The sequence below is a fragment of the Psychrosphaera sp. B3R10 genome, from assembly GCF_018861025.1.
Classification (GTDB): Bacteria; Pseudomonadota; Gammaproteobacteria; order Enterobacterales; family Alteromonadaceae; genus Psychrosphaera; species Psychrosphaera algicola.
This window is the reverse complement of record NZ_JAHKQH010000023.1, coordinates 118,433-176,103: the sequence shown is the minus strand read 5'-3', so window position 1 is coordinate 176,103 and position 57,671 is coordinate 118,433. Positions and strand designations below refer to the sequence as shown.

Annotated in this window: 48 protein-coding genes (1 of these 48 cut by a window edge); 14 read left to right on the top strand and 34 right to left on the bottom strand. The window is 40.5% G+C overall.

Annotated elements, in window-relative coordinates; genetic code table 11:
• Nucleotides 1-410 carry the start of an extracellular solute-binding protein gene (locus KO525_RS08205; protein ID WP_215963303.1) on the bottom strand. It extends 760 nt beyond the left edge of the window, so 410 of the gene's 1,170 nt are visible here — the first part of the coding sequence; the start codon lies at nt 408-410; its stop codon lies off the left edge, out of view.
• Nucleotides 397-2,718, bottom strand: coding sequence for an ATP-binding protein (locus tag KO525_RS08200; protein ID WP_215963302.1), 2,322 nt, complete (start codon nt 2,716-2,718; stop codon nt 397-399). The genes KO525_RS08205 and KO525_RS08200 overlap by 14 nt, the downstream gene beginning before the upstream one ends.
• Nucleotides 2,719-3,170: 452 nt before the next feature.
• On the opposite strand from KO525_RS08200, the gene KO525_RS08195 reads away from it, so the two are divergent.
• Nucleotides 3,171-3,464 (top strand): hypothetical protein, encoded by a 294-nt coding sequence (locus tag KO525_RS08195; RefSeq protein WP_215963301.1) that lies wholly within the window; start codon nt 3,171-3,173, stop codon nt 3,462-3,464.
• Here the strand turns inward: KO525_RS08195 and KO525_RS08190 are convergent.
• The 8 genes from KO525_RS08190 to KO525_RS08155 form a co-directional block, all read right to left on the bottom strand.
• Nucleotides 3,459-4,829: an aldehyde dehydrogenase family protein gene (locus tag KO525_RS08190; RefSeq protein WP_215963300.1), complete on the bottom strand. Its 1,371-nt coding sequence runs from the start codon at nt 4,827-4,829 to the stop codon at nt 3,459-3,461. The two genes, KO525_RS08195 and KO525_RS08190, sit on opposite strands and share 6 nt — an antisense overlap.
• Before the next feature lie 52 nt (nt 4,830-4,881).
• Nucleotides 4,882-5,691 (bottom strand): bifunctional DNA-formamidopyrimidine glycosylase/DNA-(apurinic or apyrimidinic site) lyase, encoded by an 810-nt coding sequence (gene mutM / locus KO525_RS08185; RefSeq protein WP_215963299.1) that lies wholly within the window; start codon nt 5,689-5,691, stop codon nt 4,882-4,884.
• 5 nt (nt 5,692-5,696) lie between these two features.
• The gene (locus KO525_RS08180) at nt 5,697-6,194 is read right to left on the bottom strand and encodes a hypothetical protein (protein WP_215963298.1); all 498 of its coding nucleotides are present in this window, start codon (nt 6,192-6,194) and stop codon (nt 5,697-5,699) included.
• 155 nt (nt 6,195-6,349) lie between these two features.
• The gene (gene rpmG / locus KO525_RS08175; protein ID WP_105050859.1) at nt 6,350-6,505 is read right to left on the bottom strand and encodes a 50S ribosomal protein L33; all 156 of its coding nucleotides are present in this window, start codon (nt 6,503-6,505) and stop codon (nt 6,350-6,352) included.
• A gap of 11 nt (nt 6,506-6,516) precedes the next feature.
• Nucleotides 6,517-6,753, bottom strand: a complete 237-nt coding sequence (gene rpmB, locus KO525_RS08170; protein ID WP_215963297.1) for a 50S ribosomal protein L28 — start codon at nt 6,751-6,753, stop codon at nt 6,517-6,519.
• Nucleotides 6,754-7,137: 384 nt separating this feature from the next.
• On the bottom strand, nt 7,138-7,545 hold the full coding sequence (locus KO525_RS08165; protein WP_215963296.1) for an adenylyltransferase/cytidyltransferase family protein: 408 nt from the start codon (nt 7,543-7,545) through the stop codon (nt 7,138-7,140).
• On the bottom strand, nt 7,542-8,627 hold the full coding sequence (locus tag KO525_RS08160) for a CDP-glycerol glycerophosphotransferase family protein (RefSeq protein WP_215963295.1): 1,086 nt from the start codon (nt 8,625-8,627) through the stop codon (nt 7,542-7,544). Before KO525_RS08160 ends, KO525_RS08165 begins: the two co-directional genes overlap by 4 nt.
• Before the next feature lie 104 nt (nt 8,628-8,731).
• A complete protein-coding gene (locus KO525_RS08155) occupies nt 8,732-9,730 on the bottom strand; it encodes a hypothetical protein (protein WP_215963294.1) in 999 nt (332 codons plus the stop codon).
• Between the two features lie 227 nt (nt 9,731-9,957).
• Here KO525_RS08155 and KO525_RS08150 point away from each other — a divergent pair, with 227 nt between their 5' ends.
• Complete coding sequence (locus KO525_RS08150; protein ID WP_215963293.1) at nt 9,958-10,383, top strand: YeeE/YedE family protein; 426 nt, start codon at nt 9,958-9,960, stop codon at nt 10,381-10,383.
• A complete protein-coding gene (locus KO525_RS08145; protein ID WP_215963292.1) occupies nt 10,384-10,809 on the top strand; it encodes a DUF6691 family protein in 426 nt (141 codons plus the stop codon).
• A 102-nt stretch (nt 10,810-10,911) separates the two neighbouring features.
• Here KO525_RS08145 and radC read toward each other — a convergent pair whose 3' ends face one another.
• A complete protein-coding gene (gene radC, locus KO525_RS08140; protein ID WP_215963291.1) occupies nt 10,912-11,580 on the bottom strand; it encodes a DNA repair protein RadC in 669 nt (222 codons plus the stop codon).
• 131 nt (nt 11,581-11,711) lie between these two features.
• On the opposite strand from radC, the gene coaBC reads away from it, so the two are divergent.
• From coaBC to KO525_RS08125, 3 genes are all read left to right on the top strand, one after another.
• Nucleotides 11,712-12,923 carry a bifunctional phosphopantothenoylcysteine decarboxylase/phosphopantothenate--cysteine ligase CoaBC gene (gene coaBC / locus KO525_RS08135; RefSeq protein ID WP_215963290.1) on the top strand — a complete coding sequence of 404 codons (1,212 nt, stop codon included), beginning with the start codon at nt 11,712-11,714 and terminating at the stop codon, nt 12,921-12,923.
• Nucleotides 12,924-12,950: 27 nt separating this feature from the next.
• Entirely contained in the window at nt 12,951-13,535 is a 585-nt protein-coding gene (gene slmA, locus KO525_RS08130) for a nucleoid occlusion factor SlmA (protein WP_215963289.1), read from the top strand.
• 261 nt (nt 13,536-13,796) lie between these two features.
• On the top strand, nt 13,797-15,116 hold the full coding sequence (locus tag KO525_RS08125; RefSeq protein ID WP_252736732.1) for a Xaa-Pro peptidase family protein: 1,320 nt from the start codon (nt 13,797-13,799) through the stop codon (nt 15,114-15,116).
• Between the two features lie 110 nt (nt 15,117-15,226).
• Here KO525_RS08125 and KO525_RS08120 read toward each other — a convergent pair whose 3' ends face one another.
• The 3 genes from KO525_RS08120 to typA all read right to left on the bottom strand — a co-directional run bounded on the left by KO525_RS08120 (nt 15,227) and on the right by typA (nt 18,483).
• On the bottom strand, nt 15,227-16,012 hold the full coding sequence (locus tag KO525_RS08120; RefSeq protein ID WP_215963288.1) for an ABC transporter substrate-binding protein: 786 nt from the start codon (nt 16,010-16,012) through the stop codon (nt 15,227-15,229).
• On the bottom strand, nt 16,012-16,530 hold the full coding sequence (locus KO525_RS08115) for a hypothetical protein (protein WP_215963287.1): 519 nt from the start codon (nt 16,528-16,530) through the stop codon (nt 16,012-16,014). Before KO525_RS08115 ends, KO525_RS08120 begins: the two co-directional genes overlap by 1 nt.
• A gap of 114 nt (nt 16,531-16,644) precedes the next feature.
• A complete protein-coding gene (typA, locus tag KO525_RS08110) occupies nt 16,645-18,483 on the bottom strand; it encodes a translational GTPase TypA (RefSeq protein WP_215963286.1) in 1,839 nt (612 codons plus the stop codon).
• A 262-nt stretch (nt 18,484-18,745) separates the two neighbouring features.
• Here typA and KO525_RS19875 point away from each other — a divergent pair, with 262 nt between their 5' ends.
• The 4 genes from KO525_RS19875 to KO525_RS08090 all read left to right on the top strand — a co-directional run bounded on the left by KO525_RS19875 (nt 18,746) and on the right by KO525_RS08090 (nt 24,266).
• Nucleotides 18,746-19,624 carry a sensor domain-containing diguanylate cyclase gene (locus KO525_RS19875; protein WP_215963285.1) on the top strand — a complete coding sequence of 293 codons (879 nt, stop codon included), beginning with the start codon at nt 18,746-18,748 and terminating at the stop codon, nt 19,622-19,624.
• 103 nt (nt 19,625-19,727) lie between these two features.
• The gene (locus KO525_RS08100) at nt 19,728-20,204 is read left to right on the top strand and encodes a chemotaxis protein CheX (protein WP_215963284.1); all 477 of its coding nucleotides are present in this window, start codon (nt 19,728-19,730) and stop codon (nt 20,202-20,204) included.
• Between the two features lie 52 nt (nt 20,205-20,256).
• Complete coding sequence (locus tag KO525_RS08095) at nt 20,257-23,835, top strand: hypothetical protein (RefSeq protein ID WP_215963283.1); 3,579 nt, start codon at nt 20,257-20,259, stop codon at nt 23,833-23,835.
• A 5-nt stretch (nt 23,836-23,840) separates the two neighbouring features.
• Entirely contained in the window at nt 23,841-24,266 is a 426-nt protein-coding gene (locus KO525_RS08090) for a secondary thiamine-phosphate synthase enzyme YjbQ (RefSeq protein ID WP_215963282.1), read from the top strand.
• A gap of 8 nt (nt 24,267-24,274) precedes the next feature.
• Here KO525_RS08090 and KO525_RS08085 read toward each other — a convergent pair whose 3' ends face one another.
• From KO525_RS08085 to KO525_RS08045, 9 genes are all read right to left on the bottom strand, one after another.
• The gene (locus KO525_RS08085) at nt 24,275-24,934 is read right to left on the bottom strand and encodes a transporter substrate-binding domain-containing protein (RefSeq protein ID WP_215963281.1); all 660 of its coding nucleotides are present in this window, start codon (nt 24,932-24,934) and stop codon (nt 24,275-24,277) included.
• Nucleotides 24,935-25,322: 388 nt separating this feature from the next.
• Nucleotides 25,323-26,039 (bottom strand): hypothetical protein, encoded by a 717-nt coding sequence (locus KO525_RS08080; protein WP_215963280.1) that lies wholly within the window; start codon nt 26,037-26,039, stop codon nt 25,323-25,325.
• A gap of 598 nt (nt 26,040-26,637) precedes the next feature.
• Nucleotides 26,638-27,576, bottom strand: coding sequence for a D-2-hydroxyacid dehydrogenase (locus tag KO525_RS08075; protein ID WP_215963279.1), 939 nt, complete (start codon nt 27,574-27,576; stop codon nt 26,638-26,640).
• Nucleotides 27,577-27,696: 120 nt separating this feature from the next.
• Entirely contained in the window at nt 27,697-29,655 is a 1,959-nt protein-coding gene (gene acs / locus KO525_RS08070; protein ID WP_215963278.1) for an acetate--CoA ligase, read from the bottom strand.
• 71 nt (nt 29,656-29,726) lie between these two features.
• Nucleotides 29,727-31,046, bottom strand: a complete 1,320-nt coding sequence (locus tag KO525_RS08065; RefSeq protein ID WP_252736734.1) for a sugar MFS transporter — start codon at nt 31,044-31,046, stop codon at nt 29,727-29,729.
• Between the two features lie 86 nt (nt 31,047-31,132).
• Entirely contained in the window at nt 31,133-32,257 is a 1,125-nt protein-coding gene (gene nagA / locus KO525_RS08060; protein ID WP_215963277.1) for an N-acetylglucosamine-6-phosphate deacetylase, read from the bottom strand.
• Between the two features lie 75 nt (nt 32,258-32,332).
• Nucleotides 32,333-33,334 (bottom strand): glucosamine-6-phosphate deaminase NagB-II, encoded by a 1,002-nt coding sequence (gene nagB-II, locus KO525_RS08055; RefSeq protein WP_215963276.1) that lies wholly within the window; start codon nt 33,332-33,334, stop codon nt 32,333-32,335.
• A 35-nt stretch (nt 33,335-33,369) separates the two neighbouring features.
• The gene (locus KO525_RS08050) at nt 33,370-34,266 is read right to left on the bottom strand and encodes a BadF/BadG/BcrA/BcrD ATPase family protein (protein ID WP_215963275.1); all 897 of its coding nucleotides are present in this window, start codon (nt 34,264-34,266) and stop codon (nt 33,370-33,372) included.
• A 528-nt stretch (nt 34,267-34,794) separates the two neighbouring features.
• Entirely contained in the window at nt 34,795-37,443 is a 2,649-nt protein-coding gene (locus KO525_RS08045) for a family 20 glycosylhydrolase (RefSeq protein ID WP_252736735.1), read from the bottom strand.
• Between the two features lie 413 nt (nt 37,444-37,856).
• Between KO525_RS08045 and KO525_RS08040 the strand changes: the two genes are divergently transcribed.
• Together KO525_RS08040 and KO525_RS08035 are read left to right on the top strand one after the other, a co-directional pair.
• Nucleotides 37,857-39,833 (top strand): vanadium-dependent haloperoxidase, encoded by a 1,977-nt coding sequence (locus tag KO525_RS08040; RefSeq protein WP_215963274.1) that lies wholly within the window; start codon nt 37,857-37,859, stop codon nt 39,831-39,833.
• Entirely contained in the window at nt 39,834-41,513 is a 1,680-nt protein-coding gene (locus KO525_RS08035; RefSeq protein ID WP_215963273.1) for a CRTAC1 family protein, read from the top strand.
• Between the two features lie 81 nt (nt 41,514-41,594).
• Here KO525_RS08035 and KO525_RS08030 read toward each other — a convergent pair whose 3' ends face one another.
• Nucleotides 41,595-43,142 carry a tryptophan halogenase family protein gene (locus KO525_RS08030; protein WP_215963272.1) on the bottom strand — a complete coding sequence of 516 codons (1,548 nt, stop codon included), beginning with the start codon at nt 43,140-43,142 and terminating at the stop codon, nt 41,595-41,597.
• Nucleotides 43,143-43,220: 78 nt separating this feature from the next.
• On the bottom strand, nt 43,221-45,971 hold the full coding sequence (locus KO525_RS08025) for a TonB-dependent receptor (protein ID WP_215963271.1): 2,751 nt from the start codon (nt 45,969-45,971) through the stop codon (nt 43,221-43,223).
• 301 nt (nt 45,972-46,272) lie between these two features.
• Here KO525_RS08025 and KO525_RS08020 point away from each other — a divergent pair, with 301 nt between their 5' ends.
• Nucleotides 46,273-47,292: a LacI family DNA-binding transcriptional regulator gene (locus KO525_RS08020; RefSeq protein WP_215963270.1), complete on the top strand. Its 1,020-nt coding sequence runs from the start codon at nt 46,273-46,275 to the stop codon at nt 47,290-47,292.
• Nucleotides 47,293-47,352: 60 nt separating this feature from the next.
• Here the strand turns inward: KO525_RS08020 and KO525_RS08015 are convergent, their stop codons facing one another.
• The gene (locus KO525_RS08015) at nt 47,353-47,943 is read right to left on the bottom strand and encodes a LysE family translocator (protein ID WP_215963269.1); all 591 of its coding nucleotides are present in this window, start codon (nt 47,941-47,943) and stop codon (nt 47,353-47,355) included.
• A gap of 141 nt (nt 47,944-48,084) precedes the next feature.
• On the opposite strand from KO525_RS08015, the gene KO525_RS08010 reads away from it, so the two are divergent.
• Nucleotides 48,085-48,534 carry an Lrp/AsnC family transcriptional regulator gene (locus tag KO525_RS08010; protein ID WP_215963268.1) on the top strand — a complete coding sequence of 150 codons (450 nt, stop codon included), beginning with the start codon at nt 48,085-48,087 and terminating at the stop codon, nt 48,532-48,534.
• A gap of 69 nt (nt 48,535-48,603) precedes the next feature.
• Here the strand turns inward: KO525_RS08010 and alr are convergent, their stop codons facing one another.
• The 8 genes from alr to rnr all read right to left on the bottom strand — a co-directional run bounded on the left by alr (nt 48,604) and on the right by rnr (nt 57,536).
• On the bottom strand, nt 48,604-49,680 hold the full coding sequence (alr, locus tag KO525_RS08005) for an alanine racemase (RefSeq protein ID WP_215963267.1): 1,077 nt from the start codon (nt 49,678-49,680) through the stop codon (nt 48,604-48,606).
• Nucleotides 49,681-49,683: 3 nt separating this feature from the next.
• Entirely contained in the window at nt 49,684-51,084 is a 1,401-nt protein-coding gene (gene dnaB / locus KO525_RS08000) for a replicative DNA helicase (protein WP_215963266.1), read from the bottom strand.
• A 156-nt stretch (nt 51,085-51,240) separates the two neighbouring features.
• The gene (locus KO525_RS07995) at nt 51,241-52,185 is read right to left on the bottom strand and encodes a DUF4097 family beta strand repeat-containing protein (protein WP_215963265.1); all 945 of its coding nucleotides are present in this window, start codon (nt 52,183-52,185) and stop codon (nt 51,241-51,243) included.
• Nucleotides 52,186-52,208: 23 nt separating this feature from the next.
• Nucleotides 52,209-52,721 (bottom strand): hypothetical protein, encoded by a 513-nt coding sequence (locus KO525_RS07990; RefSeq protein ID WP_215963264.1) that lies wholly within the window; start codon nt 52,719-52,721, stop codon nt 52,209-52,211.
• Complete coding sequence (locus tag KO525_RS07985) at nt 52,721-53,350, bottom strand: RNA polymerase sigma factor (RefSeq protein ID WP_252736736.1); 630 nt, start codon at nt 53,348-53,350, stop codon at nt 52,721-52,723. Before KO525_RS07985 ends, KO525_RS07990 begins: the two co-directional genes overlap by 1 nt.
• Before the next feature lie 186 nt (nt 53,351-53,536).
• Complete coding sequence (locus KO525_RS07980) at nt 53,537-54,067, bottom strand: TlpA disulfide reductase family protein (RefSeq protein WP_215963263.1); 531 nt, start codon at nt 54,065-54,067, stop codon at nt 53,537-53,539.
• A gap of 157 nt (nt 54,068-54,224) precedes the next feature.
• Nucleotides 54,225-54,977, bottom strand: coding sequence for a 23S rRNA (guanosine(2251)-2'-O)-methyltransferase RlmB (gene rlmB / locus KO525_RS07975; protein ID WP_215963262.1), 753 nt, complete (start codon nt 54,975-54,977; stop codon nt 54,225-54,227).
• Between the two features lie 12 nt (nt 54,978-54,989).
• Nucleotides 54,990-57,536 carry a ribonuclease R gene (gene rnr / locus KO525_RS07970; RefSeq protein ID WP_215963261.1) on the bottom strand — a complete coding sequence of 849 codons (2,547 nt, stop codon included), beginning with the start codon at nt 57,534-57,536 and terminating at the stop codon, nt 54,990-54,992.
• Nucleotides 57,537-57,671 lie beyond the last annotated feature (135 nt).

The window sequence follows — 57,671 nt, the reverse complement described above, 5'->3', positions numbered from 1 at the left end:
ATATGAGTTTTATTAAAATATAAGACCAAATGATTACCGGCGATTATCGGGATAGCGACTTGTCTGCCGTCAAGTCTTAGCCCGTTTATCAAACTTTTATTTGTATCTGGATGATTTAATGAGGCGGGGATTGGGCTATATTTTATCTCTTCTAGTCCTATGTAATCGGCTGGGACAACAATGGCGTCCGGCAACATGTTTTCGCCGGCTCGTTGTAACAGTTCAACTTTCAAATCCTCTGAACCTAACGTCGCAATTCTGATTTGAGTACCCGTTTGCTTAGAAAAACGATTAAACATTGATGTTAAGTCATAAGTTTCTTGCGTAAAGGCAACGGTAAGTTCTTCACTGTAAAGTGTAAAGTGACTCGTCAGCAATAATATAAAACCTAGACATCTACTCTTGTTCAAAGATTTGTCCCTCAAATAACTCTGGGGTTAAGCAATGCTGTATCGTTTTATAAAGCACAGAGTCAACGATAGGCTTGGCAATATGAGCGGTGGCGCCACTTTTCAAATATGAATCGATTTCATCCACTAATACGTTGGCGGTTTGCATAATAATGGGCATTTCAAAACCTTGTTTTCTAAGCGCTACAGTTGCCTGTAACCCATCCATTATAGGCATTTGAACATCCATAAGAATGATATCGAAATTTTGCGTTTTACAAGCTTCTACTGCTTGTTTACCATCTTCGACAATAACAAGTTTCACCATTGTCGGTTTTAATATATGGCTAATAATCAACTGATTAATTTTATTGTCTTCTGCGACTAAAATAGTGATATGAGTTAAATCTGGCACGTAAACATGTATATCTTCAGACTGTTCTTTTTGCTGTGTTTCGAGTACAGCCACTGATACTTTAAAAGTGGTACCTTTACCGACTTCACTTTTAACGCTGATCTCGCCCCCCATTAAATGAACAAGTTTATGTGCAATAGACAGCCCTAAGCCTGTACCACCAAACTTTCTGGTAGTCGAAATATCAGCTTGTTGGAATGACTGAAACAGTTTACTTTGTTGTTCCGCCGAGATCCCAATGCCAGTATCGACGATCTCCAATTCGAGAAACCATTGGTGATGTATAAATATTGCTGATACGTTGAGTCTAATGCCACCAACATTGGTAAACTTTGTCGCATTGGAAATAAGGTTTAATAGAACCTGACTGATCCTCATCGGGTCGCCAATCCAAAACTCACGCATATTATGTTCAAAATTAATGGTTAAACTAAGCCCTTTATCTTCGATTAAGCTTTCATGCGGATTGATAACCGACGCCACGATTTCCCTAACTGAAAAGGTTGTACTTTCTATTTCTACTTTGTCTTCTTCTAGTTTAGAAAAATCGAGTATGTCGTTAACGATATGAAGCAATAAGTTTGACGTTGATAACGAGGCTGTTACCCAATCTTTAGCTTGGTGATCCAGCTCATGCTTATCTAGCATATTAAGTAACCCTAAGATCCCGTTGAGTGGTGTTCGGATTTCGTGACTCATATTTGCTAAAAAGCGAGCTTTTATCTTCTCTGACGCCTCGGCATTTTCTTTTTCTTTTTCCAATCCTGACAACTGCTTTTGAATCGTGGTCGCCATACCGTTTAAATGGCTGATGAGTTCATTAAACTCTTGATAATTTGCATCGTAGTCAAATTCGGTATAATTGCCTTTAGACAACCGGCGACTAAAATCAAGTAGATGACGTAGCGGTCCGGTAATATGAGAAGCGAAAAATGCTAAGGCGAGCAAAACAACAATTAACATGATGAGCATAAATATTAATGTATTTATGACAGCAGACTCGATGTCTGTTGTGTAATGACTCGTAGCGCTATAATAAGTCAGGTTGAGTTGATGTGGTTCTTCTTTATCGAAATGCGATAACGTGAGATCAGTTGAGGTATTAGCCACCAGATAATCAACACCGGTTTGCTTTTCATCGGCCATGACTTTTCTTCCACCGATATCCATTTCTATTATATCTGGCAGCCCATCAGATGATAATTTTGCGGTCGTTAATTTATCGGTGTCAATTAAAACAAATAAACCAGCAGTGACTTTAAATGGGCTTACTAAAGAGTCGACTTTTTTCTTTAAAGGTAAATAAAATAAGATGTTAGCGCCGTCATTGAGTAACTCCATATAGTCCGTTGTAAGGGTCTGATGATCCAATATTAATAACTTAGAGGTATTATCATCAACCGCAATGGATATTAGTTTATTGGTCATTTTCTGAAATTCACCAGTGCCTATACGTAGAATTTCGTAGGGATACCCTTCAACAATAAAATCCGAACCATCTGCGATAAAGGCGCCAGTGATTAAAGTGTTGCGTTGCACCAATTTTTGCAACTGTTTTACCACAAACTGTGAGTACAGCAGATTAACGGCAACTTCACCCATAACTGGGCTTTGACTAAACGTGAGTAGTTCGTAATGTAACGTCGCTAGCTTATTTTTAACTTCAAGGGCCGTCGTTTTAGCTTCTAAATCAACATTGTTTTGTGCCCGAACTAACGCATCTTGATAGGTATTATTAATAAAATAAACCGCTGAAAAAGTAACCGGTATAAATACAAATAATAATATTGATATCGACAGTACCGTTAAAAAACGAGGCTTAGATTGTAAATCTGACAAATGAAGTTCCCTAAAATAACCACATCGAATGCCGAATAATCGACGGTAATTTTCTATCGACTTAATTACAGCCAATTATCTCCTTTTGGCGTGTTCTATCCCTGATTAATCAACAATTTACTTATCACTGCTTAATAAGTCGTCACTACTAAATAGTTTTAATATAAAACAAAAGTGATTCATTTGCCTTAATCTAAACGCACATATACTTAAATAGCTAATTTTGAAGTAGAACCAGTATGTGTTAAATTGACTTTACATTAACCAATTTTAGTCGAAAACCTGCATTTCCTCAGACTTTTTTATGGCCTGTTATTTACGCTAAAATTAGTTAAGTGGGGGGAAGAGATTCGATGTATTTTATTCCCTCTAGCATTAATTTTATGCCAATTCCCAATTGTCGAGATTATGGGGAATGCTTTACAATTTCACTTTTAAATATGAGTCTTAGGAGTGTGGAAGATTTACTTCCTTAGCTCCATTTAAACTAGGTAACCATGTATAAATTTGTTTTTTACATCTGCCTAATGTTTGTTTTTTCGATCATTGCGATTTTTCAATACGAACGAATGACAAACAAATGGGATCCACGAGCATATAAACCACAGTACACGCGCTGTGCGAGTGTTTACGTGCGTAAAAGTCCGCACCCGTGTAATGCTGGAGACCTTATTTATATCGACAGTGATGTCGCCCACAAGTATTGCACATCTAATGTCATCGCTAAATTTGATGACAGCGTCTATTGCCAATACAGTGGTTTCCGCGAGGACCTCGCCGACATCACAACTTCTGTCGTATCCGACAAGCCTAAATTATAATTTGGTTGCCAGTTTTAACATCATTGATTTTAATTTTGTAAATGGTGCATATCTGATTGGCATGTCAGCAAAAAAGCTCCTATGCATCACGGGCTTGATATGACTAAATGTATCAAATCCCCATTTGCCATGATAACAGCCCATACCTGAATTCCCGACGCCACCAAACGGCATTTCATGATTCACCATAAAGATGACAGCATCATTGATACAAAGTGTACCTGAGCTTGTTTGCTGCTTAATCATTTCAACTGTTTGGTTGTCTTGGCTGAACAAATACAAGGCTAATGGTTTCTCGCGTTGATTAACAAAATCCTTGGCTTCCTGCATCGAATCAACTTCAACAATAGGCAACACTGGGCCGAAAATTTCTTCCACCATCAGATCACTCATTAAGTCGGGATTTAATACAAATGTCGGTGAAATGTAATTATCTTTTGAATCACTTTCCCCACCAAATACGACATTTTCATTTTGCGCCGCCAAATAGCCCGATATTCTTGCAAAGTGCCTGTCGTTTACAATGCGCCCGAAATCATTCGATCGTTTAGGATCTTCACCATATTGCTTTACTACACTCTTTTTGAGGGCTTCGATTAATAGCGGTCGTGTTTTTTTAGTCACCAAAATATAATCTGGGGCGATGCACGTTTGCCCGGCATTTAAATACTTGGCCCAAATGATACGGTCTGCTGTCACCGACATATTAGTTTTGTCATCGACGATACACGGACTCTTACCACCTAACTCTAATGCCACCGGGGTTAAATGCTCACTTGCTGCGCGCATAACGATTTTACCTACGGTTTCACTTCCGGTGTACATTATGTAATCGAAACGCTGCTGCAATAACGCCGTAGTCGCTTCTACCCCGCCCTCATAAACAGCTACAGCGGATTTATCCATATATTTGGGGATGAGCTCAGCAATTAAATTTGAAACGTTCATAGCGAGTTCTGACGGTTTTAGTACCACACAATTCCCAGCACTGATTGCTGCTATCATCGGACTTAATACAAGTTGGATTGGATAGTTCCACGCGCCCATAATTAACACTGTGCCATAGGGTTCAGGAACCAAATAAGAGCGGCCAGGTTGGGTTAGCATAGGCGTACCTATTGCCCGTGGTTTACTCAAGGACTTAAGGTGTTTGATAAAGTATTTGATGTCATTTAGCACGTATGAGAATTCAGACGCATGGGCTTCAGTTTGTGATTTGTTGAGATCCGCTTTTAGCGCTCGATAAATCGCATTTTCATTTTCGACCATAAGTCGTTTTAGGGCAAGAAGTTGGCCTTTACGCCAGCCAATAGGCTTTGTCACACCTAAATTAAATGTATGGTTGAGTTGTGAAATAAATTCCATGGTATTCACTTGTATCTATATTAGTTAACTGCTCCGACCATATCGTGAAATATTAACGTTGGCAACCTTTACAAAACACAGTCGCTCGTTGACCAATTTTTACCTCAAGTAATGTCGATTCGCAGTTAGTACAAGCCTTTCCACCCCGACCGTAAACCAATAACTCCTGCGCAAAGTAACCTGGATTACCATCACTTTGAGTAAAATCTTTTAATGTAGTCCCGCCTTGTTTAATAGCTAAAGCAAGCGTCTCTTTAATCTTTTCGGTCAATAACTGATAACGCTTTTTTGATATTTTTCCTGCCGGTCGTCGAGGATCTATCCCAGCTTTAAACAAGCTTTCATTAGCATAAATATTACCAACACCAACAACTACATGATTATCCATAATAAAGTTTTTTACTGGTCCCGTTTTGTTGCGGGATTTCTCGAATAATCTTTTGTCATCAAATTCGTCTGTTAAAGGCTCTGGACCAAGTTTCAACAATAACGAATGTTGCTGGCCTGCCTCCTGCCACAAAAAAGCACCAAACCGTCTTGGGTCGTTTAACCGTAAAACTAAACCATTTTCAAATTCGATGTCAACGTGGTCATGCTTTTCAACTGGAACCGCCTTATCAATGATCCGCAATTTGCCAGACATACCTAAGTGTAAAATGGCTGAGCCTTTTTCACTTTCTAACATCAGATACTTAGCCCGACGAGTAACCGCTGTTATTGGCGAACCTACGAGTAATTGAACCTCATCAGGTATTGGCCAGCGTAGCTGTTTGTTACGAATAACAACTGCAACGACTTTTTGATCCAATACATGGGGTTCTATCCCCATGCGACTGACTTCAACTTCCGGTAACTCAGGCATGACTATTACAACTCTAACAAGGATTCAGGTATTAAATGCGTTAATGATGCTGGTTCAACATAGAACCAAGTATTTTGCTGGTGATTTTTCACATAAGTCGTCTGCTCAACTTTATCCACTGCGAACTCATAGACCCAACCACTCGACTCACCAGCGGCCCAGACAACCACAAGATATATTTCAGTGGTGTCTAACATTAAAGGGGGCGATTGCAATGCAACAAAAGGCTGTTGCGTCCATGTTTCAACAATTAAATCGGTATTTAAAGGCTTAGTGAGCTCAATCGTACTGACCGAGCGCCATGTTGCGCCTAAACGTTCGATTTTAATGCCATTAAAATCGATGCTTTGAATAATCGTATTCGCGCCCACCAAAGTATTAGTTTCTCCGCTTTCATGCCCTTGTGTCATCATTCGATGGGAATAATTAAATAACAAGATCATAAACATTGATGCAAAGATGAGGACGTTATTCCAGCCCATTCGTGACAGTTTTATACGCATGCTTTTCATATCAATAAGGAAGTTGTAGCTAGATTACAAGAAATGAGCTTTAGGAGAAAGAGCTGAATCATTTACGGAGATTTCAGGCATAAAAAAACCCAATCAATGATTGGGTTTTTAAACTTTTGCAAAAGTTTCAATAGAATTCAAAAAGCTTACTTAATTTTAGCTTCTTTGAAGATCACGTGCTTACGGATCTTTGGATCAAATTTTTTGATTTCCATCTTTTCAGGCATTAGCTTTTTATTTTTATCAGTAGTATAAAAATAACCAGTTCCAGCCGTTGAAACTAAACGAATTTTATCACGCATGATTTAGTTCCTTAGATTTTTTGACCAGCTGCACGCATATCTGCAAGCACTGTATCAATACCTTTTTTATCAATAATACGCATACCTTTAGTAGATAAACGTAATTTAACGAAGCGCTTCTCGCTTTCAACCCAAAAACGGTGAGTTTGTAGGTTAGGCAAGAAACGACGTCGAGTAGCGTTACGCGCATGTGAACGATTGTTACCAACCGTTGGGCGCTTACCTGTTACTTGGCAAACTTTAGCCATGTCATTTACTCCAAAACAAAAATTCTGACGTCAATCTAATTAGCCCTATTGGCCAATTAATTTGTCCGGGCATTCGAAAGGGCGCAATTTATACAGTTTTTGGTTGAGAAGATCAAGCGATTCTTGAGAATTTTAGACTAAACACGCTATATTTGTACGAATATGACGCAGAATCACAGTTTTTAGCATTTATCCCCCAAATTTAAATTAAAGCGGTTCAAATTGGTCATCACATACATTGTGAATTATGCGAAACTTTTGGTGCAAAATTTTGCCCTTGAAACCGTATTGTAAATCGACAATTTTAAATGTTCAATTAATGATCTTTTCTGTTTAATGCGATCGATATCGAGTAAATAAAAGCCATAGATAAATTAGCCAAGCCTAATTTTTCTCATATACCCCGCTTCGCACCACTTCTATAATTTCGGTTGTTGAAATAGACGGTGTTCGTTCGAAATACGTGACTTCGCAAATATCACTAAAGTGATCAAATTTTCCTTTCCAATCGTCTCCCATAACCAGGACGTCAGCATCAAACATTTTGATGTAGGTTGCTTTTAAATCTAGAGACTCTTCGACAAATACAGCATCAACACATCTTAGAGACTCAACGATATGTAATCTGTCGGCTTGTGAATAAATTGGGAAACGATCTTTTTTACTTTTGTTTAATGCATCTGATGACACACCAACGATAAGATAATCGCCGAGCGATTTTGCCCGTTCTAGGATTTTTACATGACCTGCGTGAAACACATCAAAGGTTCCAAAAGTAATTACTTTTTTCATGAGTCACTCCCTGACTTTGTATTAGCTAATAAATACTCAACAATTCGATTTGAACAATGGCCATCGATACTGCCTGCTAACTTTTCGATTACATCGGCTGTACCAGCCTTAACACCGGCATCTACCGCAGTACGGACAGTTACAACAAGTTCGCTATAATCCGCAGCTCGATAAGCAACTTGATTAAAATACTGGATATCTTCGTCTATTCTTCGGTCAAATCGATATTTAAATATGCCACGATAACTCCAACGTAATTTGTAAAAATCACACCAAACCACAGGTTTACCTAAAGCTGCGAACTCAAATATCGCTGATGATGCGTCTGATAACATTAAGTCAGATATTGCCATAAATGGGATAAGGTTATAGTCGCTTACAGTGGCTAGATACACATTGTCATGTGTCGCCCAATTTTCTAACAGTTTTCGTTGTTTATGGTATTTTTTCTTAGTTAAGCTAAAAAAGTGAGGTTTTAGAATAATGTTAAAATCAGCGAATTCTTTAGCAAACTTTTTTGAAAAACACTCAATAGAACTTGGGTAAAATGTTGGCGCGTATAATATCGTTTTTTTCGATGGGTCAAGTCCTAACGACTCAAGTGTCATCGAATTTTCTAACTGTTGGAATAAGGGATCTAGCTTGGCATAACCGGTATCGATAAAGCTACCGTCAGGATATAAATCCAACAAACGTTTTAGTCTATGCTTACCTTCGATAAAACGTACGGTTGTAGGTGATTCTGAATTTTGATAATAGCAACGCTTAGGCCCAATGCCATGTTGCATCATCACTGTCTTACTTACTGCGTGAAGTTCATCTAAATTAGCGACTTTATTACCAAAAATTAACCAGTCTGCTTTTTGAGATAGGTAAAAAGCCAATGCTTCCTCCCAGTCATCCACCCAAGTCGCCGTTAATTTTTCTTGCTCTATTACTTCTCGACACACTTGATTTAGCGGCTCATCACCCTGTTTGTAAAATACAAAATGAACATCTGCACTTGCCGCTTGCAACGTTTTTAAAACAGGTAAATATTGAGGCAAGTAATAGAGGTGCAATACATCAAATATGACATTCATATAAAACTCTTGTTAATTTTAATTTCGCGTATGATTAAATTGTAATGCAATTCAGGTTTAGAAGGTACTCATTAATAGTCGGAGGATTTTATTCACGACACCTTTTATAGAAGACCCGAAAGTAACTTTTCAGTTTGTCCAATGCCGTTTGTTAATGAGCATTTAGTAAGAGCGTTGTTAAGGGCTAAATTGGTTTCTGACTGTAAAATTTGCTGTACCGCCGCATAAATATCCCGACTATTAGGCTCTGCACTTAAGACTAATTGTTCTTTCTCACAGGCGCGGATCCTAGCAGGTTGGTCTTTAGCAACCGATGTCGTTACCACCATTTTTTTCATCGCAATGCCTTGTAACAACGAACCGCCACCACTTAATAACGCAAACCGACAATTGGCCAAAAGTGCGATAAAACTGTTATTTTCCAACTTTTTAACAAAATAAACAGATGCTGTATTAGCGGGAACTGTACCGGCAAAACTAGACCCGAGTACCACAATACATTTAAGCTTCAACTCTCTACTGACTTTGATTGCGATATCGCTAAAGACAACTGACGCAGGCTGACCATCCAGCGTATGGCCTCCAGAGCCTGCACTCAACAAAACGTAGTCATTTTCAACTAATCCAAACGACGCTAAAGTCGTTTTTTCTTCTGTTAAACTCGGTTGCTGATATAGGCAACCAAGATAAGTGGGCAAAGGCTTTCGATATAACGCGAGTTTGACTCTTTCCCATATACTCAGTGCAGGCAAGGCAAATTCAGGTTGTGCTATCCAATGTTGAGTAATAAAAGGCAAACGACTTAACATAAGCCCTTTTGCTCGCTTTTTTGGGTGTTGGCTAATAAAAACAACTTTAGCGCCCGTATTCATTGCATGCTTCATTTGCTGACCCCGTCCTGCCGCGTCAAAAATAACGATGTCAGGCTTTAGCTTATCAATGATTTGATTAACTTCGTCGGTACAGTTGGTGGGCGACGATGGTGTCAAATGAACAGGAAACTGGCAGTCATGTTTATAAGGGGCTTGTTCACTTAAAACAAAATGGATATCAACGTCGCTGTGTAAACTTTTGAAATGCGATGCAATAATATTGGAACGCATATACTCTCCTATACCTTTTTTAGAAGATACAGGAACAAAAAGTAAAGTTTTTGACGTCATAACATGCCATGCAGATAGGTTTGATGCACCAATGATAAATTTTTACGCTCCTTTTTCACAGTAATTTTACCGTATTGCCTTAAATTACAATCTTAAGCCGTCAATATGATTTAGACTATGCAGTAATTAACTCTAATTTATCAATTATAGAACACGAGAACAAAGCGATGGAACATATCTATCTATTGGCCTTAGTAGGTGGTGGCTTAATTGGCTTATCCGCAACGCTATTGCTATATACACTTGGCAGAATTGCAGGCATCTGCGGTATTACATTTTCACTTTTTATGCCTCAGATAACTGATAAAAAGTGGCGGATTACGTTTATTCTTGGTTTAGTCTCAGGTGCTTTTTTAATTCATTTGCTAACGCCAATCGCAATTCCAGCAGCACCAACTGACAATATCTACTTGCTAATAATTGCCGGACTTTTGGTTGGGTTTGGTACGCAGCTCGGAAACGGCTGCACAAGTGGTCACGGTATCTGTGGAATTGCTAGAAAGTCTCCCCGTTCAATTATTGCGACAATTACATTTATGGCGATTGGGTTTATCACCGTTTTTGTTTTGCGACACATATGGGGTGTTATATAGATGAACAATAAATGGCTTAGTAAAATAAACTTATTTGCAATTATCGCCGGTAGCCTATTTGGCGCAGGTCTAGCAATCTCGGGCATGACAAATACGGTAAAAGTTCAGTCATTTTTAGACTTATTTGGCGAGTGGGATATTACTCTTGGTTTTGTAATGGCTGGCGCATTAATTGTGTCTTTCGTCGCATTTCGCTTTGTCCTAAAAAACGACAAACCAATTTTTCACGACAAGTTTGAAATCCCAACAAGCAAAGATATCGACTCTAAATTATTAACCGGTGCCGCAATGTTTGGCGCAGGCTGGGCAATTGTAGGTTATTGCCCAGGACCTGCTATAGCGTCACTCATTTATGGTTATTGGCAAACCTTTGTGTTCGTTGTCGCTATGCTCGTAGGTTCGTGGATTGCCAGAAAATTCACTTAAGTATAATTTTGGAAACTGCCTAGAAATCCGAGATTGCAGAATGCTGGCTACCTAGCTCTATTTAATTCATAACATGCACACTAAATCTTGAGTTAAGTAGCGCTACAACAGACCACGTTCTGCAAATGACGTTACCGTATTGTGACCTACTACAAAGTGATCGAGCGTTCGCACATCAATCATTTGTAAAATTTCTTTAAGCCTTTTCGTTAGTTGAATGTCCGAGTGGCTTGGTTCACAAATCCCTGATGGGTGGTTATGGGCGAAAATAACCGCTGCAGTTTTATTCTTTATAATTGAGTCTATAACCACTCTTGGATAAACCGCTGCCGCATCAATAGTGCCTTTAAATAGCACTTCTGCATTTAGCACCCGATGTTGATTGTCTAGGTGTACTAACCAAAACTGCTCATAAGGCTCATCGCTTAACAACTGATGCAAATAATCACGTACTGCATTTGGAGAATCCATAAGTGGTTTCTCAAACATGACTTCTTTTAAATAACGCTTAGACATCTCAAGAGCCGCTTGTAATTGCACAAACTTAGCAGGACCAAGCCCCTTAATTTTACACATTTGACTACACTCAACTGACATTAGATGGCGTAATGTTCCAAACTCTTTAAGCAGGTCATGAGCAAGAGTCAATACTGGTTTCCCTGCAATTCCTACTCGCAGGAATATCGCTAACAATTCAACATCCGACAGCGAATGTGCACCATTATTCAACAACTTTTCCCGAGGTAAATACTCACTAACACAATCATCCATGTTATTTTCCTTCTCTTATAATTTAGCAGTATTAAGGCACAATTTTGTCACTCCTCTATGGTGAAAATCACAGAAAGAAGATAAGGTATGTGCCATCAAACTTTATACTTATACCAGATTGGCTAGGCGGCATGGTCCAGTTATTAAATAAAAATATTTTACTCATAGTTACAGGTGGCATTGCTGCTTATAAAACCCCCGAGTTTGTTCGACGGGTAAAAGAGCAAGGCGCTCAGGTTAAAGTTGTTATGACCTCTGGTGCCAAGGCATTTATTACGCCGTTAACTTTGCAAGCTGTTAGTGGCGAACCCGTCGCTGAAGATCTACTCGATACCAATGCAGAAGCGGCCATGGGCCATATTGAATTCGCAAAATGGGCCGACTTAATTGTCGTTGCGCCTGCCAGCGCTGACGTCATAGCCAAAATGGCAGCGGGACTTGCCGGGGACTTAGCATCTACTCTGCTTTTAGCCACTCCAGCCCCTGTCGCGATTTGTCCGGCAATGAATCAGCAGATGTATGCTCATGCTGCGACTCAAAGTAACTTAGCGTTACTGGCCAACAGAGGCGTTCATATATGGGGCCCTGCCAGTGGTGAACAAGCCTGTGGTGATATTGGTCATGGTCGAATGATTGAACCTATGCAGATAGTCGAACATGTTGTTAACTTCTTAACGCCTGCAGAACAAATACTCAAAGGTAAAGCCGTGGTAATAACAGCGGGTCCAACTAGAGAAGCCATTGATCCGGTTCGATATATATCAAACCACAGCAGTGGTAAAATGGGCTTTGCCATTGCCGAAGCAGCCGCCAAGTTAGGTGCCGATGTAACTTTGGTCGCAGGCCCAGTTAATTTAGCCACACCAAACGGTGTTATGCGACATGATGTTGAAAGCGCTGTCGATATGCATGCCATGGTGATGTCTCTTGCTGAACATACTGATGTCTTTATTGCTTGTGCTGCTGTAGCTGATTATCGAGTCGCTGAGCAATCAGATCACAAGTTAAAAAAGTCAGGCGATGACAGTTTGACTATCTCGCTTATCCAAAACCCAGACATTGTCGCTAGTGTGGCGCAACTAGAGTCTAATCGCCCTTTTGTTGTAGGGTTTGCTGCAGAAACGCAAAATATTGAACAGTACGCCATAGACAAGATGAATCGTAAAAAATTGGACATGATCTGTGCAAATGATGTATCTATCTCCGGACAAGGCTTTAATTCAGATCAAAATGCGCTTAAAGTATTCTATGCTGGCGGTAGTAAGGACTTACCTCTTAATACAAAAAGTGAGTTAGGAGATGAGCTAATGCAGATCATTTCGACTCTATTACCGTCAAATTAACTAATAATAAATGAGCTGGGGAAAACTATGCCTGCCGCAAAAAAAGGGAATCGTAAGGAACAGATACTGCAATGTTTAGCAGAAATGTTGGAAAGTCACTCTGGTCAAAGAATTACGACGGCAAAACTCGCCGAAAAAGTTGGCGTATCGGAAGCAGCGCTATATAGACACTTTCCTAGCAAAGCTCGGATGTTTGAAGGGTTAATTGAATTTATTGAAGGCACTTTGTTGTCGCGTATCAATATCATCCTAGAAAAAGATAAAACAACCGAAGGGCGCGTTTCAAATATCTTAAAACTAATTTTGGGGTTTGCTGAAATGAACAGGGGCATAACTTCAATCTTAACTGGAGATGCTTTGATGGGAGAGCATGATCGTCTGCGTGAACGAGTAGCGACCTTATTTGAAAAGTTAGAAACCCAATTAAAACAAGTTCTACGTGAACGAAAGTTACGTGAAGGTAAGTCTTTTCCAATTGATGACGCCGCACTTGCAAATATGTTACTTGCCTATACCGAAGGTAAAATGAATCAATTTGTTCGATCGGGGTTTAAACGTAGCCCAATGGAAGGCTTTGATGTTCAATGGGCGGGTTGGAAGTTATTCTGGTAACCCCCAAACTATGTTAGCGCTCTTCTTGTCACTGTTTAGATTAGCGCGAATAAAAGTAAGTGGTGGACTTCATATCCAAATATGAGTTCGCCTCTTAATTACAAAATTCCCCCATTTTCATTTGTTATTTTTCCCCTAACCTCATTTCGTCTTGATTTTGCTGTTAACCAACTTGCGCTAATAGACGCAATTTGTTTGATGTCGTAGTGTGAACCTCATCTCCATAACGTATTTTCCGTATTTTTATTTGAGGACCTCCAATTGAAAAAAGTTAGTAAATTGAGCGCTTTATGTGGACCACTCGTTGTTGGTCTGTTGGCATTATCAAGTTTTATGAGTACGGCACAATCACAATCACCCTGGCCTGAAATTAGAAAAACTCGGATCAGCACACTGCTACCCGCCGCATTAACAGCAGCAAATGTAGATTTGTGGCTGGTATTGTGCCGGGAAAATAATAATGATCCACTCGCCGACCATATCGGCTGTGAAAATGCAGGTGGTGAAGCCGCTTACCTTTTTTATAATCGAAATGGCGTTTTTCATTCGCTGGTATTTTCACCATCAAGTGAAGCCACCGCTTTGGCTGACTTAAAGATCCATCAGAAAGTAATCCCTGTCCCTCGTGGTCAGCAGGCCATCGACAGTGCTGCGAACTTTATTCACGATCAAGGGTTCGGTAAAATTGCAATTAATATGTCTAACTCAAACGCCCAAGCCGATGGCTTGAGTTACTCCCAATATAGTCGACTCACTAAAGCCCTAGGCAAAGAGTTTACAAAGCGCTTAGTGAGCTCTGACGATGTTGTTTATGAATGGTTATCAGTAAAATTGCCAGAAGAAGTCGAGATTATGAAAGAAGCGGCTCGTTTGGCATCTATTTGGCAAATTGAGGCGTACCAAATGGTGATTCCGGGTAAAACAACAGACGCAGATGTCGCGAGATTTTTGAAACAAAAAATGGCTCAACATGGCGTTAAAGACGGATGGGCACCGGATCAAAACCCGAATGTCAATTCTGGACCTGACCGAGGACATTCTCACCCAACAAACAAAGTCATCATGCCTGGAGACATGATTCAAATAGATTTTGGCGTTAAACTCCACGACAGATGGGTGAGCGACATACAACGCTTTGCCTATGTACTTGAACCAGGTACAACAAAACCACCTAAAAACATTCAGCATTATTGGGACAGCGGACGAGACGGCGGATTTGCCGCATTTGCCGCCATGAAACCTGGGGTCACTGGACTTGAAGTAGATCAAGCACAAACTAAAATAATGAATGAAACCGGTTCGGAATATGTCATGTGGAGTACAGGCCACCCTGTTGGTTATGTTGCCCACGACACCGGACCAAGTTTAAGTGGTGCCCGCAGTGAAACGATTAGGCCCACAGCATTAAAGCGATTAAAGGTAGGTATGGTTTTTGCGTTTGATGGCTTTCATAGCTGGAAAAGAGCTGATGGGACATTTAAAACAGTTTCAGTGGAAGAAATGGCAGTAATTACCGAGCAAGGGGCTGAATACCTAATTCCTCCGCAGCAGGAGTTAATCTTAATTTCATCGGATAAATAGCTCTTATAAAAGCCATAACATAATTAACGTGGATAATTAGTTAAGTAAATTCAATCAGGATTTACGCCTATTTATCCGCGTACTACTTGTTCAAGAGGTCCATCGACTTACTAATGTCTTAGTCGCAGGTATTTGGGTTTAATTTCGTTATTCAAATATTGTTTATTTGCCATTAGCTTGAGTGAGGTATTTAACGCATCAATAAAACTATCGGACCAGGTCAACTTTGGATTAACGGCGATAAAAAATGGCGTTTTTGGCAAGCACCCGGCTTCTTTTAACTGGTTACGTTTAAATCGACTTTGGTTCTTAATGTTCCATACCAGCACGTTTTTATCTTCTAAAAATAAGTCGATACGTTTTTTGTTCAATAATGAGATCAAGCGTGATACGCCAGCTGATCCAGTTAGTTTTATCACTCTTTCTGTGTTTTCTGTTTCCGCAATATAACTATCAATAGGCTCGCCATAGCCATAACTTGCGATGGCCCCAAGCCGCTTACTTTTTAACGAATCAATTCCATGGTATTTCGAAACATCTTCCATACGATTAAAAAAGCAAACTTGGTATTCCATCGTCGGCGTTGTAGTGAATTTTAGACTTGGGGCTTCCGTTTTAATTGCACTAAGCAACCCGTCATAAACCCCAGACTCAACCGATTTAACCGCTCTAGACCAAGGTAAAAATTCAATTTCAATGCGTGTTCCTAGTTGTTCACCAATATATTGGACATACTCATATACCATACCTTGTGATGAATTTAAGTTTTCACAGGCGTAGGGACACCAGTTTGTTGTCGCTAATTTAATCACTTTAGGCAATGTATCAAAGGCATTAACGCCATAACTGAAAAGGTACAACGCAACCGCTAAAAGGCTATTTCTAATTCGAACCATTATTTATCTACTGTATTCTTAAGCATTGATGACGACATAACACCAATCAACTTATCGAGTAATTCATTATTTAACTGACGCCAATCAAAATACGGGGTTACGATGCAATCACGTCCTTCAATTCGTAACAGCTTACTGGTGCTTTGGTGGGTAATTAATTTATCCAGATTCAATTGAGTTGCTGCGTATTGGAACCCCGCTACAATCGAAAAATAATTATCAGCACCTTCTTTAGCATAGTGCAAATAGTTCAAAGCCTCAAACCCTGCACCTGTTAACAGTTTAGTATCACGATATTGCTGCCAACTTTCGCAACCGGTGTCATACAAAGCAAAGGATATTTTCGCCATAATTGAAAACACTTTACGCCAGTGATTAGACGTATTTTGGATAATGCTCGCAACTTCACCTTCCGCTAGTACTCGAAAATCATCGTGGTGAAATTCAGGTAAGTCTGGACGATTCGCGATGTGCAAAACCCACTTAGGTGATACATGACCAAAACCACTTGCTAACATGTTTTTCTCAATAGTAAGCCTTCGACTAATCAAATGACTTATAGTCGAAATGATAAATATAAACGCAGGTCGAAAAAAAAGGCTCCTAAGAGCCTTTTAATTTAAACCGTGCGACTAAATGTCGTTTGGTTTAACACGTGAATTACGCTTACGTTCGTTTTCAGTAAGGAATTTCTTACGGATACGAATGCTTAGCGGTGTCACTTCTACTAATTCATCGTCGTCGATAAACTCAAGAGCTTGTTCTAGTGTCATAACGATATGCGGTGTTAACGTTTGCGCTTCATCTGTACCAGATGAACGTACGTTTGTTAACTGCTTACCTTTAAGAACGTTAACTGTTAAGTCATTGTCACGGCTATGGATACCAACTACTTGACCTTCATAGATATCAGTAGCGTGTCCAATCATCATGCGGCCACGTGATTGCAAGTTAAAGATTGCATTTGTAAGTGCTTTACCAGTCGCGTTAGCAATAAGAACACCGTTAAGACGCTGACCGATTTCGCCACCTTTGTGTGGACCATATTCGTAGAATGTATGGTAGATCAAACCAGAACCAGACGTTAACGTCATAAATTCAGTTTGGAATCCGATTAAACCACGACTAGGCATGATGAAGTCCATACGAATACGGCCTTTTCCATCTGGAGCCATATCAGTAAGTTCCGCTTTACGGATACCCATTTTTTCCATGATAGAACCCTGATGCTGTTCTTCAACATCAATAGTCACTGTTTCATAAGGTTCTTGGGTTTCACCGTTAACTTCACGCATGATTACTTCAGGGCGAGATACTGCTAACTCGAATCCTTCACGACGCATGTTTTCAATTAAAATACCTAAGTGTAATTCACCACGGCCAGATACTTTGAATTTGTCGGCGTCGGCGAGTTGTTCAACACGTAACGCAACGTTATGTACAAGTTCTTTGTCCAAACGCTCTTTGATGTTACGAGAAGTAACAAATTTACCTTCTTTACCAGCAAATGGAGATGTGTTTACTTGGAAAGTCATTGTTACTGTTGGTTCGTCAACAGACAACAAAGGTAGACCTTCAACTTCTGATGGACAACAAATAGTGTCAGAAATTTTAAGTTCGCCAAGACCTGTAATCGCAATGATATCACCAGCATGGGCACTATCAGCTTCATAACGGTCTAGACCTAAGTAACCAAATACTTTACCTACTTTACCGTTATGTACAGGACCTGCGGCTGTTTGAATTGTCACTTGTTGGTTAGGCTTAACCGTACCGCGTTTAACACGACCGATACCAATTACACCTAAGTACGAGCTGTAATCAAGCTGAGAGATCTGCATTTGGAAAGGGCCATCAACGTCTGCATCAGGTTCAGGAACTTGATCAATGATAGTTTCAAACAACGGCGTCATGTCTGTGCCAGTTACGCCTTCTTCATGAGAAGCCCAACCGTTAAGCGCAGATGCGTAAACAACTTTAAAGTCCAACTGTTCATCAGTTGCGCCTAAGTTATCGAACAAGTCGAATACTTGGTCCATAACCCAATCAGGACGAGAACCTGGCTTATCAATTTTATTGATAACTAAAATGGGCTTCAAACCCTGTGCGAACGCTTTTTGCGTTACAAAACGAGTTTGCGGCATTGGCCCTTCTTGCGCATCAACGATAAGCAATACTGAGTCAACCATCGACATGACACGTTCAACTTCACCACCGAAGTCAGCGTGTCCTGGAGTGTCTACGATATTTACGCGATAGTCCTGCCAATCGATAGCTGTATTTTTAGCAAGGATTGTGATCCCACGCTCTTTCTCGATGTCATTCGAGTCCATTACACGCTCTTCAGCGTTAACGCGTGAATCTAATGTGCCAGACTGGGCTAACAATTTGTCAACCAATGTCGTTTTACCGTGGTCAACGTGTGCAATGATTGCAACGTTTCTTAAACCTTTACGGTTTTCATCTGTCATTTATTTGAATCCTTAAATATTCAACTGTAATTACAAGTAAAGGCAAAACTGATAAAACAAAGAGCGCTTCAACTTGCTAACACATAAAATATGTGCGAAATTTTGCGCGCATTGTACCTACCTTCGAGCAAAGTTGGTAACGATATTGGTTATTTTTTGCGTTTTTATTGCAAAAACCCTAAAAAAAGTGTCATTATTGCGCGCTAAAATTTAATAAATGTTTATAAATTAATTACACTTAGCACCCGGGAATGGAGTGGTAATGAGCAAACTGTCTTTTTTTAATGAAGTTATATCGACGGTAATGGATTATAGCCTAGATCTCTTCGCTTACCTTGACAAAGAAAACAAATATGAATTTGTGAGTAAAAGTTACTCCAATTTTTATGGCTTTGAATCCAAAGAATTAATTGGTAACCGACCACAAAGTGTATTTGATACAGAAACGTACGAACAGGTAATCAAACCAAATTTAGATAAATGTTGGTTAGAGGCAGTCCCAGTAAATTATCAAGCCTGGCTTATGCCTAAAAAGGCCAACAGCCCTTGCTATATGTATACAACGTATTTGCCGCATATATCGAAAACCACCGGCGAAGTCGTGGGCATGATTGTGATGGCAAAAGATGTAACGGAATTCAAACGTGCCGAAGGCCTTTTGTCAAAGTCAGCAAATACCGATGCACTAACAAACATTCCAAACCGATTATTTTTAGAGAACAAACTTTCTAAATTAACAAAAAGCACCGCCCGTCGCTCAGACCGCTTCGCATTGATGTTTTGTGACTTAGACGGTTTTAAACAAGTAAATGACACCTATGGTCACGCCGTGGGTGACAAAATATTGTACCAAGTCGCCAATCGCTTAAATAAATTAGTTAGAGATGAAGATATCCTTGCTAGATATGGCGGTGACGAATTTGCAATTTTGATCACACCTCTTCTTGATGAACAAATCATTTCAATTATTCAAAATAAAATTGAGGCGGTTATTTCCAAGCCATTTGATATTTCTGGTAACAAAATTAGTTTGGGGATGAGTATCGGTGTTGCGATATACCCTGATGTAGCGACAAGCAAAGAAGCGCTATTTGAAATTGCCGACCAACGAATGTATAGCTGCAAAAATGCAAAAATCTAGGAAAATACAATCATTGGTCTAAATTTAAATAATAATGTGGTAACGTACTTTTTGAACTAGAATTTCCATTTATGGAACATAACCTAAATATAGCCAAACAAATATGAATGTAGAATTTATTAACCCATTTTTAAGTTCACTGATGAACGTACTTGAAACAATGGCAATGACAAAACTTACCCCAGGCAAACCAGCTTTAAAGAAACAGCAAATCTCTCGTGGTGATGTTTCAGGCCTAATCGGTATGGCGTCGCCACAAACTCGAGGTTCATTATCAGTTACTTTTGAGGCTGGTTTAGCGCTGGCCATCATGGAACGCATGTTAGGCGAACGTCCAGATTCAATCGACGAAGAAGTAACAGACATGGTTGGTGAAATTACAAATATGGTTACCGGCGGTGCAAAACAAATTCTTGCTGAAAAAGGCTATGAATTCGACATGGCCACGCCAGTGGTCGTCTCTGGAAAAGATCATACAATTAACCACAAATGCGAAAGCACAACGTTAATCATTCCATTCACATCAGACGACGGCAATGCCTATATTGAAGTCTCTTTTGATGTATTAGAACAAGGCTAATTTTATAACCGCAGCCGCTCTAAAGCGGCTTTCAAAGGCTTAAGGAAGAAGCATGAAATTCCGCTCGCTTTATTACCTCACAACGACTTTATTACTTACCTTATCAGGTTGCAGTTCAGACGAAAAATCAACTTCGGACGACACCAAAGAAGCAACTAACGATGTCATAATGAATGCCAGCGCCTATTCAAAGGCAGAATTACAGGCCCATGTTAATTCATTAATCGATATTCGCTATAAAGGCAAAACAGACACTGCCGCTTTAAATTTAGAGAGTGTTCAAAGAGCTTATGTATCAACTTTTGGTGATAATGGCTCATCTCTACCTGATTTTAATGTCGATTCAGTCGCGCCAAGAGCAGACGCAAATGGCAATATTGACATTTCTTTTGCCTGTAATTATGGTGGTTCGATTGCCTATTCAGGTAAGTTGAGTAGCGATCAAACTGGCAATATTAGTATGCAATTTATTGACTGCAAACAGGATTACTATTCCCCAGTACTTAACGGTAATGTCGCCAGTGAAATTAGTAATAGCATCTATGAGGTCGCAGGATTTTACTTTGATAACTTCCGTTGGTCTCGTGATGATGAGTCTTATTCTTACACAGGTTACGTCTTTTCTTCCCGCATAGAACAAGATAACCCGTATGAACTCACCTATACTGTTTCTTCAAAACTTTTAGTATCCGACTCAAATAATAACCAATATATAATTGAAATTGAGTCAGAAATAAATGATCAACTAGATTCCTTTTCACATACATATTCAGGCACTTTATATGATGGTGAATATGGGAAGACGCAATTTGCGTTGCTTAATAATAACGAAACTAATGTATATAGAACCATCTCCTTTGAAGCCGATAAAGCCATTAAAATCGAATTTTCGTATGATCACATCAAATATCTCGAAGATGCCAATAATGACAACATATATGAAACCGGCGCTTACTTTGGCTCTAATGATGAATTAATGTATGCTGACCTCAGCGAAAAAACACTAGCCCCTATAGACTTACTTTCACTGCCTCCAATTGTTAATTCCCCTAATGTTTATGATTATTGGAATCTATTTACAACATCAGATATCGTGGCAGAACAGGGTTATTTTTCAGACCCGGATACCCCAGAAAGCGAACTAACACTTTCATATCGTTGGTACATAAACGGCCAAGTTGTTGAGAATAATACCTCAAATACTTTACCCGCATTTACGGCGATTTATGGTGATTCAGTCGAAGTCAGCATGGTTGTGTCGGATGGCGTCAATATCATCGAGGGGGGTAGAACTTCCTTTGAAATACAAGATTCACCAGCAATTTTACAAGTAAGTAACCTGCCAAACGCTGCTAAAACCGGTGATTATCTACAGTTTAGTGCAGTGGTGCAAGACCCCGACTTTAAGGGAAGTAACGGAGTTGCCGCCTCACTTATTTCAGCACCTGAGGGGGCTACTATAGATGAGAATGGTACTGTAAGTTGGAATGTGGCGGGGGACATGATGTTCTCAAGTCAAGAAGTCGACTTTGTGTTTGGATTTGTAAACGAAGAGGCAAATTCACAACAATTCAGCCAATCAATAACGGTAACAGCTGATAAACCATTGCCAATTGCAAGCGCTTCTTTTGATATTCCTAGCACCAATAAATCAATGTGGGTAGGTGATTTTAGCGGCGACGGTAACAAAAGAATCTTGACAACAAATTCTAGAAAGTCCGTATATTTACTTAAAAGTATAAATGGCGAATTTAAGCATAGCTGGCTTTATCCCTATGCGTTGCCAACAGCTGGCAATATAAATCAAGTCATCCCCGTGCAATATGATGATGATGTTGAACTGGAGATATTGGTGGCTACCGAACATGGGATCAGTTTAATAAATGGTCTTACAAGCCACGCAATCGCCCTATTAGAAACTGAAGGTTATATATCAAGTATCGACATTGCCGATTTAAATGCTGACGGTTCGTTGGAGCTCATCTATCTCATTAGTGATAGCAATTATTCTAACAGCACAAAACTTATAGTTGCCCCACTTCTTACCCCGCATGTGACTTTGTTTAGTACTGATGCTCTTGACTCTATGGACTTTTCAATTGCCAATACCGATGAAGACGACCAGTTAGAAATTGTGTTGAGTAACGGCTTAGTCTATGACGGGAAGACGTATTTAAATGAATGGCTTAGCAGTAACAAATTTGGAAGTTCCATCGTGTCAACGGGCGATTACAATGGTGACGGAATTGATGAAATTGCTGGCGCTGACAGCTGGGGAGCAATCGCCCTCTATTCAGCCGTGAACAAGTCGCAACTGTTTAGTTTCGACAATTTTAATACGTGTAGTATAACAACTGCAAACATCGACGATGATATGGCAGATGAGTTGATCATTGGAGATTGCCAGTGGGGGTCAATTACGGCTTACGACTTTGTAAATAATGCCCTAGTTAAAAAGTGGTCGGTCGACATGCAGGAACATGGCTCAAAATCAATAGCTGTCGGCGACGCAGACAACGACGGAAAATTGGAAGTACTGTGGGGTTCTGGACAAAGCTCAAGCGGTGAAGACGTATTGGTTATTGCGGACATCGAAGACGGGATAGCAACGGTAGATAACTGGACCCGAACAATACAATTAGATAGTTATAGCAGTGCAGGCTGGGCATCAACCGATGGTAATAATGACAGGGCGATATTTTTTATCCCAGAAACGGGTAGTGGATACGATGGCAGCAGAGTATTAGAAATGACTGATACCGGCGAGTTTCAACTCAGTGAGGAGATTTCTTCGAATTGGGATAGAAGCCGTTATGCTATTGCTACCGATTTTAATAAAGATGGTATTGGCGATATATTTCTACCTTCCACTGCGCTTTACGATGGCTCATTTTCGGCATTACAACTTAACGACTACTCGGAAATTTGGTCATTAAATGGTGATTACGATTCAGATATCGGGATAATTCGGGCCTTCGACTTAAATAATGATGACTATCCAGACGCAGTTTACATGGACGGTACAAGCCTAAAGGCAATAGACATTGAAAATCAATTATTCATCGCGAATTATACGTTCAATAATGGGCTCAATGATTTTGAATTAGATTACAAAGATACGGCTTATTTCTATGTTTCTCACGGTGACAAATTAAGCGTTATGAAACTTGTTGATGGTGCATTATCCGAGCAAAGCTTCATAACTGAAAATTGTGGTCGACTTGAAATGATAAATTTTGATACTGACCCTGAATTAGAATTAGCTTGTATCGTATCGACTCATTATTGGAATACCGAAGGTAAAAAAATAGTCATTTACGATACTGACAACAGCACATTAAGCGAGATTAAACGTATTGAACTTCCGTTTGTTGTTTTAGACATGGCTGTTGATTTAAGCACCACATCAGAGCAGTCATTAATTATTACGACACAGCAAGGGACAGATTCTAGCGTGTGGGATGATGACAATAAATATCAAATTAGAAAGATCTCTCACACTGGGCTTCTTGTTTGGTCTAGTGCCGCATTAGTCGGAAAGCCAACGCCACACGGTCTTAAAACACGATTAAAAAATGACAAGTTAGAGATCCAGCTATCTACAAACGACGTCATGTATTGGATCAAATAAACGAGATGAGCAGTAATTGGCAAACTCAAATCACATTAAAGCCTCGCAAACGTGGATTTCATCTGATTGACGATGAAATCCTTGTTCAATTACCTAAACTGACCCAAAGTCAAATTGGTATTTTGCATTTGTTTATCCAGCATTCTAGCGCATCAATAACAATAAACGAAAATGCAGACCCTACCGTAAGAGTTGATATGGAGTCACATTTTAATAAGTTCGTACCTGAAAACGCACCGTATTATCGACACACCTATGAAGGGCCAGATGATATGCCAGCCCATATTAAAGCGTCCACATTGGGCAGTTCGGTTTCGATACCTGTAAACCAAGGCCGTTTGTTATTAGGGACGTGGCAGGGAGTATATTTAGGTGAGCATCGCGACCATGGCGGCAGTCGTCGGATAATAGCGACTTATGTTGGGAGTTAAGTTTGAGATCACAAATTTAGTAACGGTTTTAATTGTTTGGCATTTGGATGTTGCTTAGACAAAATCAAAAAAACGGGAACTGATTTTAGCTGATCAAATTCTAAATCGATATTTTCACTGTGCTTTTGTGGGTTGTAATAACTCAAAAAGTAGTCAAAGCGATCTGTTCGGATCAATTTAGAAGCAACGGCAAAGTCATCCACTTTGTAATGGTTTGTTGATTCGGTAAATTCAGGAATATTAAGAAAGTAAAAATTACTGTCTTTCAATGAAACCGTTGATAACTTGGCTAATTCATCAAAGCTAACAATTTCAGCAACCACTTCACGTCGAAAAACGCCAACATTAATATAATACAGTGGTTTTTCGCTAATCCAAAAAGTCTCAGTTAATGCCTCATTAGGTTGAGCTGCAGTCGAAAAATCAACACGACCACTGTGCAGCGCCGCAATCCCCCTCGCCATCGAGTTATATTTAAAATCGACAATATGCCCGTAAAGATTAAAATAAGATTGGATCTTATCTATCCCTAAGCCCTCAGCTTCACCGTCACTACTAATTTGCTCATAGGGTGGCAGAGACGAATAAAAAACACGAAACGACTCAGCAGATACCGTCTGCTTGAAGCTCAGCACAAAGATGAAAAACAATACAAATACTTTGGTCATGTAATTACTTATCCCAGTAGGCGGCGTACCCTATAATAGTACTAACCTAACACACTGTTATATCGAATGGGGTAGCTAATTTTTAGGCTGTGAATAAACAAACAAGAAAGTTGTCACTTAATTAAAACGACCGTATCTGAAAAATACAATCCGCTATGGCGGCTAACGCAAAACAAATCCAACGGCAATTCGATTGATGACAGATGAATTACGTATTCAAAGCCACTGTCTGGGCAAACCCGCAACCTATGGCTAGTTCAATGGCGACTTCCAAGACTAATACGAAAAAAGGCAGTAATTCGAAAATTACTGCCTTTTTAATATCTTCCTCAATAAGGGAAGTATAAATTTATAAGTCTATCACTCGTAACGAGTCGTTAGACTAATATTATTTAGCGTTGTATTTACGACGCACAACTAATGCTAAACCAGATAAAAACACAAGTAACATAGACGGTTCTGAAACGTTAACTGCTTTATCTACGTCAATCAAAAATGAAAACTCTGGAGCTTGTTGATTAAAGTCAATTGACACCTTACGATACAATTCATCACTAGCAACTTGATCTAAGTATGTCGCTGAAACATCTGTAGAAATCCCATTTAATGCCGCTTCAAAAGCTACAAACTCACGTCCTACACCACTGTTATTTGGTGCAAATGCTGAAGTTAACTGGGTATCAAAAACTAAATCTGTACCAAACGCATCTAGTACAAGTGACTCTAATATATCACTTCCGCTATAAACAAAAGTCCACAAGCCATAAATATTTGGTAAATCAAAATCACCACCAGTAAAACCTTGCTGTACTAGTGACCAGTCAGAACCAGAAACGCCACCACTTAATCCTTCACTAGCTACGATATTTTCTTGTGTCGGTGTTAAGCCTCCACCAGTCACTGGATTCAATGTATTCGTTAACATTGCCCAATCTAAAGTTTCAGTGCCACCTGATGTATTTAATGTGACTTTAAGGCCAGTCATATCTGCACCAGTAATAGCCGTTTCATAATCTGTTATTACACTTGCGTTTGAAAATAGAGTCGTCACTGACAAAGCAGCTCCAAGCATCCATTTGTTTAACATTTTAGATTTTGTATTCATTTTACTCTCCATTTTTACGACAATTATGTAATCTTTACATCAACTTGATAAAAATCACTTGTACTCGGATAGAGCAAAAACCAAACCAACATTAAATTAACTTTAAATAACAGCAGGTTAAACATATAAAACACAAAAACACGAGCAAAAAACAAGCAATTGGTAATGCCTCAAATATTGGCTGTAAAAAAAGCCGACAAACATTAGGTTGGAAAGTGTTTAGCGCTCAAATTAATTTCAAAGAATTAGTACCTAAAACCGCTACAAGCCATAGCTTTAGAGGCCAGACTAAGAAAATCCCAATATTATAAATTAGAAAAATTCTTTCATATGACTAAAACCTGTCTTTTTATGTAAAAAATACCGACACATTCATAAGAGAAGCATTCAAGAGGCGTTTGGGATTTATAAGCATTTTGTGTAGATTTGTAGTATTTGAATACTACAAATCATTTTAGCCAGGTTGATATCGGCCCTATTTTATTTGCCCTTAATTTCTATTCAGAAGAAATAAAATGAACGAAACACAGGAAAACTGCTTTATTTTTTATACTAGAAAATACACTCACAGTTTAGTTTCAATTTTATTAACATCACATTAAAAAGGTTCAACTATAAATTGTTGAACATTTTGGGCTAATTGATTTGTCAGTCTTTGTCTAGCTTCCTTACTTGCCCAAGCAATATGAGGTGTAATAATTAGATTGGGATGGGTAAAGTTAACAAGTGGATAATTTATATCAGGTGGTTCCTGTCTGATCACATCGACAATAGCGCCACCTATAACGTTATTAGTTAACGCTGCCATTAAGTCGGCTTCATTTACTATGCCGCCTCGAGCTGTATTAACAATAATTGCACTGGACTTCATTAATTCAAATTCAGTAACCGCAATTAAATTTTCAGTTTCTGTTGTTAACGGGCAATGCAGACTAATGATATCAGACTTTGCAATAACATCATTGAAGGCTGTGCGGCCTTCTCTAACCTTATCTAAGCCTTTGTGTTCACTTATGAGGATTTCCATATCAAATGCCCGAGCAATATTCTCTACAGTCTTTGCAAGCGTTCCATACCCTACTAACCCAAGGGTTTTTCCAGTCAGTTCCGTGATAGGAAAATCAAATAAACAAAAACTGCGACTCTGGCTCCATTTACCCTCTACCACTATTGCATTGTAATTAAGTGTATTGGTAAGTAATTGCATAACACTAGCAAAAACAACTTGAGCTACTGAATTACCGGCGTAATTGGTGACGTTTTTTACAGTGATATTATTTTTATCTGCTGCGACCATATCGATATTGTTCATACCGGTTGCAGCCACGCAAATTAATTTTAGCGTCGGCAATTTACCAATAAGTTCGGCATCTATAACGACTTTATTGGTTATTATAATGTCGGCTCCAAGGCTTCGTTCAAGCACCTCTTCGTTTGATGTGAATGAAAAAAACTGCCAATCTACAGGTAAAGATTTTAGTTCAGATATGTCTATATCTGGGCCTAATGTTGCTGAATCTAAAAATACCCCTTTCACGTTTTTCTCCAATTATGAAAGATATCAATCGTTCAGTTATACCACTTCGATTCTGTCTCGCATAAAAAAACCCGCAAAAAGCGGGTTTCATTTAAATTTGTAACCAGTCGCTAAGCGCTACTATTTACCTTTTCTATTTTCGATTAAACGTGGCACCACACTCGGGTCAGCCAAAGTACTGGTGTCACCTAAACTATCGTGTTCATTTGCCGCAATTTTGCGCAAAATTCGACGCATTATTTTACCAGAACGCGTTTTAGGTAAACCGTCTGTCCATTGAATTACGTCTGGTTTGGCTATTGGACTTAAGTCTTTAGCAACCCAATCGCGAACTTCTTTAGTCAGTTCGTCTGTAACTTCAACGCCGTCTTTTGGAATTAAATATACATAAATTCCCTGACCTTTTATGTCGTGTGGATACCCAACAACAGCCGCTTCTGCCGTTGCAGCATGTGCAACCAACGAGCTTTCAATTTCAGCAGTACCTAATCGATGGCCAGATACATTTAAAACATCGTCAACTCGACCTGTGATCCAGTAATACCCATCTTCATCACGGCGTGCACCGTCACCAGAAAAATACATGCCTTCATAGGTAGAGAAGTACGTTTGCTCAAAACGTTCGTGATCACCAAATAACGTACGAGCCTGACCCGGCCAACTGTCTAACATAACTAAATTGCCTTCGGTTGCTCCTTCAACAATTTCGCCTTCATTACTCACTAACGCAGGTTGGACGCCAAAAAATGGCCGCGTAGCAGAACCCGGTTTTAAGTCTGTTGCCCCAGGTAAAGGGGTAATTAAGATGCCACCGGTTTCCGTTTGCCACCACGTATCAACTATTGGGCAGTTTTCATTGCCAATTGTTTTGTGATACCAACTCCATGCTTCTGGATTAATTGGTTCACCGACCGAGCCTAATAATCTAAGGGATTTTCGATGAGTTCCAGCAATTACCGCATCACCCTTTGCCATCAATGCTCTGATAGCTGTTGGTGCGGTATACAACACATCAACCTTATGCTTATCAACGATCTCACTTAATCGAGAAACATTTGGGTATACAGGGATCCCTTCAAAAACAAGTGTGGTTACGCCATTGGCTAATGGTCCGTAGATTAAATAACTGTGACCAGTTACCCAGCCTACATCTGCACCGCACCAATAAATATCACCAGGTTTACAGTCAAAAACATATTTATGCGTTAACGCTGCGTACACTAAATATCCGCCGGTGGTATGTAAAACACCTTTGGGTTTGCCCGTCGAGCCAGAGGTATACAATATGAATAGTGGATCTTCAGCATTCATTGCAGTGGGTTCGCAAACAGCTTCACAATCTGCTGTTAACTCATGCCACCAAATATCTTTGCCAGCACGACTTGTTGTTCCGTCATGCCAGGCAATGTCTTGGCCGGTATATTTAAAACAAACAACCGATTCTAAACAAGCAGTGTCTGGACGCTCTAAGGCTTCATCGACATTGGCTTTAAGTGGGATCAAACTTCCACCGCGGAAACCTTCATCAGCGGTTATAATTACCTTCGATTGACAATCATTTATGCGGTCAGCAATTGCATGGGGAGAAAAACCAGCGAAAATGACAGAATGGACTGCGCCAATCCGCGCACAGGCCAACATCGCGTAAGCCGCTTCTGGGATCATCGGCATATAAATAGCAACTCGGTCGCCTTTTTCTATCCCTAATTTTTTTAGGCCATTAGCAATTTTTGCAACTTCGTCGTGGAGTTTCTGAAATGAGATATACTCTGATGCTTCGCCATCATCACTTTCCCAAATAATAGCGGTGTCATTGGCGCGGGTTGCTAAATGGCGGTCGATACAGTTGTAACTTACGTTTAACTCTCCATCTTCAAACCATTTAATATCAACATTGCCTTTCGCAAAACTGGTATTTTTGACCTTAGTAAACGGCTTGCTCCAATCTAGATTTTGCGCTTGTTCTTGCCAGAAACTATCAGGATTTTTGATCGACTCCTGATACATGGCTAAATACTCATCATTATTAAGCAAAGTATGTGCTTCATAATGCGCTGGAACTTGGAATATATCTGTCATGTCCCTCTCTCTTATTTTTGTTAAACCCTATCGGTAGCTAGCCTACTGGCTAGCTATTTGACGAGTTGGTATTACCAACTTCTTTTTTTATGTCCAATCAATCCATAATATAGAAGGTAACCATAACAGATGAAACCAACTAAATAACCTAAGCTAGTCTCTTCTGTTACATGGGCGATCTGACCAAACGCCAAAGGTAGAATCGCACCACCTGCTATACCCATTATCATAAGTGCTGAACCCTGCGCTGTATACTTGCCTAATCCATTAAGAGCAAGCGGCCACACCGCTGGCCAAACTAAAGCATGAGCCAGACCAAGCATAGCAACAAACGTTACGCTATCAGGGATAGTTGCTATACCGCTCCAACCCCACAAAACACTAGATATTGCATGGCTTTCAACCGACGCAGTTAGTACGCCAACCAAACACAACATCCCTGCTATTGCAGAACCCAGTAAGGCTTGTTGTTGACTAATATAACGCGGAATACATGTAGCACCAATAACATACCCAATAACCATAAATACCATAGTATAAGACGTGAGGCTGGCAAAATTTTCGACGTTCAACGCTTGACCATATAAACCAATTGTGTCGCCTGCGATAACTTCGATGCCGACATAAAAGAATATAGCCACGGCACCTAGAACCGTATGTGGAAAAGACATAATGTTATGGGCACTATCATCCTCTGCATCATCTTCGAGCTCAAGTTCTGGCAAGTTTGAAAACTTAACAAAAGCAACAAGCAAAGATAAAGCGATTGCCATACCGATATAAGGCAGGATAAGCGCGTTAGACAACTCGTCAATTTTTGCCGCACGAGACGCCGCATCTAAAGAAGCGATATGTGTTTCAGAATAATCTCCCATCCCTGACAAAACGAGCGCCGTGAATAACATTGGAGCCAAAACACCGGCTGCTTTGTTAATAAGACCCATAATACTTATACGCATTGCAGCGCTGCTTTCTGGGCCAATTTTAACAACATAAGGATTAGAGGCAGTTTGCAAAATAGTTAAACCGGAACCCAAAACAAACAATGCCGTTAGAAACACAAAATAATGACCCGTTTTAGCTGCCGGAATAAACAATAACGCCCCCACAACCATGACGGCTAAACCAAGTGCCATACCATTTTTATAACCCGTTTTATCCAACAATAATGACATTGGAAAGGCCATCACGGTATACGCAATGTAAAACGCAAATGTCACTAATAAGGCCTGAAACTCATTTAGCTCACATATTATTTTTAAAAATGGGATTAAAGAGCCATTTAACCAAGTGACGAAGCCAAAGATAAAAAACAACACACCGATAATAACCATCGGCATAAAGTTCGATTTTGCATCCGTAGCCGGTTGCGTGGTTGATATTGAAGTCATATGACTCTCCCAATTTTGCTTTTATTTGTAGTTATAGTTATTTTTTTGTTATACAAAAATCCCCACATAGTGAGGATTATATTAAATTAATTCGTATGGACTAACTCGCCTAAGATCCACGTTTTGGTAACGTTAAAGTCGTCGGTATAAAGCGTTAGGTCGGCGTTTTTACCGATTTCTATGCTGCCCATAGTGTCGGCGACACCAAGGTATTCTGCCGGATATAATGACGCCATATTGAGGGCTTCAGATAGTGGAATATTGCAATGCACAACCGCATTTTTGACCGCTGTAATCATATCAAGTGCTGAGCCGGCCAATGTGCCTTCCGGCGTCGCAAGTTTATCGCCGTCGCGAATGACCTCCACACCAAAAAATTCAAAGCCCTGTTGGTCACTTCCAACGGTAGACATAGCGTCCGTGACCAGTAAAAGTTTTCCCTTGGGCTTAGCTGCATAAGCCACTTGCGCTGAACCATAATGCATATGATGCCCATCAATAATAATGCCACACCAGGCTGCATCGCTTTGTAACGCTGCTCCCAACACACCTGGCTCGCGGCTCGTAAATGGGGACATGGCATTAAATAAATGGGTAAAACCATCGGCACCAAGCACTACCCCTTCTTTGGCTCGCGCAAAGGTCGCATTGCTGTGCCCAAGAGAAACTTTATTCTTGGTTGAAACTAAAAACTGAATGTCTTCGTCTGATACGTTTTCAGGCGCTAGGGTGATAATTTTTACGCCCAAATCTTGTCTAGAAAACAGCTCGCGTTCGACATCACCAATTGGTCGAACTAAGCTTTCTTCATGCACACCCTTTTTAGGGATAGACAAATGTGGGCCTTCATAATGCACGCCAAGGACGCCAGGTAGGGAATTGGCGATGGCCTCTGCCGTCGCATCTGCCGCCTGAATCATAACCTCTGCAGTATCAGTAATTAAGGTAGGAACCATAGCAGTAGTACCAAACTTGGCATGCGCTGCTACCATAGCTTTTAACGTCTCTATTGTGGGCTCAAAGTTAAATAATTTACCGCCACCACCATTCACATGATAATCGATAAAACCAGCAGTTAATGTTCCTGTCAATATTTGAGTCTGTGGTAAAACCCCATCGTGAATAGCCACGATTTTGCCATCCTCAACTTCTAACGTTTTATCACTAAGAAATTGATTACCATCAAATATTTTGTCTGCTGTTAATAACATAGCTACGCCCACATTTAAAAAAGTTATCTTAGCCTGTTTGGTTTATTAAGTCTTAATAAACCAAACACCTTCTATCTATAGCGTTTTTGTGACTTTGTTTAAGCCAGCCGGCGCGTCTGGGTCAACACCACGACTCACAGCAACATTCGCTACATCAATATAAAATCGCTGTAAAATAGTCAACGGCGCAATACGATTTGGAATAGTATTACTTGTTTGTGAAATGTGAGACACAGTTGCACCACGTTTTTTCACTTCGTTAATTTGTTCGTCATGGCTTTGTTTTGACTCATCATCGATATCTAAGCTGATAATGTCTAACCCGCCCTCAACTAATGTCACCGGACCGTGCAAAAATTCTGCCGATGAAAATGACTCAGCCTGAATACCGCATACTTCTTTTAGTTTTAATGCAACTTCACGTGACAAGGCATAACCAAAACCACGCCCCATAACAACCAAGTGGTCAACATTAGTCAAAGATTCTGGCTTAAGTTGCACTGGTTCATCGACTGTTTTTGCAAGAACAGCAGGTAATTCGTCCACAGCAGCAATTAATGCTGGGTCGTTTTTCCAATGCGCCACTATCTGTAGAAAGGCACTTAAGGTTGCAAGGTAACTCTTGGTTGCTGCAACAGCTTTTTCTTCACCAACATTAAGTGGGACGACAACATCTGCCAACTCTGCCAATGGCGAAGTTTGATCATTAACAAGTGCGATACAAAGTGCACCTTGAGCTTTAGCCAATTCAGCCTGAGATAAAATGTCTGGGCTGCGACCGGATTGCGAAATAACAATTACAGCGCTACCGGCTAAACTAACTGTTGAACCATATACACTTTTGACCGAAGGGGCTGCGGCCACTACTGGTGTTCCAGTTTCAACTTCAATCAAATATTTGCCAAAAACACCTGCGTGATCAGAGGAACCACGACCAACCATGAAAACAAATTTTGGCGCAAGGGAACGTAGCGTTTCACCTAGTTTTTCAACTACAGCTTTGTTTTTCTCTAATTGCTGTTGAATGCGAGCAGGTGCTTCTCTTGCTTCTCGTTCCATAATGGTATTTGTTAACATATTTTTATTCCTACGTTAGGTAAATGTAATGCTGGTTAAAGCGCTTTAATTTGTTGCTGTGCAAAAAATACCGCACCTATTTCCGGTGGCTGTTTGGCCGGAGTTAACTTGGCAACAACATCAGCGTCTAAATATTTTTCTACAAGGGGTGACAACCCCCCAATCAATGACAGTTTTACGTCTCTGCCATCCAGTAATTTCTTTGCAAGCTGTGAAAGATATTGAGCCCCGGCTTGCATAATTGCCAACGCATGAGCATCTTTCTGTAGGGCATGTTTAACAACAACAGGCGCTAACTTACCAAAATCGGTTGGGCTATACCCAGAGACAAGTTGAGCAAGATCTACAGCTTTGTTTATTTTATAAATCGATACTATTTCGTCGATAAAATCACTTGTTTTCACCAAACCTTCCATCACTCTTAAGGTCAACTCAATTGACTTAAAACCTAACCATGCACCGCTACCAGCGTCGCCAACTGGGAATCCGTGACCCCCAAGTTCAAATAATTCGTTATTTTCAGACACCAATGCACTCGAACCTGTACCTATAATCATTACTGCGCCATCTTCGCCACCGTGAGCGCCGATACAAGCAATATGTAAATCAGTGGTGTAAAAAGTATTTTTAAAAGGAGATGCCCACAGTTTCATTTCATTCATGCAAGCTTCTAAATTGAGGCCAGCGAGTCCGATACCTGCGATTAGGTTTGATTTATATTCTGCAGGCAAACCGGCTTGAGCCAGTGCTGCATCTGTAGCTTCTACAATATGTTTCTGAGCCTGAGCAACACCACGAAGCGCATTTGCTGGACCAGATATAGCATCACCTATAACACCGTCTTGTTCCGAATAAAGAACAGCTCGACATTTACTTCCGCCGCCGTCGACACCTAAATAAAGCTGTTTGTTATTATATTTATCTTTACTCATCTTCAATCCAACAAATTCTATTTTTGTTAAAAAAACGCTCATCCCTGAGCAAACTTCACCACAACATGAAATAACACTTTGCTAGCAATAAAACCCAATATGGAAATTTTATTGCCCAGTCATAAATGACAGCGCTGTCATTTAAGTTATCACAACAATAAATAAGATCAAGAAAGATTCGTGTAATTTTTTATAAAAAACTATATGTCATTATAAAATAGTAAATTTTTCTACCTAATTAAATAGATGGAAATATGGAAAACTTGGATATTTGAGTCTGAAATGAGTGCAGAAATTAGGTGATAAAACCATTCACAGCTAAGTGCATTAGTCTTTCATTTAAAATAATAAGAAATATCAAACAGTATAAAACTGGAAAGGAGACAATTTTGAACACCATTTTATTCGATTTTTTTGGTTCAAAGCAAAACTAAACACAACCCGACGATACGCATAGAGCGCAAATAAAATAGGCTTTATAGGTAAATGCAGTGCAATAAATTACTGCATTTACCTAGCTCTAATGTTCTAACGAACGGCTATTGATCGGCCTTTTCGGCTACCATCTAGTGTTGTTGTTCTAACTTCTACTAACCCGCTAACAACGGTAGGACCAGAATATAACTGCCAGTCACTTTGTTCCGTTCTATATTCGACCGGTAAGCCAAAATACATTGTATTTACAAGCAATTGACCGTCCTGAATTACAGCACCTGGCGTTGGCAATCGATAAAAAAGTCCAACGCTGTCAGCTTTGCTAAGCGTTTTTTTGCCGATGTGGTTTGAAAACCTGATCCAGTCTTTACCCTGGAAAAGTCGCTTATCTTTGGTAAAGTGATTTGTATCAGGTCCGTATACCGCACCTTGATAATTGTAATCAAGTTCCCAATTGGCTTTATGCCATGCTCGTTCCGCAAGTGCATATAGCCGTGGAAATATCATGTAAGACGCCTGGTTGTCGGTACGTACGGTCTCCGACCACAACTGCCCCTGCATACCGTAAAATTTAAATTCTTTGCCCATTGGCTGCTGTTTTATCGTGCCATCATCGTTCAGTTTTTTTGTATCGTCTGCGACATAGGGGTTTTCTTCTCTATCCAACCAATACTCGGCATGAGCGGGTAAGTTTTCTGGCATCATGCTAAACACTTTTCGGGAATTGAGGCGACGCGCAGCCCAGTAATAACCACGTTCATTGGCATCTGCTTCATATGGGAAATCGAAATAAAGAGCATCTGGCGATGACACAACGAGTTGCCATCCACGATTAGCCTGTTCATGCGCCGCACTATGTCCGCCCCAAAATAATGGTGTCCACGCGTTTGATTGCACCACTTCTGGCATTCGCCTTGCGTTGGTATGACCCATACCATCGTTCCAGCCCGCCGCTTCAATATTACGCTTAGCCAACAGTTGAGAGACTCGCTCGACAAAATAAGCTGCGATATCTTCTGCTTCGGAAATGCCCATCACATTGTTTTTTAATAAGGCTTCACACGCACTTGACTCTACCCAAGCTCCGGCAGTTTCGTCAGCACCAATATGGTATTTAGTTAACGGATTACCTGCTTCAGCGTGCATAATTTGCAGTTCATCAACTACTTTTCCAATAAAGTCATACGACGAATCCATGCACGCATTAAGCGTATTGTCGTTATAAAATTGGATTGACTCATACTGAGTTGTATCTTCTATGTCATGTAACAAATACTGTTTTGCTTGCTCTAACTTGCCCTGTTTAGCAAGGTTTGAATAACGCACTGCCATTGACTTTATTGCAGCTCGAGAATGGCCTGGCATGTCCATTGATGGAATGACTTGAATATGTCGTTTAGCCGCATAAGCCAGTATTTCTTTATAGTCTTCAAAGCTATAATATCCATTCATCTTCGAATCACGATTTGGCCCTACTCCTAATTGAGGCAACAAACAATTTTTCTCCGTTGCTTCATGACAACGAAATGCGCCAACATCGGTAAGCTCCGGTAATCCAGGGATAGCGACTCGCCAACCTTCGTCGTCCGCCAAATGAAAATGAAATTTATTCAATTTATACGCGGCCATCTGATCTAACACCGAAAGAATAAATTCTTTTGATTTAAAGTTTCGAGAAACATCGATATGCATCCCCCGGAACTCAAATCTAGGCTCATCTTCAATCACAATAAATGGCACCGTCAGGGAATTTGGGTCGAGTAAACTCGCAATAGATTGCAAGCCGTAGAATGCACCAACTTCTGTAGAAGCAACTATTTCAATTCCACTTCGCGTTGTTGCCAATTGGTATCCCTCTAGAGATAAGCCTGCGGCTTTTGTTAGAACAACTTTAAGCCCGTCTTCGGCTTGCTCAACACCCAAATAAGCCAGTCGCTCAATTGCCGCTTCGATACCACTGAGTTCAATTCCATTAACCTCGATCGCAATGCCACGTGTGAGATCGAGGTTACCTGCCATACGCGGGGCTTTAATAGATTTAGGGGTTGGTAAAATTGAATACGTCACATCAACGTTTTCATAAAACTGGTTATTTTCTTGAAACAGCCATTCAGCAGTCGCAGGTGACGTATTATCGGCTGGTGTACGCTTAAAATGTTTATCGTCCAAACTTAAAGGCACAACGTGGGGCAGTATTTCCAATCCAGTTTCCACGTCAACTTTAGGAACCGTACTCTCGATGAGAAAGGCATTATCCGTGCTATCAACCAAATAGTAATTCGGCATACGGTCCGTTTGAGATAATGCCCAAAAGCCAGCTTGAAACGGAATAACGTAAACTTCACCAGCTTTAAAGCCAGAAAACTTTTCGGTTGGGACTAGTTTGTGGAGATCACCGTTAATATGAACAATGTCAAACAACTCGCTGGAGTCTTGTTGGACAGGTGACATATTACTGAATTTAATTTGCCAGTTACGTTCAATAAACGATTCCGGAGAGGTCAATACAAGCTCGGCTTGATAACATAGGCCATCTACTTTGGTTTTATCACACTCATCTGTAGAACGATTTGTAATGACTCGAGTTTTCACATCCAAAATTGCAGCAAACTTTTTTGCACTAATGGGCTCAGAACCAACTGATGCTCCGGACGAAGCGGACATTGAATTAGAATCACAGCCAGTCGCACCTGCTAAGGTTGCTATTAAAATAATCGCAGAATGTAAAACGTTTTTCATCATAAATACCCAGTAAAAGTCGTTCAGCTTTGCGAAACACTGACCCTGAATTCGCAAAATGTCGCAGCTAACGCTGCAAATATCATCGCATTAAAATTGAACATACCAAATATAGACAACGCTGTCATTAATATTTATTTAGCTAATATCAAATTCATAATAAATTGTTTAAATTCAGTCACAAACACATAACACCAAGCAAGAGAGAGAACAAAACCATCAAAAACTGGTTGATATTTTGTCAAACAAGCGTAATTTATGAACCACCAATGACAACGCTGTCTATTGTCGCAACGCATTCTCTGTTTGATGGATAAGTTAGTAAAGAAAGTCAAGCTACGGCTTTTATATTAACTCCGCGTTGTATACCTGAGGCGATTAGCGTCTCTGAATAAATACATTTTGGGTATAGTAGTATGAAAAACAAATATAGCCTTAAGCTAATAACCACGTTAATTCTCGCTTATGTTATTACAGCATGTACCAACAGTGATGATCCTAAAGTCATCCAGGAAGTTGAACTGACTGCTGAACGTGACGGCCATTCTGTTGCTAGATTATGGAATGAAGTCGTGCTCGATGCCATTCGCAACGATTATGCCCGCCCAACGGTTCATGCCAGAAACCTATTTCACATTTCATCAGCGATGTATGACAGTTGGACCGCATACAGAAAAACTGAGACACCACTGCTTTTTGGCCAATCACTCAATGGCTATAACTGCAATAAAACCGATTTTGATGTGCCAGTCGATACCTTACCGGCTCAAGAAAAAACCATAAGTTACGCCACATTTAGCCTGTTGAAGCATCGTTTTGCGACGTCCCCTGGTGCTGGTTTTACTCTACATCAAGCTGAGGAACTTATGGTTGAGCTCGGTTTTGATTCAACATTTACATCCATCGATTATCAAAATGCCACAGACCCAGCGGCTGCGCTTGGTAATTACATTGCAAATTGCTATATCGAGTTTGGTTTAACTGACGGCTCTAACGAACAAAATGACTACGCAAACACTGTCTACAAACCAGTCAATGCCGACATAAAATTAAATTACGAACTCGCTGGTAACCCGGACATTACAGACTTAAATCGTTGGCAACGAATTGCATTGGAGAATTTTATCGACCAATCGGGGAATTTAGTCACCGACATTCCAGATTTTTTAGGCGCTGAATGGGGGCAAGTCGTGCCATTTTCACTATCTGAAAATGACAAACAAGTTTTTCAACGTGATGGTTTTGATTACCAAGTATTCCACGACCCGGGTTCACCGCCACTAATTGATAACGAATTGTCAGACGAATACAAATGGGGCTTTGCGCTTGTGGCAATCTGGTCAGGTCATTTAGATCAAAATGATGATGTTATGTGGGATATTTCTCCGCGTAGCTTAGGGAACATAAACTCATTTCCAGAAAATTTTGAAGACTTTGACCAATTTTACTCATTGGTTGATGGAGGTGACGCAAGTCAGGGTTATTCCATTAACCCAGCAACTGGCAAGGAATATGAAGAACAACTTGTACCAAGAGGCGATTACGCACGAGTATTGGCAGAGTTTTGGGCGGACGGGCCAAAATCTGAAACCCCTCCGGGTCATTGGTTTGTCATTCTAAACTCAGTAAGTGACCATCCACTTATGGAAAAGCGCTGGGCTGGAGAAGGCGACATTTTGGGTAATTTGGAGTGGGATATAAAGACCTACTTTGCTATGGGTGGAACAATGCACGACGCTGCTGTTACTGCTTGGGGTGTAAAAGGCTGGTATGACTATATTCGTCCAGTGTCAGCAATTAGAGCAATGGCCGACTTAGGCCAAAGTACCGACCCTTTGCTACCTTCTTATCACAAAAATGGACTACCTTTAGTACCTAATCACATTGAATTGGTAAATGCTGGTGATCCACTTGCAGGCGACAACAACGAACACCTTGGTAAAATCAAATTGTATGCATGGCGCGGACCGGCTTATATTGATTCGCCGGCAACCGATCAAGCTGGCGCGCAATGGATATTGGCGGAACACTGGTGGTCATATCAACGTCCATCATTTGTTACACCACCATTTGCCGGTTATGTGTCAGGCCATTCAACATTTTCAAGAGCAGCAGCAGAGTTAATGACCTTAGTCACGGGAAGTGAATATTTCCCGGGCGGGATGAGCGAATTCACAATTAAGGCCAATGACTTTTTAGTGTTTGAACAAGGCCCAAGTGTAGACATGACTCTTCAATGGGCAACTTATCAAGATGCATCGGATCAGTGCAGTTTATCTCGCATTTGGGGTGGAATTCATCCACCAGCAGATGATTTACCTGGCCGTAGAATGGGTATGAAAATTGGTCCTGAGGCATTCAATAAAGTGCAATCGATGTTTAACGGAAACTAAATGATGAAAAACCAGTTACTGTTTAGTCCTATAATCATTTTTACAATACTTGCCTTATCTGGCTGTGGTGGAAGTGATTCTTCATCTACAAATAACAAGCCAGTTGTTGAAGAAGACAAACAACAAACTGTTGTACTTTCCTTTTCAGATGCCACATCAACGACGGGGATTTCACTATTTCATGCTAATCGATTTGGCTCTAATCCAACGATGCCTTCAATGTTTGCTGCAGGGGTCGCAACGGAAGACTATGATAATGACGGCGACTTAGATTTTTACTTAATTGCCGGTGAATCAGGCACCAACAAACTTTATCAAAATCAGGGCAATGGCAGTTTTATCGATGTGGCTGAAACCGCAGGTGTCGCCATTGAAGGTGTCAAAGGCAGTGGCCCCGTGTTTGCTGATTTTGACGGTGACGGTTTGCTCGACCTATTTATCGGTTCAGTTGATTACGACCCTATATTTGTATTTCAAAACATCGGCAATGGTCAGTTTAAAGATGTTACGACTGAAACCGGATTGATATTAACTGCGCCCAACTCGGTTTCAGTAACAGCGGGCGATATCGATTTTGACGGCGATTTAGACTTATTTATGAGTCACTGGGGACACGATATCGATGACGGTGACAGTCTAGAGTTAATTTGGCGTAACGACTCTAATGTCGGCGACATTAAGTTTGTTGATATCAGTAATTCTATGGGACTTAACGACGCCTATTTTAACCAATTTGATACTGAGTCTAATCCTGATGGCGAAGAAGATTCTTCATTTGTGCCAAGTTTGTCCGACATCGACAATGACGGTGATTTTGACCTACTACTGGTCTCAGATTACGGCTTAACCAAACTGTTTCGCAATGACAACGGCACATTTAATCAAATTATTAGTGACGCGTTAATCGACCAGTTTGGAATGGGTTCAGCTATTGCCGATATCGATAATGACGGCGACATGGACTGGTATGTCACGAGTATTGCTGAACGGGAATACGACGGTGAGGACAAAAACCCAACTGCAGGTTACCGCGGCAATACCTTATATTTAAACGACGGTACAGGTAACTTTGCCAATGCGTCGGCAAGTAGAAAAGTTGCTGACGGCGGCTGGGGTTGGGGTGCGTGTATTGCTGACTTTAATAACGATGGTTTGCCCGATATTTATCATGTAAATGGTTGGGGTCAAAATGGACAGTTATTTTCAATGTTTCAAAAAGATGAATCACGACTGTTTATCAATAATGGTGATAATACGTTTAGCGATATCGCAGCAGTTTCTGGTGTTAATGACACAAATCAAGGGCGAGGATTAAGTTGTAACGACATGGATAACGACGGAGATATCGACATTGTCATATCCAATAATCAAGGCCCGGCAAAGTACTACAAAAATGAACTGACCACAGGTCATAGTTACCTTAAAATTAGATTAAAGGGTAAAAACCCTAATACCGCAGCGATTGGCGCTCGGGTTCAAGTAACTACGACTGACAACCTAGTTCAAACTAAAGAAGTCAGACTGGACAATAATTTTGTGTCACAAAACGCCAACGAACTGCACTTTGGTTTTGGTCAATACAATGGCCAAGTTATTATCGACGTTACTTGGCCTGACGGCTCTATAACCCAGCAAAAAGGCGTTAACCTCGGACAAACTCTTGTTATAACTAATCAGTAATCTAGGTGCTACGTAATAGGTAATAGGCACTAGAATCTGGATGGTAGGGGCTTAAGCCCCTAACTGAAAAACGTCCCTAGATTAGGACATTTTATGTGGCCACTTGTCGCCATATATGGATTGTAAATACTCTTTGTGTTGCGGAAAAACATCTGCCACTAATTGCTCACAATAACCACGGGATTTTTTATAGTCCAATACGGGTTTTGCTGCGGGCGCAACTTGCTCTAATTTAGTTGTAAATCGACCCACCCCCATAAGTAAAACATACCAAGATGGTCTTAGATAAACGAGACCATCATCTAACTCGTTTAAAACTGACTCGAAGTCACCATTGTCATCCCACACCTTCAACAGTCGTTCTAATCGCTTGGATTTCAATGCATTACGGCAATCTGCCCAGTACGCAGAGTCGTCACGAGTATTTGTTACGTAGTGCGTCACAATGTAATCTCGAATACCTTCCATCATTTTATTAACATTGCTGTTAAAGCTCTCTTGCGCGGCTAAATGATTACGTTGTTTGTTAGGGGAGTTATGTTCAATATGCACATAATGTTCGATAAAATTATCTATGGTGTATTGCACTAACATCAGTGCAGTAGCCTCAAGCGGTTCGATAAAGCCTTGAGACAATCCCACTGCCAGACAATTGCCTTTCCAATGATGTTCTATTCGGCCAATTTTCATTTTTAGGCGGCGAGCTTTTATCTCGGGTTTATCTTCAATGCCTAAGTGTGCTCGAAGTTCTTGTTCTGCATCGTCGTCTGAAATGTATTTGGAGCTATAAACATAACCGTTACCATAACGATTGGTCAACGGTATTTGCCACGCCCAACCACATGTCAGCGCGCTTGAGCGAGTCTGGGGTGTGATAGGCTCATCGAGGTTCAAATCTGTCGCTATGGCAATTGCAGAGTCATTAAACAGGTTGTCTTCATAGGATATAAAAGGTTCTGCCAATGCCTGTTGCATTAATAAACTTCGGAATCCTGTGCAGTCGACATAGACCTCAGCAGTATGACTTCCCGCATTAGACTGAACAGAATTGATATTCAAATTATCATCAACAATGACGTTTTCAATATCGGCTACGATATGTGTTAACCCAAGACCAATGGCGCGTTTTTTTAGATATTCGCCCAATAATCCAGAGTCAAAATGGTAACCGTAATCAATATTTAGGTCGGGGTATTTATTAGAGATTGGCGCAGAACAATCACGTGCCATTTGGGCTGTGACAAAATAATGATCTGGGTGGGCATTCGCCTCTACACCTGATCTTTGCAATTTAGCGTTATGAAAAAATGGTTCGCCAGGCTCAATGTCCAGCTCTGAAAAAAATGGATGAAAATATTGTTCATGCCCTTTGCGTGTGGACCAGTTTGGAAAACTTATTCCAACCTTATAAGTCGCGTTACATTGAGGCATCCAATCACTGTCTTTAATGCCAAGTTGGGCAAAAAAGTGTTTTAAATAAGGTGTCGAACCCTCGCCAACGCCAATGATCCCGACATTATCTGATTCTATTAAGGTTATATGTGTTTTTGGCCAACGATGCTGAAACATATTTGCCGCCATCCAGCCCGCCGTGCCACCGCCACAAATTAAAATAGATTTAGGATCCAAGGTACTACCTCATAAAAATGAAAAGGCCAATCAAGTGATTGGCCTTTAATGCTATGTTGGAGTTGGTATTAATTCAAATTAAAATTTGAAGTTTGCACCAACGTAGAAGCGACGACCATTTTGGCTTTCAGTCGATACAACTTTTGTACCTGTGTACTGATAGCCAGCCACATCACCGTCATTAATTAAGTAGTTGTTAAATGACTCATCCGTCAAATTAACCACTTCAAATTTAACTGTGATGTTTTCTGAAACGTCATAGCTGATTTGTGCATCCATTTGACTAGTTGCGTCACGGAATGTTGGACCAAATTCAGTTTGCGTTGTGAAATACTCACTACGGTAGTTGTAGTTCAAACGTGCACTATATGTATCCGTTTCGTAGAACACACCTAAGTTATAGGCATTTTCAGAAACGTCTGGGAACTGAACGCTACCATCAACCATAGTTACGTTACCATCACCGTCGACTTCAGCAGATGTATATTTACCTTCCGATGCGTCAACAAACGTATAGTTAGCAAAACCACCAAACCCATTATCGAAAATATGTTGGACTTGTAGTTCAAAACCTGAATAACTAGAGCTGTCACCGTTATCTGGGCTATTCAATTGGTTGTATTGAACACCGTTGATTTCTTTTTGGATGACATTGTTGAATTGGAAGTCAGTAATATCTTTATAGAAATACGTTGCAGCCAACAACGATGATTCAGTGAAGTAATATTCCATACCTAAGTCATACGACGTCGCTTTAGTCGGTTTTAAATCTGGGTTACCAGCATCACCACGACCTGTTTCAGGCGTTAAGTTAAATGCAGGTGCCATAGAGAAAGGCGAAGGTCGAGATATTGTTTTAGATGCCGCAGCACGTAACAATAAATCGTCAGACAAAGTATAAGTAACATTAACACTTGGTAATAAGTTGCTGTAACTATTATCTATGGCAACAGCTGTTGCTGACGCGTCATAACCGTTTGAAGTCGCATCAGTGCTAACATAACGAACACCGAAGTTACCACGGAAATTATCACCTTCAAAGTTTGCCATGGCGTACAATGAAGTGATTGTTTCTTCAATGTTAAACGAAGCTAACGGTTGGAATTGATCGCGATTCAAACATGTTGTACCTGCATCAACTAACGCAGATGTACAAGCAGGTTGAGCATACAAAGCGTCAAACATTTTAGAGCGGTCTGGATCAAAATACGTCTGGCTTTGTAACGAGTTACCCGCATGTTCAATGTTAAGTAGGTCTCCTGACCAAAAATCAGACACAGGGCCTAAACTACCTGCACCCCAACCAGCAAGGTTAGACAAGTTGTCTTGATGACGCTCTTGTTCAAAACTACGGTCTTTAATTTTACCGCCAAATTTAACTTGATTGATTAGACCTAATTCTAGATCCATCGTTACGTCAACTTGTGCGTAATTTTCTGAGTCGGTAACTTCATTGTACTGGTTGAAAATACCACCTAAGTACATTTGGTCTGTTGGGTTAGACATCCAAGGGTTTGCCCGTTCGAAGTCAATCGCAGGACCATGTGATGAAGGATTTGGATTATCAAAGATAATACCAGCGCGAGAATCTAGTGGATCTGCCCAGAATTCAGTAAAGAAGTCATAAATATCGCCTTTACCCGTTGTTGTACCGGCTTGGAAATGCACTTGACCAAAATCAGCTTCGTAGTTCACTTCAAAATCAAGTACCTGAGTACCCATTTTTGAACCATCACGATAGATATTATCGTAAGCTAAGAACTGAGGTACCCATCCACCTTGAGCCGGATCGCCGTAATATTCAAGATGCGTTAAATAACCACCAGATGTTGTACCTTCGCGAGCATAATCATCACCTACAGCGATACCACGGAAAGGAATACCAATCATATTTGAGTTTACGTTTGACGCTTCCATTTCAGAAAATAAGTAATGAACACTTACATCAAGTTGATCGGAAAGCATCCATTGAGCCGTCATATCAAAGTTTACACGTTCACGGTCTTGTTTAAATACCGCAGAACCTACACCCCAAGGAGTTGAGCCTTGTTCTTGTGGCGTGTCGTTTTTAGGTGGTGTAACCGCGATTCTCGCAATACCAGGGCCAAACCAACCAAAATCAGACTCTTGAGAATGACGTTCTACTGTTCTGTTTTGTATTGCCGCTGAAACGTTAATACCAAATGTTTCGTCTTCATTTAACCAAGCGGTTACGATTGAAGCACTGGGATCCCATTCGTCAGGAAGTTCAGAGTACTGCATATCGACAGAACCAGCGATTGTGCCTGACTCCATTTCTAATGGTTTGCGAGTATTAACGATTACCGTACCACCAAGCGCACCTTCTTCGATATCGGCTTGTGGCGATTTGTAAACTTCAAGGCCACCAACCATTTCTGATGCCAACATTTCAAAGTTGAAGTTACGGCCAGTATTGTTTAGTACAAACCACTGAGCAGTACCAACACCTTGACCATTCAATAATGTTACGTTTTGGTTAGGGGTAAAACCACGAATTGTTACGCCTTCGCCTTCACCAAAGTCACGGCTAATAGTTACACCAGGAATTCGAGATAACGTATCTGCAACGTTTTTATCAGGGAATTTACCGATATCTTCCGGTGTGATTGTATCTACAATTGCCATTGCAAAACGTTTTTGATTTAAGTTTTTCTTAGTACTGGCACGAATACCACGTATTTGAATAACTTCAACATCGTCGTCAGCTTTTACTTGTTCATCAGCTTCTGCGGCTGTAACTGCTGTAGCAGTAAGTGAACTAGCGATTGCCAACGCTAATGCGGATAGTTTAAGACGAGAATTTTTCATAATGGCTCCCAAGCTCATCAATATTGTTGTTGTTTTTTTAGTACACTAACTTTTATTTAAAATGACAGCGTTGTCATTAAACTAATACAAGATTATTTAAAAGGCAATCGTATTTACAAAAAATAGTTCATTTTTTTGCCACAAAAAACCACATCTATTTGTATTTATTATAATTTAAGTTTTATAAAATATTTACACTTTCAATATAAAACCAAATAGATGAACAATAAAACATCAAAATTGGCTATCGTTGTCAGACTCCACTGTGCTAGTCTTAGCTTGCAATCAGAGGAATCACTTAATGAAAATAACTATTAGCGAAGTTGCAGAAAAAGCAAGCGTGTCAATCAAGACTGTTTCGCGTGTCATTAATAACGAACAAGGTGTCCGCCAGGCCACTAAAGACAAAGTACAAGCAGCAATGGCAGAGTTAAACTACCGCCCGAGTCAAGCGGCCCGTAGCTTAGCTAGCACTCAATCGTTTGAGATAGGCTTTATATACGACAACCCTAATGCGTATTACATAATCGATATGCAAAATGGTATTTTGGATGTTTGTCGTGAACAAAACTTTGAATTGCTGATCCACCCCTGTGACGCCCACGCACCTAATATAATTCAAGAGATTTTACGCTTAGTAGCACGCTCAAACCTTGATGGTTTGGTATTGACGCCTCCTCTTTCAGAAAATCAAAAGCTAATTTTCGAACTTCAAAAAAAAGGCGTGAAGTTTGTTCGAGTCATTTCAGGAAAAGGCTCATTAGAGCAAGCAAACCAATGCGTTTATGTTAATGACCGAGCGGCAAGTTTATCTATCACTGAGTACTTAATTGATTTAGGACATAACGATATTGCGTTTATTTGTGGTGACCCTGAACATAAGTCGAGTCATGAACGTTTAGAAGGTTATCAACAAGCCTTAAAACAACGTGGGATCTCGGTCAAACCGAATTTTATTGTCGACGGTGAATACTCATTCGAATCAGGTGTAAATGGAGCTAAACAACTGCTCACGTTGAAAAAAATGCCAACCGCCATCTTCGCAAGTAACGATGAAATCGCAGCCGGTGCATTATTTGCGTGTCGATTAGAAGGTATCGATATTCCGAACCAAATTTCTATTGTTGGATTCGAAAACAGTCCATTCTCTAGACAAACTTGGCCTAAGCTAACAACAGCAGAGCAGCCGACATCCTTGATTGCAAAATCCGCAACTGAATTGTTACTTAAGCAGATCCGAAACCAAGTTATTGAAGATGTTATTGAGTTTAATCCAACTTTACTGGTTAGAGATTCAACAACGGCGTTTAGTCCTAAATAGCATCGCATAAAAAAGGCGTCTGATAGACGCCTTTTTTAACATTAAAACTCCCGCTACGCCTTATTCCATAATGACTGGGAACAAAGACAATATCAGTAACGTCGCCATCGAGTAATTAAACACTTTCAATTTGACAGCGCTAGTCAAAAATTGTTGAAGTCGGTCTCCAACAACGACCCAAACCGTAATCGACGGCAAATTAATGGCCGCAAAAATTAATGACACCCAGATTACAGATATTAAGTCTCGTTCGGGCGCATAAACACTAATTGCACTTAACGCCATGGTCCAGGCTTTTGGATTAACCCATTGGAATAAGACAGCTTGCATAAAGGTCATTGGCTTAACACTACCACTTTCTCTCGCGACAGCATTACCAGAACGCGCGATTTTTACAGCAAGATAAGACAAATAGACAATACAAAACCATTTTAGAACAACATAGCTTTGCGGCACCATGTCAAACAGTTGAATTACACCAATCCCCACTAAAAACACCATTAAAGTAAAACCACTGGCGACACCTATCATATGTGGTAATGTTCTGCGCCAGCCAAAGTTCACTCCTGAACTTAATAACATCAAGTTGTTGGGACCTGGGGTGATTGACGAAACAAACGCAAAAAGTGCCAACGTCATTAACGTTTCCATTTGAGCTCCATTTTAAATTAGGACGTTTTTCACTTGCTCAGCTTCGTTCTGTTCAAGTGATTCTGAATTAGTAGTTTACTGCGCTTCCAATCGAATTAAATTGCGTTTATTGTTTGTATAAAAGATAAATTGCAATTAATCATGAAATTAGACCGATACAACCAACAAATATTGCGCGAGTTAAAATCCGACGGCCGGATCGCCAATATTCAACTTGCAGAAAAAGTGGGTTTATCTCCTTCCGCCTGTTTACGTCGAGTTCAGGAGTTGGAGCAGTCCGGCGTTATTCAGTCATATCGAGCTGTGTTAAATAATCAGCGTTTAGGGATTGGCTTTGTAGCCTATGTCACCGTTGGATTAAAGACTCACACTAAAGACGCACAACAAGCCTTTGAACAGGCAATATCAGGCTCTACCGAAGTATTAGAGTGCCATAATGTCACTGGGGCTTTTGAATATTTACTGAGAGTCGAAACTCTAGATTTAGTGAGTTATAAGACGTTTCACACTGACGTACTTGGGGATTTGCCACAGGTCGCAACAATAAGTACACATGTGGTAATGGACTCTCCTAAAGATGAAAGACAATAACTGATTTAAGAGTAATTCGGAGTCAAAACGTCATTTTTCAGTGACACGACATTCACTATTTTAACCAGTTTAGGCGTTGATATAATTACGTTTTACTCGTCGAGTGATACCGCAAAACAAGGTATAGCTAATAGTAGACGCACAGATGGCAATTTCTTCTGCTGGTAATCCCTCTCCCCACAAGACGACAGAATCACCAATATTTACATTGGTTAACTCACTAATATCAACAGTAATCATGTCCATGGAAACGCGACCAACTAAAGGCGCTTTTTGGTCATTGATTAACACTGGTGTGCCATTTTGAGCATGTCGTGGATAACCATCTCCATATCCAACGGCCACCACGGCTATCGTGCTATCTTTATCTGCAGTCCAACCACAACCATATCCAACGGTATGTCCCTTTGGAATAGCATTAATCGCAATGATATTAGCCTTGAATGTCATTACAGGGCGAAGGTCAAAATCTTGAGATTGACTGCCTTCAATAGGCGATGAGCCGTAAAGCGCAATACCGGGACGAACCCAGTCTTTAATTTTATCAGGACGAGACAAGATCAATGCTGAATTTGCGACTGACTGCTGTCCTTCAAGCCCTGAACAGGTTTGTTCAAACTCGCTGAGCTGCATCTCGTTTAGTGGATTCTCTAAGTCGTCAGCGCAGGCAAAGTGCGTCATTGAGACAATATCGACACAATGTTGGCACTGTTCTAATTGTTGAAAAGCGGTCTTAAATTGTGTTGGACTAAATCCAAGTCGATGCATACCAGTGTCTAATTTTAACCAAACGGTTATCCGCTTTGCTGTATTTAAACTTAAAAATTGTTCTAGCTGCACTGGAGTATGGATCGCTACTTGTACCCCACTTTGCAACGCCCATTGATATTCGTCTAGATCAAAACACCCTTCAACCAACACTACAGGTTTATTTATTTGGGCATCAACCAACTCTTTCGCTTCACTCGCCCGCGCAACACCAAATGCATCCGCTGCGGCTAAACTTTGGGCAACCGGCACAATGCCATGACCATAACCGTCAGCTTTTACCATAGCTAATACGTTAGCGTGTTTTACCCGCTTTTTGATCTGCGTTAAATTGTGGTTTAGCGCAGACAGGTTGATGTCTACTGTAGGCTGATACATGATTTAGTCGTCTATGAAAGCATTGCCGGCATAATTATCGAATCGAGAATAATGCAGTTGAGTTGTTAACCTAATTCGGCCAATTGGACCATTACGGTGTTTACCAATAATAATCTCTGCCGTACCTTTGTCCGCTGAATCTTCATGATAAACTTCATCACGATAAATAAACATGATTAAGTCAGCATCTTGCTCTATTGAGCCAGACTCACGTAAGTCTGAGTTGATTGGGCGTTTGTCTGCTCGTTGCTCCAATCCACGGTTAAGCTGTGCTAGGGCAATAACCGGAATGTTCAATTCTTTTGCTAAAGCTTTTAATGACGCAGAAATATCGGCAATTTCCAAGGTTCGATTATCTTTAAATTCAGGGGATCGCATCAGCTGAAGGTAATCTATCATTATCATGGATAGACCACCGTGTTCCCGGGCGATACGACGCGCTCTAGAACGAACCTCGGTAGGCGTTAATCCCGATGAGTCATCAATATAAAGCTTACCTTTTTCCTGCATAATACCAAGTGTACTAGCCAAACGAGCCCAATCGTCATCGTCTAAGTTACCGGTACGAACTTTAGTTTGATCGATTCGACCTAGCGACGCCAGCATTCTCATCATTATTGAGTCAGACGGCATCTCTAAGCTAAATACAAGTGCTGGGTAATCTGAGGTAAGTGCTGCCGTTTCAACTAAATTCATAGCAAACGTGGTTTTACCCATTGAAGGTCGAGCGGCCACGATAATCAGATCAGATGGTTGAAAACCGCTGGTCATTTTATCGAGATCGGTGAAGCCACTTGTTAAGCCCGTGATACCGTCGTTGTCGGTACGCATAAGTTCTTCAATCTTATCAACGGTAGAAGTTAATATTGATTGTAGGTCTTTAGGTCCGTCATTTTTATTTTCACGCTGCTCGGCGATTTTGAAAACCCGGGATTCAGCAAAGTCCAATAGTTCTTCACTGCTTCGCCCTTCGGGGTTATAACACGCGTCGGCCATTTCATTGGCTGTGCCGATAAGTTCACGGACAACCGCTCTTTCTCGAACAATTGCAGCATAAGCTACAATGTTTGCTGCACTCGGTGTATTTTTGGCAATTTCCCCTAAATAAGAAAAGCCACCAACGCCTTCAAGTTTTTTATCTTTTTCTAAAGCTTCAGATACCGTGATTAAGTCAATAGGATGATTCTGGATCATCAACATGGCCATCGCAGCAAAAATATCTCTATGTTGCTTTAAATAGAAATCACCTTTTACGACTTTTTCTGCGACTCTATCCCACGCATTATTGTCCAGCATCAAACCACCTAAAACCGATTGTTCGGCCTCAATAGAATGCGGTGGGACTTTTAACGAGTCCACTTGAGCTTGTTGTTCTCTGGTCGGTTTATAAGACGATTTCGCCATTTAATACTCTGCTGGTTGAGACATTACGAGGGGTAATTTAGGCATACTATTCTAGGGATTTAGACGCTTGATAGCAACTTATGTTAGTGATTTAAGATCAAAAATGGGGCGAATTACTTCGCCCCTAATGGGACAACTTCAAAAGTGTAACTTGCTCTATTTTCCGATGCGAATGTCGCCGTTTACAGTATTAATTTCAACTTCAGCTTTACCACTACCTAGTGTAAAACGGAGTGACTCTCCCGGACCATATTTGTCTTTTCTTACTTTATCTCCGCTTAAGTTATTTTCAATATCACCGCCAGAGTGGGCTTCAATTCTAAATTCTGCAGAAATATCGCCACCAAATTTAAGGTCAGTATCGCCACCGACTGAAGTGATAAATAACGTTTTGATGTTAGAAAGATCAGCTCGCAAATTGATGTCACCGTTCACAGTACTTATCTCAATTTCTTTGATGGACTTTAAGTCCAAGTCCATATCACCATTAACATTGGTGATTTTTAGCTCGTTAACTTTACTGTTGGTATTAATATCGCCGTTCACGGTTTCAATTTCCAAGTCACCTTCGCTACCAGAATCGTCAATTTCACCATTAACCGAATTTAAATTAATATTGCCCTTTAATCCTTCCGATTTGATATCGCCATTGACTGTGCCTAATGCAATTCGGCCTTCTAATTTTGAAGCATCAATATAACCGTTCACTGTGTTTATCCGAGCGCCGCCTAATACATTTGCCACTTTGACATCAACAGTGACACCTTCAAATTTAACGCCGTTTTTAACGGGTATCCAAAACACCAATTTTGAGCCTTCTTCTTTCCAGTTGTTCCATTTTTGGCTGGGCATATGCACCTTAAAAACAACTCGTCCATTTTCATTGTTTTCAAACTGATAACCCTCTGCGTCCTTATCGAGCTCACCAACAACCTTAACTTCGTTTTTATCCCACGTTTTAATTGTCACTTTACCTGATTGCACATCAATTAAGACTTTCCCGTTTTCAGTCGTCGTTAATACCTTGTCTACTTTTTCACCCGCGGCAACTTGACCGATGGACAAAACAAGCAGCGCGGTTATGACTAATAAGTTTTTCATAAATATACCTTGTTAACGTTTCATTAAATTTGTGTAAATTTGGATTGATGCGACTTACTGATCAATGCCAATTGTTGTTGATGGATCTGGGTTAACATTTTCATCAACACTGCGTCTTCTGGTTGATGAATAAGGGCTTTTTTCAAGGCCTTTTCCGCCAACTCCAATTCGGTAAGTGATGAACGCCAGTTTGGCGAGACCACATTGGTATTACTGACCCGTTGCAACAGTTGCTGTTTTTGCAATTCAAAACTGGCCGAAACCGGTGTTAACCAACTCGGTTCTTCAATTTGTTGATCGATACCTTTCGGCAATCCTAACCAAAGCCCAGTGACTAGCGCCACTGGAGCAAACATAGCCGCAACTTTAAGCCACGGAGTTGATTTAATTGTCGAGCTACTTAGTTCACTTGGTGTTTGCTGTGGCACATTTGTAATGGCTTGCTCAATACCAGCCCACAAATCTCGTTTTGGTGCCAATTCTGGTTCCAAATCGCTGATTAGGTCATCAAATTGTTTGTCTTTAGATGTCATCATTAATGCCCTCCCCTCGTTTGTGATTGTTCGTCTTCTGCCAATAGTTGCTTCTGCAGCAATTGCTTGGCTCTGTGATATTGCGCTTTACTGCTACCAACAGCGATCCCTAGCTCTTTGCTAATTTCTTCGTGTCGCCAGCCTTCAATAGCGAACAGCACAAATACCACTCGAGCTTGTTCTGGCAGACTAGCAATATGTTTATCTAGACCACTGCGGCTCAGATCATAATCCGAATAATCGTCAGATATTTCCTGAGCATCGAGGGCCTGTTGGTTTTGTTCGTCTGAACCAAACCAGCTGCGCCACCACGGCTTTTGTTTTCGCATATGAGAAATAGCAACATTACTGGTCACCGACTGTAGCCATGTTGAGAATTTGCTATCGCCACGAAAGTTGTGAATTTTCTGCCAAACCTGCACGTAAACTTCCTGAGTAATATCTTCTGCAATCTCACGGTCACCTGACAATCGTAAACTTAAGGCGTAGGTTCGATTTATGTATTTATCGTAAAGTTGTTTAAGTGCATTTTGGTTGCCTTGTTTAAGCAAAACGACAAGCTGTGCATCATCGTCGACACGATTGACATCAACCTGTTGAAATTGCTGAGGCGAAATTACGTTTCCAACCAAAATATTCTTCTTTTATTGTTGAACTACTGTGTTGTTATTTACTTAGTATCAGGGGAATAGAAAAAGGTTTAAAGGAGAATTATTTATTTTGTCAAAAAGCCCGTAATAGCGAGCTAGTTTCGGTAAACCAAAAGATTGAATAGCGCTGCTTATCGTTAACAAAAAAGGCGCTTTCGCTCCTTTGTGTTAATCGTCTGTTGCCATGGATTTGAGAAGTGATTCGTAGGCGACTCTAATTTGTGGATCGTTTGGATTCGATAACATATGTACGTATACAATTTCACCTTCACCATTAATAAATATTGTCGTTGGCGTACCCATAACGCTAAATTGCTTAGCCACCGCATCACCTTCAATTAGTACCGGCAAGGTTAAGCCTCGACTTTTCATTTCTTTAACAGGCTTTGCTCTTGGATTTTCCCAAAAACTCACTGCATAAGTTGGAATACCTTTGTCCACATACCCCTTAGAAATGACATCTAAACCTGGCTGCAATTTTTTACAATAAGGACACCAAGTGGCCCAAAAATGCAAGACATAAGGTTTACCCTTTAAGTCCTCAGAATCAACCTCTAAACCTTGACCATTCGATAAAGACCATGGCGATGCTAGGTCTGGTAAAATAATCGGATTACCGTCTTCGTCAAGCTCGGGTTCATCAGCGTAAAGTGAAAAACAACAAATAAGCAGTAGAGTTGTGAGAATAATATGTTTCATTTGGGCTGACATTTCCTAATACAACGCGTTGTTGATATAGACCTCTAAAACGGCCTATATGTTACAAATACATGATGAAAAAGTATTGGAGTATTAATTCGTGATTATACAAATAAATACGATTGCTATTTAGCTAACCAAGGTTTCTTATTAAGCGTTATGCTAATGTTCGTTGGCGTACGGCTTCAAACAAAATGACACCCGTTGCAACTGAAACATTTAAACTTGAGACAGAACCTGCCATCGGTATTTTAACTAAGTCGTCACAGTTTTCTCGTGTAAGTCGACGCATTCCGGTACCCTCAGCCCCCATAACTAAAGCCAACGGGCCGGTCATTGATTTTTGAAATACGTCTTGCTCAGCTTCACCCGCAGTACCAACAATCCAAACACCTTCATTTTGTAAAGACTTTAAACTACGAGCTAGATTTGTAACGACAAATAATGGCATAACTTCAGCTGCGCCACATGCAACTTTACGCGCCGTACCTGTCAATTTCGCCGACCTATCTTTAGGAACAATAACGCCATGAACACCCGCGGCATCAGCGGTACGGAGAACAGCACCCAAATTATGTGGGTCAGTTACCCCGTCAAGAATTAACAATAATGGAGCAATGTTTTGTTGGTTCAATCGGGCTAATAGATCTGACAGATCGGCTTCGTCTTTTTGTTTAGCTGCTTTAACACGAGCAATAATACCTTGATGCTGTTCGCCGTCACTTTTATCGTCTAACACTTTACGCGACATATATTGAACAGATACACCAAGGGAATGAGCTTGGCTAATCAGTGGTGCCATACGGTCATCTTTACGATCTTTTAACGCATATACTTCAATTAGGCGCTCTGGCTCATTGGCCATTATGGCGCTAATGGAATGGATGCCGTAGGCGATTTCTGAACTCATATCTTACTTCTCTTATTGACTTTTTTTAGCTTTTTTGGCGGCAATTCGCTTAGCTGCACGCGTTTTAGGTTTACTCGTGCTGGCTTTTTTCTTAGCGTGTTTTTTCTTTGTTGCTTTTGGTTTTGTTGTTGGTTTTTTATTTTGACCAACTGCGCCGTCCGCAGAATTTTTTCCCTTAGATGTCCCTTCTTTTTGGGCCACTTCAGATTGTATATCGCCAGGCACGTCACCACGTTTCAAACGTTCTCTAATTGAACCACTGCGTCTAGGTTTAGACGGTTCTTTGCGGTCTTTGTCACTACTGCCTTTGCCCGTTGGGCGAGTATTTTTAGCCTGCGGTTTACGTGATTTTCCTGCCAACCTGTCACGCGATGAGCCCCGTGGCAAATCAGCCAACTCAAAATCAATCTGTCTTCCATCTAAGTCTACCGAACGAACTCGTACGTCTAACTCATCACCGAGTTTGAATACCTGACGTGTTCGTTCACCCACTAAAACATGGCGCCCTTGGTCATAATTAAAGTAGTCGTTTCCTAATCCAGTGATGTGAACCAGGCCTTCAATATGCAATTCTTTAAGTCTGACAAACACGCCAAATGAGGTGACAGAAGCAATAATGCCTTCATATTCGCGGTCAATGTGGTCCTGCATAAATTCACATTTCAACCAAGACTCTACGTCTCGTGTTGCTTCATCAGCACGACGTTCGGTCTTTGAACACTGTTCACCTAAATGCTCTAATTCTTCGCTGGAATAAACGTAGTGACCAGACGTTTTTTCACCTTGTTTATGCAAAACGCCTTTAATTGCACGATGGACGATTAAGTCTGGGTAACGACGAATTGGCGATGTAAAATGCGCATAGCCGTCTAACGCTAAACCAAAGTGACCGATGTTGTCAGGCTGATATACCGCTTGGCGCATTGACCTGATCATCATGGTTTGAATAAGTTCTGAATCTGGACGATTCAAAAATGGATTAACCTGATCGCTGAGTTCTTTAGGTGTAGGTTGATCACTAAATGTCAGTTCGCCACCAAGTTCTGCTAAAAATGCTCGAAAACTAGCAAGTTTTGTTGGGTCGGGTTTGTCATGTACCCTAAATAGCGCGCCTGCATCATTTTTTTCTAGGAACTTAGCTGTCGCTACGTTGGCTAAAATCATACATTCTTCGATCAATTTATGGGCGTCATTACGCTCAACAGTTTCAACCGAATCAATTTTTTTATTGGCGTTAAAAATAAACTTAGCTTCGATAGTATCAAATTCAAAAGCACCACGTTCAGCACGTCTAAGTTTAAGCGCTTTGTAAAGATCAAATAAATCCATCAAATGCGGATAGACCGCTTGATAACGGTCAATCATAGTCGCATCACCATCTAAGATAGCGGCCACTTTGGTATACGTTAGTCGGGCATGAGAATGCATGACAGCTTCGTAAAATTTAAAGCCTGATAATTTACCACTATCGGCGACTGTCATCTCAGCCACTAAACACAAACGGTCAACTTGTGGATTTAATGAACATAATCCGTTTGATAGTGCCTCTGGTAACATTGGGATAACTTGCGATGGGAAATATACAGAATTTCCTCTATCGATAGCTTCTCTGTCCAATGCTGAGTTATGTTTTACGTAATGAGAAACGTCGGCTATGGCAACATATAGACGCCACCCACCGGATTTTTTACGCTCACAATAAACCGCGTCATCAAAGTCACGGGAATCTTCACCATCAATAGTGACTAACGGTAAATTACGCAGATCAACGCGGCCTAACTTGTCTTGTTCTGAAACTTCTGGTGACAGTTTTTTAGCCAAGTTGACAATTGTGTCAGACCATTCAAATGGAATTTCATAATTACGTAGCGCGATATCAATTTCCATTCCTGGCGCCATATGCTCGCCTAAAACTTCTCTAATTGAACCAGTTGCACTTGATGACCTATTTGGACGCGATTCTATTTCGACAATAACCATCTGGCCGTGTCGAGCACCGTTTTCTGATCCTTTCGGGATAATGATTTCGTGTTTAATACGACTGTCATCTGGTACTACAGATTGCACACCAGACTCAACAAAATAACGGCCTATTAGCGGCGCTGAACGAGCTGTGACTAAGTCAACAATGCGGGCTTCGGTTTTGCCTTTAAATTCGCCTAATGATTGCGCTCTTACGATATCGCCATGGATATAGCTCCGCATTTGGCTGTGGCTTATATACCAGTCGCTGCGGTTATTCTTAGCGTTTTCAGGTTGTAAAAAACCAAAACCATCGCGGTGACCAATCACTTGACCGACAATAAAATCTTTCTGATCGGGGATCGCGTATTTTTTAAACTTTGTAAATAATAACTGGCCGTCACGTTCCATCGCTCTGAGGCGCCTTTTTAAGGCAACTTTTAAATCATCGCTGGAGACCTGACAAATTTTCAATAATTCGCCATACGAAAGGGGGGAGTCGTTCTTTTCGATTTGTTCTAAGATAAATTCGCGGCTCGCGATAGGGGTTCCGTATTTAGCAACTTCCCGATCGTGATTCGGGTCAAATTTTGGCATTCAGTTTCACTTATAAAAATTAAAAAATAATGTTAAGTCGTTAGTTTAACACCATATGAAGACAAACAAGTTAATAACTATCGTTTTTGTCAATTTTTTTTATAAATAACGTTTAATAAAATGAACGCCTGAACA

Bases quoted from the DNA above. Each gene is read 5' to 3' on its own strand.
- KO525_RS08195 (WP_215963301.1), top strand. From the start codon at position 3,171: ATGTTTGTTTTTTCGATCATTGCGATTTTTCAATACGAACGAATGACA.
- KO525_RS08190 (WP_215963300.1), bottom strand. From the start codon at position 4,829: ATGGAATTTATTTCACAACTCAACCATACATTTAATTTAGGTGTGACA.
- mutM (WP_215963299.1), bottom strand. From the start codon at position 5,691: ATGCCTGAGTTACCGGAAGTTGAAGTCAGTCGCATGGGGATAGAACCC.
- KO525_RS08180 (WP_215963298.1), bottom strand. From the start codon at position 6,194: ATGCGTATAAAACTGTCACGAATGGGCTGGAATAACGTCCTCATCTTT.
- rpmG (WP_105050859.1), bottom strand. From the start codon at position 6,505: ATGCGTGATAAAATTCGTTTAGTTTCAACGGCTGGAACTGGTTATTTT.
- rpmB (WP_215963297.1), bottom strand. From the start codon at position 6,753: ATGGCTAAAGTTTGCCAAGTAACAGGTAAGCGCCCAACGGTTGGTAAC.
- KO525_RS08165 (WP_215963296.1), bottom strand. From the start codon at position 7,545: ATGAAAAAAGTAATTACTTTTGGAACCTTTGATGTGTTTCACGCAGGT.
- KO525_RS08160 (WP_215963295.1), bottom strand. From the start codon at position 8,627: ATGAATGTCATATTTGATGTATTGCACCTCTATTACTTGCCTCAATAT.
- KO525_RS08155 (WP_215963294.1), bottom strand. From the start codon at position 9,730: ATGCGTTCCAATATTATTGCATCGCATTTCAAAAGTTTACACAGCGAC.
- KO525_RS08150 (WP_215963293.1), top strand. From the start codon at position 9,958: ATGGAACATATCTATCTATTGGCCTTAGTAGGTGGTGGCTTAATTGGC.
- KO525_RS08145 (WP_215963292.1), top strand. From the start codon at position 10,384: ATGAACAATAAATGGCTTAGTAAAATAAACTTATTTGCAATTATCGCC.
- radC (WP_215963291.1), bottom strand. From the start codon at position 11,580: ATGGATGATTGTGTTAGTGAGTATTTACCTCGGGAAAAGTTGTTGAAT.
- coaBC (WP_215963290.1), top strand. From the start codon at position 11,712: ATGGTCCAGTTATTAAATAAAAATATTTTACTCATAGTTACAGGTGGC.
- slmA (WP_215963289.1), top strand. From the start codon at position 12,951: ATGCCTGCCGCAAAAAAAGGGAATCGTAAGGAACAGATACTGCAATGT.
- KO525_RS08120 (WP_215963288.1), bottom strand. From the start codon at position 16,012: ATGGTTCGAATTAGAAATAGCCTTTTAGCGGTTGCGTTGTACCTTTTC.
- KO525_RS08115 (WP_215963287.1), bottom strand. From the start codon at position 16,530: ATGTTAGCAAGTGGTTTTGGTCATGTATCACCTAAGTGGGTTTTGCAC.
- typA (WP_215963286.1), bottom strand. From the start codon at position 18,483: ATGACAGATGAAAACCGTAAAGGTTTAAGAAACGTTGCAATCATTGCA.
- KO525_RS19875 (WP_215963285.1), top strand. From the start codon at position 18,746: ATGAGCAAACTGTCTTTTTTTAATGAAGTTATATCGACGGTAATGGAT.
- KO525_RS08100 (WP_215963284.1), top strand. From the start codon at position 19,728: ATGAATGTAGAATTTATTAACCCATTTTTAAGTTCACTGATGAACGTA.
- KO525_RS08095 (WP_215963283.1), top strand. From the start codon at position 20,257: ATGAAATTCCGCTCGCTTTATTACCTCACAACGACTTTATTACTTACC.
- KO525_RS08090 (WP_215963282.1), top strand. From the start codon at position 23,841: ATGAGCAGTAATTGGCAAACTCAAATCACATTAAAGCCTCGCAAACGT.
- KO525_RS08085 (WP_215963281.1), bottom strand. From the start codon at position 24,934: ATGACCAAAGTATTTGTATTGTTTTTCATCTTTGTGCTGAGCTTCAAG.
- KO525_RS08080 (WP_215963280.1), bottom strand. From the start codon at position 26,039: ATGAATACAAAATCTAAAATGTTAAACAAATGGATGCTTGGAGCTGCT.
- acs (WP_215963278.1), bottom strand. From the start codon at position 29,655: ATGACAGATATATTCCAAGTTCCAGCGCATTATGAAGCACATACTTTG.
- KO525_RS08065 (WP_252736734.1), bottom strand. From the start codon at position 31,046: ATGACTTCAATATCAACCACGCAACCGGCTACGGATGCAAAATCGAAC.
- nagA (WP_215963277.1), bottom strand. From the start codon at position 32,257: ATGTTATTAACAGCAGACAAAATATTTGATGGTAATCAATTTCTTAGT.
- nagB-II (WP_215963276.1), bottom strand. From the start codon at position 33,334: ATGTTAACAAATACCATTATGGAACGAGAAGCAAGAGAAGCACCTGCT.
- KO525_RS08050 (WP_215963275.1), bottom strand. From the start codon at position 34,266: ATGAGTAAAGATAAATATAATAACAAACAGCTTTATTTAGGTGTCGAC.
- KO525_RS08045 (WP_252736735.1), bottom strand. From the start codon at position 37,443: ATGATGAAAAACGTTTTACATTCTGCGATTATTTTAATAGCAACCTTA.
- KO525_RS08040 (WP_215963274.1), top strand. From the start codon at position 37,857: ATGAAAAACAAATATAGCCTTAAGCTAATAACCACGTTAATTCTCGCT.
- KO525_RS08035 (WP_215963273.1), top strand. From the start codon at position 39,834: ATGATGAAAAACCAGTTACTGTTTAGTCCTATAATCATTTTTACAATA.
- KO525_RS08025 (WP_215963271.1), bottom strand. From the start codon at position 45,971: ATGAAAAATTCTCGTCTTAAACTATCCGCATTAGCGTTGGCAATCGCT.
- KO525_RS08020 (WP_215963270.1), top strand. From the start codon at position 46,273: ATGAAAATAACTATTAGCGAAGTTGCAGAAAAAGCAAGCGTGTCAATC.
- KO525_RS08015 (WP_215963269.1), bottom strand. From the start codon at position 47,943: ATGGAAACGTTAATGACGTTGGCACTTTTTGCGTTTGTTTCGTCAATC.
- KO525_RS08010 (WP_215963268.1), top strand. From the start codon at position 48,085: ATGAAATTAGACCGATACAACCAACAAATATTGCGCGAGTTAAAATCC.
- alr (WP_215963267.1), bottom strand. From the start codon at position 49,680: ATGTATCAGCCTACAGTAGACATCAACCTGTCTGCGCTAAACCACAAT.
- dnaB (WP_215963266.1), bottom strand. From the start codon at position 51,084: ATGGCGAAATCGTCTTATAAACCGACCAGAGAACAACAAGCTCAAGTG.
- KO525_RS07995 (WP_215963265.1), bottom strand. From the start codon at position 52,185: ATGAAAAACTTATTAGTCATAACCGCGCTGCTTGTTTTGTCCATCGGT.
- KO525_RS07990 (WP_215963264.1), bottom strand. From the start codon at position 52,721: ATGATGACATCTAAAGACAAACAATTTGATGACCTAATCAGCGATTTG.
- KO525_RS07980 (WP_215963263.1), bottom strand. From the start codon at position 54,067: ATGAAACATATTATTCTCACAACTCTACTGCTTATTTGTTGTTTTTCA.
- rlmB (WP_215963262.1), bottom strand. From the start codon at position 54,977: ATGAGTTCAGAAATCGCCTACGGCATCCATTCCATTAGCGCCATAATG.
- rnr (WP_215963261.1), bottom strand. From the start codon at position 57,536: ATGCCAAAATTTGACCCGAATCACGATCGGGAAGTTGCTAAATACGGA.